Origin of the sequence: Corynebacterium sp. HMSC074A09 (assembly GCF_001811545.1) — a bacterium.
In the GTDB taxonomy this organism is placed as follows: domain Bacteria; phylum Actinomycetota; class Actinomycetes; order Mycobacteriales; family Mycobacteriaceae; genus Corynebacterium; species Corynebacterium hiratae.
Genome location: NZ_KV805153.1, coordinates 122,102 through 177,979 on the forward strand (window position 1 = coordinate 122,102; position 55,878 = coordinate 177,979).

50 protein-coding genes, 3 tRNA genes and 2 pseudogenes (1 of these 55 running past the window's edge) are annotated in these 55,878 nt (G+C 61.2%); 31 read left to right on the top strand and 24 right to left on the bottom strand.

Features of this window, described 5'->3' with window-relative positions:
- Both HMPREF2807_RS14040 and HMPREF2807_RS07775 read right to left on the bottom strand, forming a co-directional pair.
- A pseudogene (locus HMPREF2807_RS14040) lies at window positions 1-522 on the bottom strand (HNH endonuclease); the annotation flags it as partial.
- Window positions 523-764: 242 nt separating this feature from the next.
- Complete coding sequence (locus HMPREF2807_RS07775; protein WP_070511621.1) at window positions 765-1,088, bottom strand: hypothetical protein; 324 nt, start codon at window positions 1,086-1,088, stop codon at window positions 765-767.
- Between the two features lie 48 nt (window positions 1,089-1,136).
- Between HMPREF2807_RS07775 and HMPREF2807_RS07780 the strand changes: the two genes are divergently transcribed.
- The 6 genes and pseudogenes from HMPREF2807_RS07780 (at window position 1,137) to HMPREF2807_RS07805 (ending at window position 9,476) form a co-directional block, all read left to right on the top strand.
- The gene (locus HMPREF2807_RS07780; RefSeq protein ID WP_070511622.1) at window positions 1,137-2,513 is read left to right on the top strand and encodes an MFS transporter; all 1,377 of its coding nucleotides are present in this window, start codon (window positions 1,137-1,139) and stop codon (window positions 2,511-2,513) included.
- A gap of 22 nt (window positions 2,514-2,535) precedes the next feature.
- On the top strand, window positions 2,536-3,567 hold the full coding sequence (locus HMPREF2807_RS07785) for a 6-phosphofructokinase (protein WP_070511628.1): 1,032 nt from the start codon (window positions 2,536-2,538) through the stop codon (window positions 3,565-3,567).
- A 39-nt stretch (window positions 3,568-3,606) separates the two neighbouring features.
- Window positions 3,607-5,205 carry an aspartate:alanine exchanger family transporter gene (locus HMPREF2807_RS07790; protein WP_049157216.1) on the top strand — a complete coding sequence of 533 codons (1,599 nt, stop codon included), beginning with the start codon at window positions 3,607-3,609 and terminating at the stop codon, window positions 5,203-5,205.
- 43 nt (window positions 5,206-5,248) lie between these two features.
- Complete coding sequence (gatB, locus tag HMPREF2807_RS07795) at window positions 5,249-6,754, top strand: Asp-tRNA(Asn)/Glu-tRNA(Gln) amidotransferase subunit GatB (RefSeq protein ID WP_010186967.1); 1,506 nt, start codon at window positions 5,249-5,251, stop codon at window positions 6,752-6,754.
- Window positions 6,755-6,809: 55 nt separating this feature from the next.
- Window positions 6,810-7,866, top strand: a pseudogene (locus HMPREF2807_RS07800) (NAD(P)-dependent alcohol dehydrogenase).
- Window positions 7,867-8,051: 185 nt separating this feature from the next.
- A complete protein-coding gene (locus HMPREF2807_RS07805) occupies window positions 8,052-9,476 on the top strand; it encodes a YkvI family membrane protein (protein WP_070511630.1) in 1,425 nt (474 codons plus the stop codon).
- Here the strand turns inward: HMPREF2807_RS07805 and HMPREF2807_RS07810 are convergent.
- Window positions 9,473-10,162, bottom strand: a complete 690-nt coding sequence (locus tag HMPREF2807_RS07810; RefSeq protein ID WP_070511632.1) for a LysE/ArgO family amino acid transporter — start codon at window positions 10,160-10,162, stop codon at window positions 9,473-9,475. The two genes, HMPREF2807_RS07805 and HMPREF2807_RS07810, sit on opposite strands and share 4 nt — an antisense overlap.
- A gap of 70 nt (window positions 10,163-10,232) precedes the next feature.
- Between HMPREF2807_RS07810 and HMPREF2807_RS07815 the strand changes: the two genes are divergently transcribed.
- The 3 genes from HMPREF2807_RS07815 (at window position 10,233) to HMPREF2807_RS07830 (ending at window position 13,023) form a co-directional block, all read left to right on the top strand.
- Window positions 10,233-11,117: a LysR family transcriptional regulator ArgP gene (locus tag HMPREF2807_RS07815; protein WP_049157210.1), complete on the top strand. Its 885-nt coding sequence runs from the start codon at window positions 10,233-10,235 to the stop codon at window positions 11,115-11,117.
- A gap of 28 nt (window positions 11,118-11,145) precedes the next feature.
- Window positions 11,146-12,141, top strand: a complete 996-nt coding sequence (locus HMPREF2807_RS07820) for a DoxX family protein (protein WP_070511638.1) — start codon at window positions 11,146-11,148, stop codon at window positions 12,139-12,141.
- A 567-nt stretch (window positions 12,142-12,708) separates the two neighbouring features.
- Window positions 12,709-13,023, top strand: coding sequence for a transcriptional regulator (locus tag HMPREF2807_RS07830; RefSeq protein ID WP_049157204.1), 315 nt, complete (start codon window positions 12,709-12,711; stop codon window positions 13,021-13,023).
- 70 nt (window positions 13,024-13,093) lie between these two features.
- Here the strand turns inward: HMPREF2807_RS07830 and HMPREF2807_RS07835 are convergent, their stop codons facing one another.
- The 3 genes from HMPREF2807_RS07835 to HMPREF2807_RS14370 form a co-directional block, all read right to left on the bottom strand.
- Complete coding sequence (locus HMPREF2807_RS07835; RefSeq protein ID WP_070511640.1) at window positions 13,094-13,480, bottom strand: IS30 family transposase; 387 nt, start codon at window positions 13,478-13,480, stop codon at window positions 13,094-13,096.
- Between the two features lie 490 nt (window positions 13,481-13,970).
- A complete protein-coding gene (locus HMPREF2807_RS14180) occupies window positions 13,971-14,729 on the bottom strand; it encodes a DUF6973 domain-containing protein (RefSeq protein ID WP_232751644.1) in 759 nt (252 codons plus the stop codon).
- Between the two features lie 67 nt (window positions 14,730-14,796).
- Window positions 14,797-15,231, bottom strand: a complete 435-nt coding sequence (locus HMPREF2807_RS14370; protein ID WP_366095180.1) for a helix-turn-helix domain-containing protein — start codon at window positions 15,229-15,231, stop codon at window positions 14,797-14,799.
- Between HMPREF2807_RS14370 and HMPREF2807_RS14185 the strand changes: the two genes are divergently transcribed.
- Window positions 15,118-15,693 (top strand): hypothetical protein, encoded by a 576-nt coding sequence (locus tag HMPREF2807_RS14185; RefSeq protein ID WP_232751645.1) that lies wholly within the window; start codon window positions 15,118-15,120, stop codon window positions 15,691-15,693. The genes HMPREF2807_RS14370 and HMPREF2807_RS14185 overlap by 114 nt on opposite strands.
- Before the next feature lie 175 nt (window positions 15,694-15,868).
- Here HMPREF2807_RS14185 and HMPREF2807_RS07850 read toward each other — a convergent pair whose 3' ends face one another.
- The 3 genes from HMPREF2807_RS07850 to HMPREF2807_RS07860 are packed head-to-tail and all read right to left on the bottom strand — an operon-like array spanning window position 15,869 to window position 19,538.
- Window positions 15,869-17,137, bottom strand: a complete 1,269-nt coding sequence (locus tag HMPREF2807_RS07850) for a glycosyltransferase family 87 protein (protein WP_070511645.1) — start codon at window positions 17,135-17,137, stop codon at window positions 15,869-15,871.
- Between the two features lie 11 nt (window positions 17,138-17,148).
- Window positions 17,149-19,002: a dihydroxy-acid dehydratase gene (gene ilvD / locus HMPREF2807_RS07855; RefSeq protein WP_070511651.1), complete on the bottom strand. Its 1,854-nt coding sequence runs from the start codon at window positions 19,000-19,002 to the stop codon at window positions 17,149-17,151.
- Window positions 19,003-19,004: 2 nt separating this feature from the next.
- Window positions 19,005-19,538, bottom strand: coding sequence for a PH domain-containing protein (locus tag HMPREF2807_RS07860; RefSeq protein WP_046648103.1), 534 nt, complete (start codon window positions 19,536-19,538; stop codon window positions 19,005-19,007).
- 314 nt (window positions 19,539-19,852) lie between these two features.
- Here HMPREF2807_RS07860 and HMPREF2807_RS07865 point away from each other — a divergent pair, with 314 nt between their 5' ends.
- The 10 genes from HMPREF2807_RS07865 to HMPREF2807_RS07910 all read left to right on the top strand — a co-directional run bounded on the left by HMPREF2807_RS07865 (window position 19,853) and on the right by HMPREF2807_RS07910 (window position 32,337).
- Window positions 19,853-21,673, top strand: a complete 1,821-nt coding sequence (locus HMPREF2807_RS07865; protein ID WP_070511652.1) for an acetolactate synthase large subunit — start codon at window positions 19,853-19,855, stop codon at window positions 21,671-21,673.
- A gap of 5 nt (window positions 21,674-21,678) precedes the next feature.
- A complete protein-coding gene (ilvN, locus tag HMPREF2807_RS07870) occupies window positions 21,679-22,194 on the top strand; it encodes an acetolactate synthase small subunit (protein ID WP_046648104.1) in 516 nt (171 codons plus the stop codon).
- A gap of 109 nt (window positions 22,195-22,303) precedes the next feature.
- Window positions 22,304-23,317, top strand: coding sequence for a ketol-acid reductoisomerase (gene ilvC, locus HMPREF2807_RS07875; RefSeq protein WP_049156493.1), 1,014 nt, complete (start codon window positions 22,304-22,306; stop codon window positions 23,315-23,317).
- A gap of 132 nt (window positions 23,318-23,449) precedes the next feature.
- Window positions 23,450-25,243 carry a GmrSD restriction endonuclease domain-containing protein gene (locus HMPREF2807_RS07880; RefSeq protein ID WP_070511653.1) on the top strand — a complete coding sequence of 598 codons (1,794 nt, stop codon included), beginning with the start codon at window positions 23,450-23,452 and terminating at the stop codon, window positions 25,241-25,243.
- 28 nt (window positions 25,244-25,271) lie between these two features.
- Window positions 25,272-26,156, top strand: a complete 885-nt coding sequence (locus tag HMPREF2807_RS07885) for a hypothetical protein (RefSeq protein WP_070511654.1) — start codon at window positions 25,272-25,274, stop codon at window positions 26,154-26,156.
- Between the two features lie 44 nt (window positions 26,157-26,200).
- Window positions 26,201-27,787 (top strand): phosphoglycerate dehydrogenase, encoded by a 1,587-nt coding sequence (gene serA, locus HMPREF2807_RS07890; protein ID WP_070511656.1) that lies wholly within the window; start codon window positions 26,201-26,203, stop codon window positions 27,785-27,787.
- 136 nt (window positions 27,788-27,923) lie between these two features.
- The gene (locus HMPREF2807_RS07895) at window positions 27,924-28,943 is read left to right on the top strand and encodes a 3-isopropylmalate dehydrogenase (RefSeq protein WP_070511658.1); all 1,020 of its coding nucleotides are present in this window, start codon (window positions 27,924-27,926) and stop codon (window positions 28,941-28,943) included.
- Window positions 28,944-28,960: 17 nt separating this feature from the next.
- Complete coding sequence (locus HMPREF2807_RS07900) at window positions 28,961-30,829, top strand: DUF294 nucleotidyltransferase-like domain-containing protein (protein ID WP_046648109.1); 1,869 nt, start codon at window positions 28,961-28,963, stop codon at window positions 30,827-30,829.
- The gene (locus HMPREF2807_RS07905; protein ID WP_046648110.1) at window positions 30,830-31,447 is read left to right on the top strand and encodes an exonuclease domain-containing protein; all 618 of its coding nucleotides are present in this window, start codon (window positions 30,830-30,832) and stop codon (window positions 31,445-31,447) included.
- A gap of 80 nt (window positions 31,448-31,527) precedes the next feature.
- Window positions 31,528-32,337, top strand: a complete 810-nt coding sequence (locus HMPREF2807_RS07910) for a fumarylacetoacetate hydrolase family protein (protein ID WP_198531392.1) — start codon at window positions 31,528-31,530, stop codon at window positions 32,335-32,337.
- Window positions 32,338-32,345: 8 nt separating this feature from the next.
- Here the strand turns inward: HMPREF2807_RS07910 and HMPREF2807_RS07915 are convergent, their stop codons facing one another.
- From HMPREF2807_RS07915 to HMPREF2807_RS07950, 8 genes are all read right to left on the bottom strand, one after another.
- Complete coding sequence (locus HMPREF2807_RS07915; RefSeq protein WP_049156504.1) at window positions 32,346-33,449, bottom strand: isochorismate synthase; 1,104 nt, start codon at window positions 33,447-33,449, stop codon at window positions 32,346-32,348.
- Window positions 33,450-33,528: 79 nt separating this feature from the next.
- Complete coding sequence (locus HMPREF2807_RS07920) at window positions 33,529-34,833, bottom strand: choice-of-anchor M domain-containing protein (RefSeq protein ID WP_070511665.1); 1,305 nt, start codon at window positions 34,831-34,833, stop codon at window positions 33,529-33,531.
- Window positions 34,830-35,726, bottom strand: coding sequence for an anchored repeat-type ABC transporter permease subunit (locus tag HMPREF2807_RS07925; RefSeq protein WP_049156511.1), 897 nt, complete (start codon window positions 35,724-35,726; stop codon window positions 34,830-34,832). Before HMPREF2807_RS07925 ends, HMPREF2807_RS07920 begins: the two co-directional genes overlap by 4 nt.
- On the bottom strand, window positions 35,723-36,451 hold the full coding sequence (locus HMPREF2807_RS07930; protein WP_070511666.1) for an anchored repeat-type ABC transporter ATP-binding subunit: 729 nt from the start codon (window positions 36,449-36,451) through the stop codon (window positions 35,723-35,725). Before HMPREF2807_RS07930 ends, HMPREF2807_RS07925 begins: the two co-directional genes overlap by 4 nt.
- On the bottom strand, window positions 36,444-37,337 hold the full coding sequence (locus tag HMPREF2807_RS07935; protein WP_049156516.1) for a choice-of-anchor M domain-containing protein: 894 nt from the start codon (window positions 37,335-37,337) through the stop codon (window positions 36,444-36,446). Before HMPREF2807_RS07935 ends, HMPREF2807_RS07930 begins: the two co-directional genes overlap by 8 nt.
- Window positions 37,330-38,829 (bottom strand): anchored repeat ABC transporter, substrate-binding protein, encoded by a 1,500-nt coding sequence (locus tag HMPREF2807_RS07940; RefSeq protein ID WP_070511667.1) that lies wholly within the window; start codon window positions 38,827-38,829, stop codon window positions 37,330-37,332. Before HMPREF2807_RS07940 ends, HMPREF2807_RS07935 begins: the two co-directional genes overlap by 8 nt.
- A complete protein-coding gene (locus HMPREF2807_RS07945) occupies window positions 38,829-39,908 on the bottom strand; it encodes a choice-of-anchor M domain-containing protein (protein ID WP_070511670.1) in 1,080 nt (359 codons plus the stop codon). Before HMPREF2807_RS07945 ends, HMPREF2807_RS07940 begins: the two co-directional genes overlap by 1 nt.
- Window positions 39,909-39,920: 12 nt before the next feature.
- Window positions 39,921-42,275, bottom strand: a complete 2,355-nt coding sequence (locus tag HMPREF2807_RS07950; protein WP_070511672.1) for a choice-of-anchor M domain-containing protein — start codon at window positions 42,273-42,275, stop codon at window positions 39,921-39,923.
- A gap of 163 nt (window positions 42,276-42,438) precedes the next feature.
- On the opposite strand from HMPREF2807_RS07950, the gene gltX reads away from it, so the two are divergent.
- The 4 genes from gltX to HMPREF2807_RS07970 all read left to right on the top strand — a co-directional run bounded on the left by gltX (window position 42,439) and on the right by HMPREF2807_RS07970 (window position 44,936).
- On the top strand, window positions 42,439-43,938 hold the full coding sequence (gltX, locus tag HMPREF2807_RS07955; RefSeq protein ID WP_083306703.1) for a glutamate--tRNA ligase: 1,500 nt from the start codon (window positions 42,439-42,441) through the stop codon (window positions 43,936-43,938).
- A gap of 174 nt (window positions 43,939-44,112) precedes the next feature.
- A tRNA-Gln gene (locus HMPREF2807_RS07960) sits at window positions 44,113-44,184 on the top strand.
- A 56-nt stretch (window positions 44,185-44,240) separates the two neighbouring features.
- Window positions 44,241-44,316 (top strand) — tRNA-Glu (locus HMPREF2807_RS07965).
- Between the two features lie 56 nt (window positions 44,317-44,372).
- Window positions 44,373-44,936, top strand: coding sequence for an RBBP9/YdeN family alpha/beta hydrolase (locus HMPREF2807_RS07970; protein ID WP_070511674.1), 564 nt, complete (start codon window positions 44,373-44,375; stop codon window positions 44,934-44,936).
- On the opposite strand, the gene HMPREF2807_RS07975 is transcribed toward HMPREF2807_RS07970, so the two are convergent.
- Complete coding sequence (locus tag HMPREF2807_RS07975; RefSeq protein WP_070511675.1) at window positions 44,931-45,260, bottom strand: transcriptional regulator; 330 nt, start codon at window positions 45,258-45,260, stop codon at window positions 44,931-44,933. The genes HMPREF2807_RS07970 and HMPREF2807_RS07975 overlap by 6 nt on opposite strands.
- The gene (locus tag HMPREF2807_RS07980; protein WP_070511676.1) at window positions 45,253-45,657 is read right to left on the bottom strand and encodes a hypothetical protein; all 405 of its coding nucleotides are present in this window, start codon (window positions 45,655-45,657) and stop codon (window positions 45,253-45,255) included. The genes HMPREF2807_RS07975 and HMPREF2807_RS07980 overlap by 8 nt, the downstream gene beginning before the upstream one ends.
- 635 nt (window positions 45,658-46,292) lie before the next feature.
- Between HMPREF2807_RS07980 and HMPREF2807_RS07985 the strand changes: the two genes are divergently transcribed.
- Window positions 46,293-46,365: transfer RNA gene (locus tag HMPREF2807_RS07985), tRNA-Glu, on the top strand.
- A 58-nt stretch (window positions 46,366-46,423) separates the two neighbouring features.
- Here the strand turns inward: HMPREF2807_RS07985 and HMPREF2807_RS07990 are convergent.
- Complete coding sequence (locus tag HMPREF2807_RS07990) at window positions 46,424-47,179, bottom strand: hypothetical protein (RefSeq protein WP_070511677.1); 756 nt, start codon at window positions 47,177-47,179, stop codon at window positions 46,424-46,426.
- Window positions 47,180-47,311: 132 nt separating this feature from the next.
- Window positions 47,312-47,602: a hypothetical protein gene (locus HMPREF2807_RS13520; protein WP_070681158.1), complete on the bottom strand. Its 291-nt coding sequence runs from the start codon at window positions 47,600-47,602 to the stop codon at window positions 47,312-47,314.
- 172 nt (window positions 47,603-47,774) lie between these two features.
- Between HMPREF2807_RS13520 and HMPREF2807_RS08000 the strand changes: the two genes are divergently transcribed.
- Window positions 47,775-48,578: a chymotrypsin family serine protease gene (locus HMPREF2807_RS08000; protein WP_070511680.1), complete on the top strand. Its 804-nt coding sequence runs from the start codon at window positions 47,775-47,777 to the stop codon at window positions 48,576-48,578.
- Window positions 48,579-48,618: 40 nt separating this feature from the next.
- Here the strand turns inward: HMPREF2807_RS08000 and HMPREF2807_RS08005 are convergent, their stop codons facing one another.
- Entirely contained in the window at window positions 48,619-49,332 is a 714-nt protein-coding gene (locus HMPREF2807_RS08005; RefSeq protein ID WP_070511683.1) for an IclR family transcriptional regulator, read from the bottom strand.
- Between the two features lie 48 nt (window positions 49,333-49,380).
- Here HMPREF2807_RS08005 and leuC point away from each other — a divergent pair, with 48 nt between their 5' ends.
- From leuC to HMPREF2807_RS08020, 3 genes are all read left to right on the top strand, one after another.
- A complete protein-coding gene (gene leuC / locus HMPREF2807_RS08010) occupies window positions 49,381-50,823 on the top strand; it encodes a 3-isopropylmalate dehydratase large subunit (RefSeq protein ID WP_070511685.1) in 1,443 nt (480 codons plus the stop codon).
- Between the two features lie 16 nt (window positions 50,824-50,839).
- Complete coding sequence (gene leuD, locus HMPREF2807_RS08015; protein WP_070511687.1) at window positions 50,840-51,430, top strand: 3-isopropylmalate dehydratase small subunit; 591 nt, start codon at window positions 50,840-50,842, stop codon at window positions 51,428-51,430.
- Between the two features lie 290 nt (window positions 51,431-51,720).
- Window positions 51,721-52,389, top strand: coding sequence for a hypothetical protein (locus tag HMPREF2807_RS08020; RefSeq protein WP_232751646.1), 669 nt, complete (start codon window positions 51,721-51,723; stop codon window positions 52,387-52,389).
- Between the two features lie 49 nt (window positions 52,390-52,438).
- Here HMPREF2807_RS08020 and HMPREF2807_RS08025 read toward each other — a convergent pair whose 3' ends face one another.
- The gene (locus HMPREF2807_RS08025) at window positions 52,439-53,437 is read right to left on the bottom strand and encodes an NUDIX hydrolase (protein WP_070511690.1); all 999 of its coding nucleotides are present in this window, start codon (window positions 53,435-53,437) and stop codon (window positions 52,439-52,441) included.
- Window positions 53,438-53,586: 149 nt separating this feature from the next.
- On the opposite strand from HMPREF2807_RS08025, the gene HMPREF2807_RS08030 reads away from it, so the two are divergent.
- Both HMPREF2807_RS08030 and HMPREF2807_RS08035 read left to right on the top strand, forming a co-directional pair.
- Window positions 53,587-54,585, top strand: a complete 999-nt coding sequence (locus tag HMPREF2807_RS08030) for an NAD(P)H-dependent glycerol-3-phosphate dehydrogenase (RefSeq protein ID WP_070511939.1) — start codon at window positions 53,587-53,589, stop codon at window positions 54,583-54,585.
- A 21-nt stretch (window positions 54,586-54,606) separates the two neighbouring features.
- Window positions 54,607-55,677, top strand: coding sequence for a D-alanine--D-alanine ligase family protein (locus tag HMPREF2807_RS08035; RefSeq protein ID WP_046649071.1), 1,071 nt, complete (start codon window positions 54,607-54,609; stop codon window positions 55,675-55,677).
- Between the two features lie 66 nt (window positions 55,678-55,743).
- Here HMPREF2807_RS08035 and HMPREF2807_RS08040 read toward each other — a convergent pair whose 3' ends face one another.
- Window positions 55,744-55,878, bottom strand: partial view of a DUF3515 domain-containing protein gene (locus HMPREF2807_RS08040; RefSeq protein WP_046649072.1) — the end only. Its footprint extends 780 nt past the window's final position; only the last 135 of its 915 coding nucleotides appear in the window; its start codon lies off the right edge, out of view; the stop codon is at window positions 55,744-55,746.

Consider the following 55,878-nt stretch of genomic DNA (forward strand, 5'->3'; position numbering starts at 1 on the left):
TGAGGTGCCGTTAGAAGAAAACCGGTACGTATTTTTAGGGCGGGTGTCCTGGTAGGCGATGGAGTTATCGAGGGTTTTGCAGATATCGCGGACTTTGCGCCTGATTTGACTACGCGTGGGAAAAGCCTGATTCGGCTTAGAAGGGGTGAAGAAGTCAGCCAGGAGGGTGTCGATGAAGTCCAGGGTTTCATCTGTTAAGGCTGTCAGTGCTGACATGGGTTGATCAATAGCAATAAGGGACTCGATGTCGAGCAGGCAGTGGGTGTCTTGTATGGCTTTGACTTTCGGCAGGCTATCTAGGCGGTGGATGGCACGCAGGCCGGATTTGATGTGGCCTTCGGGCAGTGACCAGGCAGCGACTAGGGATAGTGCGGTGGTGTTGATATCAGCCTGCAGGCCGGGCATAGCCCCGACCCAGGTGTCATAGGCAGCTCGTCGTGTTTTGGCGCGGGCTATGGCGTGTGGGTTATTCGGGTTGGTGGTGGAAAAGAAGAAGGTTGGTGGGCGTGTGGCAGTGGTCATGGGTATCTCCCCCGAGATAAACATGTGTTAGAAGAAGTGTTCTAAACGTGATTCTAGTGTCACACACCCCGTATGGCCATAGCCTGCGTTAAATTCGTGTCAAGTCGTTACTATAAACGGGGGTAGCCACCCCACATTAGCCAGCACGTTCGACGCAAAAATGTTGGAGCCTTTGCCCGCGCGAGGACGTAAAACGCCCCTCCAGCCGTCAAGGACAGCGTGAAGGGGCGTGGGAGGGGGATCTACTTGGCGTCGGAAAGCGCGTAGGCAGCGCCAGCGCTCGCGGCAGTGACGGTGAGGACTGCGGGCCAGGAGCCCATTTTCTTAGCCAGCGGGTGGGAGAGGCCAAAAGCGCCGGTGTACAGAGCCGCCAGGCCAACGGTAGTGGCCGGGTTCGTCTTAGCCCACCAGCTGCGGCCCGCCCACACGCCAGCGGCGGCAAGCACCACGCCGCCAAGCGGGCGAATGCCAGTCTCCCGGGCGGTGAGCCAGCCGCCGATAAGTCCCAGCGTGACGGTCGCTGCCGTCGATACGTCCTGCGGTTTCTTGATATCAATCATTCCCATGCGCCTCAGTTTAGGCCGCGTGAGCGTGCGGTGGCTAGACTTCGCTGCATGAAACTCGGAGGAACGCCGCCGTCGGAGAAGCAAGCGTGGCTCGCCATGGCCGCGCTATCACTGGGCTTTTTCATGTCCTTGCTCGACCAATCGATGATTGCCGTCGCGCTTCCCGACGTCCGCCGTGAGTTCCACGCCGATGTCAACCAGGTGCTGTGGGTCTCCGCCATCTATCTGCTCGCCGTGGTCGTGCCTCTGTTGTTTACCGGCCGCCTCGGCGATATCTACGGCCAGAAGAAAATGTTCCAGTTGGGCGTCGGGCTCTTTGGCATCGGCGCGCTGCTGTGCGCGTTAGCGCCCTCGGTGGAGTTTCTTATCGCAGCAAGAGCCTTGCAAGGTTTCGGGGCGTCGATTCAAATGCCGCAGACTATGGCCGTCATCAACCGCATCTTTGCCCGGGAGCGGCGCGGCCGTGCGCTCGGCGTCTGGGGAGTGGTTGGGTCTTTGGCCACACTTGCCGGACCGCTCTTGGGCGGCTTCGTCGTCGCTGCATTCGGCTGGCAGGCTGTTTTCTGGATTCATATTCCTTTTGTTGTCGCCGCAATCGTCTTATCCGGCCTGTGGGTGCCTGCCTTACCTACGGCGACGGGGAAGATTGACTTCGTGTCGGTGGGGGCGTCGTTTATCGCGTTAACGTGCTTCGTCTTCGCAGTGCAACAGGGCCCAGAGACTGGTTGGCCGTGGTGGATTTGGGTCCTGCTCCTTGCTGGTGTGCTCGGCATGTATATTTTCGTGCGCCTGCAATCGGCCCGGGGGATGGCGGCGCTCGTCCCGCTCGTGCTGTTTAAGGACCGCAACTACTCCGCGGGTTCAGTGGCCATCGTGTCCATGGGATTCATGGCGGCGTCGATGATGATTCCAATCATGATGTGGCTCCAGGTCGAGCAGGACATGTCGGCGCGCGATGCCGGAATCATCGTCACACCCATGGCGCTGGTCTCTCTGTGCGTGTCGCCCTTGGCGGGCATTCTGGCGGATAAGCTGCACCCACGTCGTTTGGCGGTCGCGGGCTTCGGCATCCTGATTGCGACCTTCCTCGCACTGTGGTTCCTCATGCAGGCCGAAGTGTCGGCCTGGTGGTTGTGCTTGCCCTGCGCGGCGCTGGGAGCGGGACAGTCCTTCATCTGGGGCTCCAACGCCGCGACGACGATGCGCGATATTGACGCAGATCTCATGGGCGCGGCATCCGGCGTCTACAACACGTCCAGGCAGGTGGGGTCGGTCATCGGTGTGGCCGCTGTGTCCGCAGTCATGCAGGTAGCGGGGGCCGCGAATTCCCTCGTGGTCATCGTTGCGATGCTGGCGGTGGGGTGTGTGGCTTCGCTCTTCTTCCGCGACACCCTGCATGCGGTAGCGGAAACTGCGAGGCTATAGGGAAGCGAGTAGATTGGATGTCATGCGTCTTGCTGTACTGACATCCGGTGGTGATTGCCCCGGTCTGAATGCTGTTATCCGCGCGGTCGTTCGTACCGCATCCAACGAGTTCGGCGATACGGTCGTCGGCTACGAGGACGGCTGGGTTGGTCTGATGGAAGACCGCCGCCGTGACCTTTATGACGACGCAGAGATCGACCGCATCCTCCTGCGCGGCGGAACCATCCTTGGCACCGGCCGCCTCCACCCAGATAAATTCAAGGCTGGGTTGGACACCATCAAGGCCAACATGGCTGATGCTGAGGTCGATGCGCTCATCGCCATCGGCGGTGAGGGAACGCTCAAGGGTGCCAAGTGGCTCTCCGATAACGGTATCCCGGTCGTTGGTGTGCCAAAGACCATCGATAATGACGTCAACGCTACCGACTACACCTTCGGTTTCGACACCGCAGTATCCGTGGCGACTGACGCGATCGACCGCCTCCACACCACCGCTGAATCCCACGACCGCATCCTCATCGTCGAGGTTATGGGCCGCCACGTTGGCTGGATCGCGCTGCACGCTGGCATGGCCGGCGGGGCGCACTACACGGTGATCCCTGAGGTCCCGTTCGATATCGCCGATATCACCAAGGCCATGGAGCGCCGCTTCCAGATGGGTGAGAAGTACGGCATCGTTTGCGTCGCTGAGGGCGCGCTGCCGAAGGAAGGCACCATGGACTTCGAAGAAGGCGGTGTGGACCAGTTCGGCCACCAGACCTTCAACGGAATTGGCCAGGTCATCGGTGATGAGATCAAGAAGCGCACCGGCTACGACGTGCGCACCACCGTCCTCGGCCACATCCAGCGCGGCGGTACGCCGACGGCCTATGACCGTGTGCTGGCCACTCGCTACGGCACCCATGCCGCCCGTGCTGCGCACAACGGCCAGTCCGGCATGTGTGTGGCTCTCCATGGCGAGAACATTGAACTCGTGCCTCTCGAGGACGCAGTGGGCAAGCTGAAGGTGGTTCCGGCCAAGCGTTATGCCAACGCACAGGCCCTGTTTGGCTAAACACCACCGTTAGCTCATCCATAGTTTCTAAAGGTAGCGATGACAAGCGTATTAGCTTATCTGGCTGAGCAGCCGGTCCTCTTGGTGTTTCTGCTCATAGGTGTCGGCATGGCACTCGGCGGCATCAAGACGCGGGGCATCAGCTTGGGCGCGGCGGCCGTGCTTTTTCTCGGCATCGCCTTCTCGGCAGCCGCATCAGCTGCCGGGGTGGAGGCCTCCGTTCCTCCTATTTTGGGCATGTTCGGCTTAGTGCTCTTTGCCTTCGGCATTGGCAATAACTCCGGTGTGTCCTTCTTCAAGTCACTGAAGACGGCCACGGGCCCAGTGCTGTCGATGATCGGAGTCTTCATCGTCGCGGCGCTTGCCGCGTGGGGGTTGGGCACTTATGTCTTTGGGCTGTCGAATGCCACCATCGCTGGTACTTTCGCCGGTGCGGTGACGAATACCCCGGCGTTGGCGGCGGCGTCGGAAGCCACGGGCGATCCGGGCTCGGCTACAGTGGGCTACGCGGTGGCTTACCTATTCGGTGTCATCGGCATGCTCGGTGCGACGGTGCTCGTGCTTCGCGACGCCGGCAATGACGACGACACCCTGTCACCCGTCACGCGCCAGCACATGCAGATTCAACGCGAGATCTCAGTCGCGGAGATCGCCGATATTGGCAATGGGGAAGTGCAGGTAACACGCCTGCGCCGCGTGGGCAGCAACCTTATCGTCTTGCCGAAATTCTTCGATGTGCTGCACCCCGGTGACGTGGTCACGCTCGTTGGTGCCCCGGAGGACCTGGACAACATCATCGAGCGAGCCGGGCGCGAGTCCCCGCAGATCCTCAATGATGACCGCCACGAGTTGGACTTTCGCCGCATCACTATTTCCGAGCACAGCTTGGCGGGCCTGACCATCGCGGAGCTCAATAACCAGCTGGCGGATCGCTGGGGTGCGCGCATCTCGCGAGTTCGTCGCGCCGATAATGACCAGGTCGCTATCCCCGAACACATCGTGGAGCTCGGCGACCGCGTGCGCGTCGTCGGTTCCAAGAAGTCCCTGCGGGAGATTTCCACTTTTCTTGGTGATTCCTCGCAAGGCCTGACAGATATCAACCCGGTGTCTTTGGGCCTCGGCATGGCCCTCGGCGTTTTCGTGGGCCACCTCGAAATCCCGCTTCCAGGCGGCTCTTCCTTTAGCCTCGGCGCTGCCGCTGGCGTCCTCATCGTGGCGTTGATCATGGCGCGTATCGGGCGCATCGGCAATACCGTCACCGCACTGCCGCACTCGGCCAACACAATCCTCTCCGAACTCGGACTGCTGCTCTTCTTGGCCCAGGCCGGAACGAATGCGGGCGGGGAAATCGCCGGTGCCTTTACGGGTGGAGCCTGGTGGAAGATTCTCCTGCTCGGCATGATCATCACGACGCTGGTGGCGACCGGATTCGCACTCGTCATGCGCCGCTTCCTGCGCGTCGGTGCCACGAAGACCGCGGGTGCTATGGCGGGCGCGCAAACCCAGCCGGCCGTGCTCGCTTTCGTGAACAATCGGACGAACACTGACCAGCGCGTCGCCTTGGGCTATGCCATGGTGTATCCGGCGGCGATGATAGCCAAGATTCTCATTACGCACGGCATCACCTTGTTGGGTTAGGCGGTTGCGCACGGTGTCGCGCTGACATACTAAGATGGCACGCATGACTGCTGCGATGTATGACCTGATGGACTATGACGAGGTCCTTGAAAAGTTCGAACCCGTTATGGGCATGGAAGTTCACGTGGAGCTCAACACGGAGACCAAGATGTTCTCCACCTCGCCCACGAACTTCAACGCAGCCCCCAACTCCAACGTGGACCCGGTGTCCCTCGGTTTGCCAGGCGCTTTGCCGGTGGTCAACTCCAAGGGCGTGGAAGGCGCCATCAAGATCGGCCTGGCGCTGAACTGCAAGATTGCGGAATCTTCGCGTTTCGCCCGCAAGAACTACTTCTACCCGGACCAGCCGAAGAACTACCAGATCTCCCAGTACGATGAGCCGATTGCCTACGACGGCTACCTCGACGTCGTCCTCGACGACGGCACTGAGTGGCGCGTTGAGATTGAGCGCGCTCACATGGAGGAGGACACCGGCAAGCTGACCCACCTGGGTGGTGCCGATGGCCGCATTCACGGCGCAACGACCTCGCTGGTGGACTGCAACCGTGCCGGCATCCCGCTAATCGAGATTGTGACCAAGCCGATCATTGGTGCTGGCGAGCGCGCCCCCGAGGTCGCCCGCGCCTATGTTTCTGCTCTGCGTGAGCTCGTCGCGGCACTGGGCGTGTCCGATGCCCGCATGGATCAAGGCTCGATGCGCGTGGATTCCAACGTTTCGCTGCGCCCGGTGGGCCAGGAGGAGTTCGGCACCCGTACCGAAACCAAGAACATCAACTCCCTGCGCTCGGTGGAGCAGGCGGTGCGCTTTGAGATGCAGCGCCAGGCGCAGGTGCTTGTCGACGGTGGCGAGATCGTCCAGGAAACCCGCCATTACCAGGAAACGGATGGTTCGACTTCCAAGGGCCGTCCGAAGGAAACCGCCGAGGACTACCGTTACTTCAACGACCCGGACCTGCCGCCGGTGATTGTCTCCCGCGAGTGGGTCGAGGAAATCCGTCAGACCCTGCCGGAGATGCCGTGGATTCGCCGCGCCCGCATCCAGGAGGAGTGGGGCCTCAAGGACGAGGAGATGCGTGACCTGGTCAACGCCGGCGCTCTCGATCTCATTATCGAAACAGTGGAAGCCGGCACCACTCCTGACGAGGCCCGCTCCTGGTGGGTGTCCTACCTGACCGGTAAGGCCAATGAGGCTGGCGTTGAACTGAGCACTCTCGGCATTACCCCGGCGCAGGTCGCTCGCGTTGTTGAGCTGGTCAAGGAAGGCAAGCTGACCACCAAGCTGGCTCGCCAGGCGGTCGACGGCGTGCTGGCCGGTGAGGGTGACGTCGACGAGGTCGTCGCCAAGCGCGGGCTCGAGGTCGTGCGCGATGATGGCGCGATCGAGAAGGCCGTCGATGATGCCCTGGCCGCTAACCCGGACATCGTGGAGAAGTACAAGGCCGGCAACAAGAAGGTCACCGGTGCCATCGTGGGTGCGGTCATGAAGGCCACCCAGGGTAAGGCTGACCCAGGACAGGTCAACAAGCTGATTGCGAAGAAGCTCTCCTAGTCGGTAGAGATTTCCATTAGGCGAGGTCAGGCGGCTGCGGGGTACCGTGGTCGCCATGACTATTTCTACTAAAGCACTGCAGAAGACCGGTCCGAACGAGCCCTTCGAAGTCGTGACCATCCAGTGCCGCGAGCCGCGCGCCGATGACGTTGTCATCGACATCAAAGCAGCAGGCATCTGCCACTCGGATATCCACACCATCCGCAACGAGTGGGGCGAGGCGCACTTTCCGCTGACCGTTGGCCACGAGATCGCCGGCGTGGTCTCCGCCGTGGGGGAGGAGGTCACTAAGTTCAAGGTGGGGGACCGCGTCGGCGTGGGCTGCCTGGTGAATTCCTGCGGTGAGTGCGAGCAGTGCGAGGCAGGGATGGAGCAGAACTGCCTCAAGGGCGGTGTGGGAACCTATAACATCCACGGATGTCGATGGCACGATTACTCAGGGCGGCTATGCGGAAAAGATCGTGGTGAATCAGGACTTCGTCCTACGCATCCCGGAGGCCCTTGATTTTGACGTGGCAGCACCCCTTCTCTGCGCCGGTATCACTACGTACTCTCCGCTGGCCCGCTGGGACGTCAAGGAAGGCCAGAAGGTAGCCGTCGTGGGCTTGGGCGGCCTGGGGCACATGGGCGTGCAGATTGCTGCCGCCAAGGGCGCGGATGTCACGGTCATCTCGCGCACCTCGCGCAAGGCAGAGGAGGCCAAGAAGCTGGGGGCGAGCCGTACCCTGGCCACCACCGAAGAGGAAGACTTCTTCAGGAACCACCGCGGCGAATTTGACCTCATCCTGTCCACCATCTCCGCCGAGTATGACCTCGAAGATTACCTGCGCCTCCTCAAGCCGCGCGGCATTATGTCGGTGGTCGGCCTACCGCCGGAAGCACTGCCGCTGCGCCTCAGCCGTCTGGTCGGCGGCGGCAAGGTGCTGACCGGCAACAATATTGGTGGCATCGCGGAAACCCAGGAGATGCTGGACTTCTGCGCCGAGCATGGCCTGGGCGCGGTGATCGAAAAGGTGGGCGTCGACGAGGTAGACGCGGCCTATGAGCGCGTCGTCGCGGGTGATGTGAAATTCCGTTTCGTCATCGATACCGCGACGTTTGCCGAGCACTAAGAGGTGAGCCGGCTCATGCTTGAGCGGTTGTAGGAGCAATCTCTCCACAGCCGCACACATGTTTTCCTATCAGGTTGGCGTAAGGTAGAACCTATGTAACGCCATGCTTGTGCCAAAGTATGGCGCGTTTTTATGCACTAGCCACTAAGCATAAAAAGAAGAAACTAGAAAACAGATAGGAAAACGTGTCTTATAAAAACGTCGTGGGCATCGCTTTGTCCTTCATTGGCTTGCTCGTGGGTGCGGGCTTTGCCACGGGACAGGAAGTTGTCCAGTACTTTACGTCCTTTGGTATTCCGGGCATGTGGGGAATCCTGGTAGCCGGCTTGGTCATGACCCTCGCTGGCACGGTGTTCCTTCAGCTGGGGAGCTACTTTCACGCCAACGAACACAACCAGGTGTTCCGCAATATCACTCACCCCTTCATCTCGCGCATCCTCGATGTCGCGGTGATTCTCACGCTCTTTGCGGTGGGCTTTGTCATGCTGGCTGGCGCCGGATCCAACATGCAGCAGCAATTTGGCTGGCCAGCCTGGGTGGGCTCTCTGCTCATGCTCGTGCTCGTTCTTATCACGGGCATGTTCGACGTCGATAAGGTTTCCCGCGTTATCGGTCTTCTTACGCCGACCATCATTATCGCCGTACTCTTCGCCGGCACCTACACGCTGCTGCACATGCCGGACAGCGTGGATGCGGCCATTAGCGCCTCTGCGGCAATCGATTCCCCGATCCCGCACTGGCTGGTATCCGCGCTGAACTACAACGGCCTGGCGCTCATCCTGGCGGTATCGATGTCGCTGGTGATCGGCGGCGATAACATCAGCCCGCGCGAGGCAGGCGTCGGCGGCATCGTGGGTGGCGCGGTCTACGCGGTGCTCATGGCCATCGCCGGTTTCTCGCTGCTGATGAACGCGGAGAACGTCGGCGATTCCGATATCCCGATGCTGACCCTGGTGGACAATATCCACCCGACACTTGGCGTCATCATGGCCATCATCATTTACCTGATGATCTTCAATACCGCCATCGGCATGTTCTATGCGCTCGGCAAGCGCCTGTCTTCCGGTAACGAGTCCAAGTACCGCATCATCTTTATCGCCGGCTGCCTCGCTGGCTTCGCCGTCTCCTTCGCCGGCTTCAAGGCTCTGATGCAGTACGTCTACCCGGTCCTGGGCTATATGGGCATTGTGCTCGTGGCAATCTTGGTGATTGGGTGGCTGCGCTCCCTGGGCAAGATTAAGGACGAGGGCCTGCGCCGTGAGCGCATCCGCGCCCTGCTGCACCTCAAGCTGCACCCCGACACAGAGTACGACGCAGCGCGTTATGACGATGAAATCGGCCAGCAGATCGCTGACTCCAACATGGACGATGAAGCCCTCTTCGAGGATCTCGTCTCCGATGTGGTGGAGGAGCTGGACTCGGATGAAGAGCTCGACTTCGACAAGGAAAAGTGGGAGGAAAACCGCAACGACCACTCCTACTACACCGAGCGCGAGGGCGTCGAGCAGGACCGCAGCGACGAAGAAATCAAGGCCTGGGTCGAGGAAACCGGCGCAGTGGGAGACCCCGCCGAAGACGACGAGCTCCCTGAAGAATCAAAGAAGAACTAGAGAAGCAGGAGCTTCGCCGTCAGCGCAAGCATGACGCAGCCGATGACGATGTTGACTACGCGCCACGTCGTCGGCTTGGCCAGCACGTGGGAGAGCTTGTAGGCGCCAAAGCCTAGGGAGGGGAACCACACTGCGCTGGCCATGATGGCGCCTGCTGCGAACACCCAGCGCTGGTCGCCATATTGGTTTGCAATGGAGCCCAGCATGACTAGCGCGTCGACGTAGGCCAGGGGATTAAGCCACGTCAGCGCCAACGCACCGAGGACGGGTTTGACCCAGGATTTCGAGCGCACGCGGGGGCGGATCTTCGTAAGCACTGAGTTCCCCGGTGTCCCAGAGGAACCCGAATTCTCATCAACCACTTGGGCCACCGGTGCGGTTTCCTCAATGACCAGTGCTTCCTGTTCCTTCTTGAAGGCATCGCGGAAGCACGTGAACCCAAAGTAGATGAGGTAAGCCGCGCCCAAGTACTTGACCACGATGAGCGCGGTGGGGAAGCGTTCGACGAGGACGCCGACGCCGGCGGTGCCGCCGGTGATCAGGATGACGTCGGAAAGCAAGCATGCCAACAGGATAGGGCCGACATGATCGCGTTTAATACCCATCTTGATGATGTAAGCATTCTGCGGTCCGATGGCGATGATGAGGGACAAACCCAGCGCAAATCCTGCGAGCAAAACTGACATGGCTTCTAGTCTGCGTATAACGCCATATGAAGTCCAGTTAAATCTTCTACAGCTGGTTTAAAATAGCTTCATGAACCCGCTCCATACTGAAACTCTGCTGGCCATCATCGATGAAGGCTCCTTCGAGGGCGCTGCGGCTGTGTTGGGAATCACTCCTTCGGCCGTCAGTCAACGCATCAAGGCGTTGGAAGTATCGACTGGTCGAATCCTGCTGCGCCGCGGCACTCCCGTCACCGTGACCGAGGCAGGGGAGATCGTCGCCCAAGCCGCGCGGCGCATGGCTCTGGTCCAAGCCGAGGCGGATGCGCGGCTCACCGAGCGCCTCTCCCGCGTGCCGTTGACTGTTGCCATCAACTCGGATTCCCTGGCCACGTGGTTCAGACCTGTAATCCAGCGCACCGCCGAGCGCGGTGAGGCTGCGCTGCGCATTCGCATCGAGGATGAGGCCCGCACTCTCGCGATGTTGCGCCGGGGTGATGTGCTGGGCGCGGTCACGCGCGAGCAAACCCCGGTCTCCGGCTGTGAATCCACGTACCTCGGCACCATGCGCTACTTTGCCGTCGCCGCGCCCGCTCTGGCGGAGGGCTTCGAGGATTGGGAGACCCTGCCCATCGTGGGCTTCGGGCCGAACGACGCCACCTTGGACGACGCCATGCGTGAGCGCTTCATCGACTCCCATGTCCTGCGCGCGCGGGTATCCCAGATTCCCTCTTCGGAGTCCTACGTAGAGGCCGTGCGCTACGGCCTGGGCTGGGGTCTGGTGGCGAGGCTGCAGGCCCAGCCCCTGCTGGAGACGGGAGAGCTGGTGCTTCTCGACGACTTCCCGCTCGACATTGACCTCTATTGGCAACGCTGGCGGCTGGAGTCGGAAGTGCTCGCGGACCTCACGGCAGATGTCTTAGACGCAGGCCGTGCGGTTTTAGCTACGCGCCGCGCCGATAAAGATGCACCATAAGGGCGCTGTGCTGCCTTAAGTTGGAGGCATGAGCGATAAAACTCCTGATAAAGCCACCGACTTTGATGACGATATCCCGACCTACACGGGGAAAGACTCCGTGAAGGACAGCACGCCTGAGGCAGAAGCTGTAGAAGCTGCCGATAAGCCGAAGAAGAGTAGCCTCTTCCAGCGCCCCGGCCGCGCCGAGCCGCAGGTGATTAAGCCGAAGAAGGCTGAGGAGCCTGCTGTTGAGGCAGAGCCTGAAGCCAAGACCGAAACCTTTGAGAGCCCCACCCGCGAATCTCTGTCTTTCGACAGCGCTGCAGCTGAAACCGAGACCACTGCCTTCCCGCGCGCGGAGGCCATCGCCGAGCCTGATACGCAGACAACCGCTATGCCGGTATCGGCAACCGCAACCGAGTCCGCAGCAACTGAGACCTACGAGGAGGTGCCAAGCACGGTTGCCGTTGCCGACCCCGCCGTGGACTCCGAGCCTGCAGCCGTGGAGGAGAAGCCGGAGCCAGCACGCCGCGGCACCATCGACTTCGGTCTGCTCTTCGTGCGCTTGGCGCTCAGCGTTTACCTGCTCGTGGCGGGTGCCTCGACCTTCTTCAAGCTCGGCGGCAACGAGGGCCTGTCGGGTCTGGAGAACGAGTTCGGCGAGTACACCATGGCAGCGGCACTTGCCATCGGCGTGCCGACCGTCCAGCTTATCGCCGGTGCCTTCCTGCTGCTGGGACTGGTGACGCCGCTGGCGGCCATGTTCGGTCTTATCGTCACTGGCTTCTCCGCTATCCACGGCCTCAACGCCTCGGGTGCTGGGTTGGATGTCTTTGCCTGGAATGAGAGCGTCTGGCTGGGCCTGGTGCTCTTCGTTATCGCGGTGGCCCTGCAGTTCACCGGTCCGGGCTTCATCTCCCTGGACTTTAACCGCTCGTGGACTCGCCGCCCATTGGCAACGTCCTGGATTTTCGTCGTCATTGGCGTGGCCGCGCTCGTTGCCATCTGGTGGTTTGGCGCGGGCGTTAACCCGCTGAACTAGGCGCTGTTAGCACGTTTCTACGCTCCCAGCCTGCAGCTATATACAAACTCTTGTTATTTTCCGTTGCGTAAAGTAAGTTGCTTTCCGTAATGGAAAACAATGACTTTGGTGCCGCAGGAGGGGAGCTTTAGTTTTGTCCAATCAGGATGTTCGGGACGCACTCGCATTTGAGGAACAACAACGGCTGGCCGCGGCCAAACGGCCACCCGTTTGGCTAAGTCTGCTCGCAGCGGCGGCGTACGGCGCGTGGTTTGCCTACATGTGGATCAAGGATGACGTCCATCCTCTCGTTCCTGTTGGTGGACTGCTTCTTCTACTCGCGCTCTTGGTGAGTCTTGCCGTCTTTTACCGCACGGGGGTGAGGGATTCAATGCGCCAGAAGGTTGATCCGTACGCCTCTAGGAATGTGACCTGGCGCTTCTACGCAGGATTGGGATTTATGATTCTGCCGGCGCTCTTCAATCCCTTCGTCGAAGGACACGTTATTCCCTCATGCATTGCAAGTGTGCTGTGCGCCTTGGCGGTCTTGTGGACACTACATACTGGTGCGCTGGATCGGAGGCCGCGATGAGTGAACTTGACCCGGTAATCCACCCGCTCAATCGCTTTAAGATTTGCGCCACACTTAATGCCTTCGGAGCCACGCAGGGCGGGGAGGTAAACCGAGAGATGAAGTTCGCCATGTTGCGCGCTCGCACGGAGCTTTCCGATGCCTCCCTGTCTAAGCAGCTCGGAGCTCTGGAAAAAGCCGGCTACGTGACTCGCTTCCGCGAGTACGGCACCAGCCGTGCGAAGGACTCGGTGTGGGTCGCATTGACTGAGCAAGGCAAGATTGCCTTCGACGGCCACTTGGCAGCACTCAAGGAATTAGCTGAGGGTTGAGTTGGGTGCATAGTACGGCCTCGCTGAGGTGCCCTTGTTGCCAAAGTTTTCCCGCCCGCCGCAGGCGGTTTCAAGTGGTGGATGCATCACTTGAATAGTTCTTGGATTCTCTCTTCTGGTGTGTACCAGTTGAGGACTTCTCTGGGGCGCCCGTTGAGTAGGTCTTGAATGTGTTGAACGCCTTTTGAAGCGTCAGGGTACTAAAGTCGCTTCCTTTGGGTAGGAAGTCTCGGACTAGCCCGTTGGTGTTTTCGTTGGTAGGACGCTGCCAGGGTGAGTGTGGATCGCAGAAGTAGACTGCGAGCCCACGTTCGATGCTCAGCCTGTCTACTTGGGCTAGTTCCACACCTTGGTCCCAGGTCAGTGTTTTGGTGTTGTTGCGTATTTTTCCGGTAAACATCTCGATTAACTTATCGACAGTCGTGGCGGAATCATGCACATCAAGCAGCGAGCCCATACGACTACTTGTTCAAGCCGGTTAGAGTCCAAGCACTACCCGGATTATCCAGAGAAAAACTGAGAGCAACTGTCGTTGACTCCATGATTAAAGAAGGCGGACTTGATGGAGAACACAGATCGAGAGCCTGTCGAGAGAACCTCACCCATTGTTCGCTGTCGCCCTTTCCTCTAAGAAAGAGGAAGTTTGCCTCTTCGGTGAAGCCGTGTTCTGGAACAGGGGGATCATCAACCACAAGTGTTTCTTTGACTGTTTGATACGGAGTGTATGGGCACACGAGCGAAAACTCAGTCCACTCTGGTCCGTAGAGTTCCTCCAGTGTGATGGACTCAGTAACGGGGATTGCATGTCCCGATCGTCCTAGGGACGCGAGATGAGAAGCCAATGGGTCATTAAAACTACAAGAGGAGAGTGATAGGGAGACAATACTAGTGAACCCTATCCGTGCCATCATGCGTCTCATTAACATAACCTCCTTCTCGTGCCTATCCTAGGAAAGTGTAGATAGCAGTCCAATCCTTGCCCAGAGGGCGCACTGGTTCAGAGCAGCAGCTTCGTCGCCACTACTTGCGAAAGCAGATCCAAGAAATCGACCTTGGGCATTGTTATACAGGTCCATGCGGGTCTGATCCGCTGGCCCTTGAGCGACAGTTTCGTGGTTAGTAGCAATGCGTTCAGCTGCATCTGCACCGATTCTCATCGTCATCAGGGCATTCCACGAGCAGTGCCGAAAAGCATCGCCCTTTCCATTGCGGAGTGATGTGGCGCCAGGAAACCGGTTCTGCGCTTCCGTACTCGCGGTTGTGGCTGCCTGATTGGCGATGCCGCATGATACTACATCGACCAGCGCGATGCAGGACAGCATTTCAAGGCCCTGGATATATATCCGGTAGGGGTCCGACTGGGTGGTCGCAAAAGGCGCTACCTGAGGATTGATGTCAGTGACCCTGGCACGTTCAACTGCAGCAATGATTGCGCGTTGTTCATTAGCTGACAGGGATGCGAAGTAACCGTACGGGTCGGCGGACTCGTTCATCACCTTGATCTCGTCTTGAACATTCATGATGTCCTCATCTGTGACATCACTGGTGTCTACGCGAATTTCAGCGTCTAAGTCAATTGTTGATGCGGGCAAGGGGGTAAGATTCCCCAGGTTTTGGGCAGTAGCACTTGGTGGAATGATTAAACCAAATGCGAGAACTGCTGCTGTAGATAAAGCCATGATGAATCTTGTGGCGCGATTGCGCATAAGAACTCCTGTAAATTTCGTGAAAACGATTATCCGTGACGAGGGAAACACGCATATTAGGTGCTCCTTACCCAGAGTAACAGATAATTCCTATTAGGAAACTAACAGTTGTAAAATCACCCCTAATTAGGTGTATATCCCCTGCCAATTTATCGATCACAGCTCCACACAGAAGTAACGAAGTACTACTAGTAACGCTCGTAGATTGAAGTGCCCCGAGTTTTGTTCCTAGGGGGGCAGGGCTCAGCAGCCAAGGGGAAGGTGACCACTTCGTGTTCAACTCCTCGATGACAAAGGCCCGCAACTGCGGGTTGGTATCGAGTTTACGGGGTTTAGGCCTGGCTAAACGGTCTACAGCCCGCTTTTGCGCCACGAGGGCATCGTAGCCATGCTCAGTCATCCCACGGGCGATTTCCCTGCTAATCGTCGACTGATTCCGGCCAAGGTGGGCTGCAATCTCACGGTGAGTAAGACCCTGATCAAGCAGATAGGCTATCGCTATTCGGTCATGGCGGATAAGACGCTTTCCGCGTCCTACCTTCGATTCGGATTCAGTGGGATGATCATTGAGTATCCAACGCTCATACATGCGATTATGGTGCCACGTTTTCACCGTGGCAGTGCAGCGATCAACAACCTGGCCGGCCTGTTTATAGCTTTTGCCAGCATCCACAAGTTTCAAAGCTTGGGCAATGCGATCCCGCTCGTGTTGTATGGCTCCACCGCGACTGGTATTGGCGAGTTCGATACCGTCTTGCGCAAGGTATCGGTAAGCGGTCTGTGGGAAACCTGTCTCTTTCAGTGCACTATGCGCAGACCGACCGCTTTCTACAATAGCAATGATCTTTTGGTATTGATCTTTGTACTTATCCTCATTCAGGCTCCGACGGCGCTTGCCACGGCTAAGGCCCTCAGCCTGGCGCCACACCTTCGCCGTAGCCTTCGAGCCCCCCCAACTCCTTGAGGATCACCGACATCGGACGCGCATCATGCAGATACGCCTGCACATACCGCTCACGTAGCTTTCTATCGCCTAACATCTACACAACCTCCTAGCTGTATAGATGCATTCACCACCTGAGCCCGCCGCAGGCGCGGCGAACAACTTTGGCAGAACAGGCAGTTTTGCGTTTCGGGGCTTAGTTGGTTTGGGCCGCAGCGAGCTCAGTATGTGGCTTGTCTGCCTTATTGTTCTGAATCTTGAGACAGATGGCGTAGAGAATCCAGCTGAGGAGTGCCAGCCACACGAAGTCATCGACCAAGAACTTCTGGTACAGCGGCATCGCGTGAACATCGATGCTATCGCCGAACCACCACTTCGGCGGAACGGTGAGCAGCATGCCAGTCCAAGCGGCGAGAACAGCCAGCGAGCTGCCGGCGACCCAGGTGGAATTGCGCCAGGACCAGGCGCGGTAGACCAGAAGCGGCACGATGAGGGACAGCCACACCCAGTGGTGGGACCACGAAACGGGGGAGATGAGCAGCATGGTGGTGGCGGTGGTGAGGTGGGCGTCGACAAGCAGGCCGCGCCGCATCTGAGCCATGATGAGTGCTGAGCTAAGGCCGATGATCGTGAGTGCCGCCACGAGCCACAGCACGTTGATGAGCATGCCGTTGTTGTTCATCGCCTCCTGGGAGGTGAAGAGGCGCTGGATGACACCCTTGAGCGAGGAATTGGACTGATAGTCAGTAGCCACGCCGAAGTCTGCGCCCTTGCCCATATCGAGAAGCTTCGAGGTGAAGAATTCGACAAAGGCCTCCCAGCGGTAAACCGCGGCCAACAGGGTAGCCAGGACGGCGGAGGCGAAGGCTGTGAGGATGGGCCGCCACTCGCGGCGCAGCAGGAAGTAGAGCAGCATGGCCAACGGGGTGATCTTGATGGCCGCCGCGAGACCTATCAGCCAGCCCTGCGGAAGCTTGCGCTCGCGGGGAACAAGATCAAAGATGACCAGCGCCATGATGACGATGTTGATCTGTGCAAAACCGTTGTTGAGGCGGATGGGTTCAAAGAACATGGCCGCGGCCCACGCGATCGCCACGGTGGGCCACAGGTGCGGCACCTTGAGCGCGCGGAAGATCGCGTAGAGGCAGGCAAAGACCAGGGCGTCCGAGAGGACGATCATGATGTCGCCGGCGAGCGAATCGCTCATCCAGTCAAAAGCAGTCAGTGGCACCATGACCAGCGCCCCGAAGGGCGGGTAGATAAAGGGGAGCGCCAAATCCCCGGCGTACATGGGCTCCGAGTAGACCGAGCGGCCCTCCATGAAGGCGCGCACGCCCTCTCGGTAAATGATCATGTCCACCGGGAAGTCCGTGTGGAGGACGTGGCGGATGACGCCCACCAGGCCAATGATGAGCCCGGCGGCGGTCAGGAGTGTGCGCCTTGCGGCGTTAGTGGCGAAATTCATCGCCCCATACTCTAATTGACGTAACTATCCACCACGCGCACCGCACCACGGTCAGCGGAGGTGGCCATGTTGGCGTAGGCGCGCAGGGCCTTGGTGACCGGGCGGTTGCGGTCCTTCGGCGTCCAGGGCTTCTCACGCTGCTCCTCGGTGGCGCGGCGGCGTTCCAAGACTTCTTCGTCAACGTCGAGGGTGAGCTGGCGCTCGCGGATGTTGATGGTGATGGGGTCACCGTTCTCCACGAGACCGATAAGCCCGCCGTGAGCAGCCTCGGGGGAGATGTGGCCGATGGAAAGGCCGGAGGTGCCGCCGGAGAAGCGGCCATCCGTAATCAAGGCGCAGGCCTTGCCCAAGCCGGAACCCTTGAGGAAGGAGGTCGGGTGCAGCATCTCCTGCATGCCGGGGCCGCCCGCGGGGCCCTCGTAGCGGATGACGATGACATCGCCGGGCTGGACTTCCTTCTTGAGGATGATGGACACGGCCTCCTCCTGGGACTCCACCACGCGGGCCGGACCGGTGAAGGTCCACAGCTCTTCCTCCACGCCGGCGGCCTTGACGATGGCCCCGTTGGGGGCGAGGTTTCCGCGCAGGACAACCAGTCCGCCGTCAGAGGAGAAGGCATGCTCGGCGTCGTGGATACAACCATTGGCCGCGTCGGTGTCGAGCTCATCCCAGCGGTTGGACTGGCTGAATGGCTCGGTGGTGCGCACACCGCCAGGCGCGGCATGGAAAAGCTCGAGGGCGGCCTCTGTGGCCTTGCCGCCGCGGATATCCCAATCGTCCAGCCACTCCTCGGCGTTGTCGTAAAGCGCGGTGTGGACCTTGAGGTTCAAGTGGCCGGCGCGGCGCAGCTCGCCCAAGATGGCGGGGATACCGCCGGCGCGGTGCACGTCCTCGATGTGGTAGGTGCCGTTGGGTGCCACCTTGGACAGGCAGGGTACGCGGTAGGAGATCTCGTTGATGTCCTCGAGGGTGAAGTCCACCTCGCCCTCCTGCGCGGCGGCCAGCGTGTGGAGGATGGTGTTGGTGGAACCACCCATAGCCATGTCCAAAGCCATGGCATTGCTGAAGGCTTCCTTGGTGGCGATAGAGCGCGGAAGGACGGCGTCGTCTTCTTCGCCGTAGTAGCGTCGGCACAGGTCCACGATGGTGCGGCCGGCCTGCTCGAAGAGATCGCGGCGGGCGCTGTGGGTAGCCAGCGTGGTGCCATTGCCTGGAAGGGCCAAACCGAGCGCCTCGGTGAGGCAGTTCATGGAGTTGGCGGTGAACATGCCGGAGCAGGAACCACAGGTGGGGCAGGCGGATTCCTCCACCTGAGCCAGGCCCTCATCGGAGACGGCATCGCTGGCCGACGCCGTGATGGCCGTAATCAGATCCGTCGGCGCGTGCGCCACACCGTCGACGACGACGGCCTTGCCGGCTTCCATCGGGCCGCCAGACACGAAGATGGTGGGGATGTTGAGACGCAGCGCGGCATTCAACATGCCCGGGGTGATCTTGTCGCAGTTGGAGATGCACACCAGGGCGTCGGCAGTGTGCGCGTTGACCATGTACTCGATGGAATCGGAGATGATCTCCCGCGAGGGCAGGGAGTAGAGCATGCCGCTATGGCCCATGGCGATGCCATCGTCAACAGCGATGGTGTTGAATTCCTTGGGCACGCCGCCGGCTTCGCGCACGGCGTCGGCCACGATGTCGCCGACGTTCTTGAGATGGACGTGGCCGGGAACGAACTGGGTAAAGGAGTTGGCGATGGCAACGATCGGCTTGCCAAAGTCACTCTCCTTGGAGCCGGTAGCGCGCCACAGCGCACGCGCACCGGATGCCTGGCGGCCAACGGTGGTGACTTTAGAGCGGAGAGGGTACATGGTTAATCCTTCAGTTCGGGGTGTTTCTTGAGGTACTCGGCGTATTCCTCCTTGGTAAGGAGGATTTGTTGGCCATCGCGGTGGACGATGACGACCTTGTCATCGGCGGCTTCGCGGCCAGCGGTCAGGGCGTCGGGGATGCGGCCGTTGGAAGCGGCGGCAAGGCGGGGGAGAGAGTTAAAAGTCACGCCCGGCAGGTTGAGGTTGTCGCCGCTGGTGGTGCGAGCGTAGGCCTTCGAGCGCTGGAATCCGATGCCTTTAAAGTCCTTCCACGCGATGTCCTTGGGGCCGCGGAAGCCATAAGTGATGTGGATGCCTTTCGCGTCCACGGTGGTGTGGGCCCGCAGGACCCACCAGATGGCCAACACCGGGAAGATGAGGATCCAGAAGAGGTATTTCGGGGCCCAGCCAATGCTGAGAAAAGCGATGGCGGCGAGGATGCCAATGCCGAGGAGGTGTTCGCGGGTGGGCTTGAACGTTTCGGCCGTGGGGTGTTCGGCGCGAGAAGATGCGTTCTGCGGGTGTGAGGACGTCATAGTGGGTCATCGTAATTGACAGCGTGGCGCGGTGGCGAACCGCCCCACCTGTGCAATCTCGCAAAATGAGAAAAAGATCCCAAAAATGGGGGTAAATGCCTGCGGTGGCGTTTCTATCAGTGTACAGTTTAGCCCATGATCATTATTCGACTTCACCTCGTAGTAGTACCCGGGCGGCGCGAGCCGTAGCGAATCCACTAGTGACGTCGACCAGCAAGCGCCCCCGTTACCTTCACACCCAGGAAGGACAGCGGGGGCGTTATTAGTTGGATGATCTCTCCGATATCCATCCCCACTGAAGGAGCACAACAACCGTGACAGCTTCCACTCCGCCACAGCGGGCGCCCGAGCGCATCACGGGCGCACACGCCATTGTCCGTACCCTCGAAGATTTGGGCACCGAGCTTGTCTTCGGCATTCCGGGCGGCGCCGTGCTTCCGCTGTACGACGCCCTCTTTGAATCCACGAAGCTGCGCCACGTGCTCACCCGCCACGAGCAGGGGGCCGGCCACGCCGCCGAAGGTTATGCCCAGGCATCCGGAAAGGTAGGCGTCATGATTGCCACCTCCGGTCCGGGTGCTACCAACCTGGTGACCCCGCTGGCGGACGCCAACCTGGACTCCGTGCCGGTCGTGGCCATCACCGGTCAGGTGGGCAGCTCCTTGCTGGGCACCGACGCCTTCCAGGAGGCCGATATCCGCGGTGTGACCATGCCGATTACGAAGCACAACTTCATCGTCACCAAGGCAGAGGACATCCCGGGAGCTATTGCTGCCGCGTTCCACCTGGCGTCCACCGGACGGCCGGGCCCGGTCCTCGTGGATATCCCGAAGGATGTCCAGAACGCCCTGATGGAGTACTCCGGCCCAGTCATGCCGGACCTGCCGGGGTATAAGCCCACCACGACCCCGCACCCGCGCCAGATCACGCAGGCTGTTCGGCGCATTGCTCGCGCGGAACGCCCAGTGCTCTATGTTGGCGGCGGCGTCATTAAGGCGGAGGCTTCCCGCGAGCTGCGCGAGTTTGCTGAGCTGACCGGCATCCCGGTGGTGACCACCCTCATGGCGCTCGGCGCCTTCCCGGATAACCACCCGCAGCACATGGGCATGCCCGGCATGCACGGCACGGTGCCGGCGGTGGCGGCGCTGCAGCGCGCGGATCTTATCATCGCCGTGGGCGCGCGCTTCGATGACCGCGTGACCGGTGATACCGATACCTTTGCTCCGCACGCCGAGGTCATCCACGCCGACATCGACCCGGCCGAGATCGGCAAGATCCGTGAGGTAGCTGTTCCCATCGTGGGTGATGCCCGCGAGGTGCTTCTGCGCCTGACCAAGGCTTATGCCAATGACGCGGAGTTGGACGCCCCGAACCTCGGTGACTGGATGGAGTACCTGGGAGATTTGCAGCGCCGCTACCCGCGCGGTTTCGAGCCGACGTCGGACGGGCTGCTCAATCCGCAGGAGGTCATCCAGCAGCTCAGCTCCATCGTGGGGCCGGAGGCTATCTACTGCGCGGGCGTCGGCCAGCACCAGATGTGGTCGGCACAGTTCCTCGACTTCGAGCACCCGCGCAGCTGGATCAACTCGGGCGGTGCCGGCACGATGGGCTACGCCGTACCCGCAGCGCTGGGCGCTAAGGCCGCATGCCCGGAGCGTGAGGTTTGGGCGATTGACGGCGATGGCTGCTTCCAGATGACCAACCAAGAGCTCACCACCGCCGCGGTGGAGGGATTCCCCATCAAGGTGGCTGTCATTAATAACGGAAACCTGGGCATGGTGCGCCAGTGGCAGACGCTCTTCTATGAGAACAAGTACTCCCATACCAAGCTGCGTGAGCACGATGAGTACGTTCCGGACTTCGTCAAGCTCAGCGAGGCCCTGGGGTGCGAGTCCATTCGCGTCACCACGGCAGAAGGGATTGGCCCCGCGATTGAGCGCGCGCGCTCAATCAACGACAGGCCAGTGGTCATTGACTTCATCGTGGGCCAGGACGCCCAGGTGTGGCCGATGATTGGCGGCGGTGCCTCCAACGAGGAAATCCAGTACGCCCTGGGCCTGCGCCCGCTGTTTGATGAAAACGAGTCCGCGGCCGAGGATCCGGCCGACATCCACGAATCCCTCGAGGAGGCCTAAGAACAATGGCTAAAGACGACATCACCCGACACATCCTGTCCGTGCGGGTCCAGGACATTGAGGGCATCATCTCCCGCGTGGCCGGTATGTTTACCCGCCGCGGCTACAACCTCATCTCGCTGGTCTCCGCGCGGACCGAAACCGAGGGGATCAACCGCCTGACCATCGTTGTGGACGCCTCCGAGGTTGTCATCGAGCAGGTGGCGAAGCAGCTCAACAAGATTGTTCCGGTGCTCAAGGTGGTGGAGCTGGAGGAAGAAAACACCATTGCCCGCGCCATCATGCTGGTCAAGGTGGCCGCGGATAACTCGAACCGCCCCCAGGTGGTCGACGCGGTGAACATCTTCCGCGCCCGCATCGTGGACGTATCGCCGGAGTCCGTGGTGGTGGAGGCCACCGGTACGCCGGGCAAGCTGCAGGCACTTCTCGACGTCCTCGAGCCCTTCGGTATCCGTGAGCTGGTGCAATCCGGAAACGTCGCGCTGGGGCGTGGCCCGAAGGCGATGGCACCGAGCAAATAAATAATCTCACATTGTGGGCATCTTGTCCCAAAATGTGATACAAATTCAGTAGACCACGTCACTATTCACTGAGTAGTGACAACGAACCGCAGAGAGAAGGAACAACAACATGGCTATTGAGACTCTGTACGATTCCGATGCCGACCTGTCCATCATCCAGGGCCGCAAGGTCGCCATCATTGGCTATGGCTCCCAGGGCCACGCCCACGCAATGAACCTGCGTGACTCTGGCGTTGAGGTGGCGATCGGCCTGCGCGAGGGTTCCAAGTCCCGCGAGAAGGCGGAAGAGGCTGGCTTTAAGGTCCTGAGCAACGCTGAGGCGTCCAAGTGGGCTGACGTCATCATGCTGCTAGCCCCGGATACGTCCCAGGCGACCATCTTCGCCGAGGACATTGAGCCAAACCTGGAGGACGGCAATGCTCTGTTCTTCGGCCACGGCCTCAACATTCACTTCGAACTGATCAAGCCGGCGGAGAACATCACCATCGGTATGGTTGCGCCGAAGGGCCCGGGCCACCTGGTCCGCCGCCAGTTCGTCGACGGCAAGGGCGTGCCCTGCCTGATCGCTACCCAGCAGGATCCGAAGGGCGAGGGCCGCGAGCTGACACTGTCTTATGCCGCGGCCATCGGCGGCGCCCGCGCCGGCGTTATCCCGACCACCTTCGAAGCCGAGACCGTCACCGACCTCTTCGGTGAGCAGGCCGTTCTGTGCGGTGGTACCGAGGAGCTCGTGAAGGTCGGTTTCGAGGTGCTGGTGGAAGCCGGTTACGAGCCGGAGATGGCCTACTTCGAGTGCCTGCACGAGCTGAAGCTCATCGTTGACCTCATGTTCGAGGGTGGCATCAAGAACATGAACTACTCGGTCTCTGATACTGCAGAGTTCGGTGGCTACATCTCCGGTCCGCGCGTCATCGACGCCGACACCAAGCAGCGCATGAAGGACATCCTGTCCGACATTCAGGACGGAACCTTCACCAAGCGCCTGATCGCCAACGTTGAGGGCGGCAACAAGGAGCTCGAGGAGCTGCGCGCCAGCTACAACGATCACGAGATCGAGAAGACTGGTGAGAAGCTGCGAGATCTCATGAGCTGGGTCAAGAACCCGCTGGATGCAACTGCATAAATCGCACTGGATCTGAGTAATCCCGCTGGCCACCGGCTGGCGGGATTTTTCAATACCCGGGGCTTGGTGCCCGCAATGTGATGTTCGCGCACAAACGGGCACGTTCCCACATTTGGCGGTAGGCTCGAGGCCATGGGTTTCTCTACGCCAAGTTATGACCTTAATGACCTTTTCGCTCGCATCGATCGCGGTGATATTCAGCTGCCTGACTTCCAGCGCTCTTATTCCTGGGATGAGGACCGCATTAGATCGCTGATCGTCACCGTCTTGCGCGGCTACCCGCTCGGCGCATTTATGGCCTTGGATACCCGCAACGAAACCATGCGCTTTCGCCCCCGCCCATTGGCTGGGGCTCCGGATACCGGGGTGAACCCGGGCCTGCTCTTGCTCGATGGGCAGCAGCGCCTTACCACCTTGTATCACTGCTTCCGCGGCGAGGGCTTCGTCGATACCACTGATTTTCGTTCCAAGAAGGTCTCCCGCAAGTACTACGTGGACCTGCGCATAGCGACCTCGGAGGACATCATGCCGGACGAAGCCGTCTTCGCCGTCAACCAGCATGGCGAGCTGCGCTCCCACTTCGCGCCGGATATCGAAGGTTCCTTGAACAACCGCGAAGCCGCAATCGAAGAGTGCTGCATCCCGGTCTCAGCCCTGTTGAGCGAGGAAGGCACCAGCATGCTCTTCGAGCTCGCAGCCGCCAACGATGGTGCCACCCGTGATGTGGTTGCAGCCTTCAACAACCGCATCCTGCGCCCGCTGTCCGGGTACACCGTGCCGATGATCCGCCTCTCCCGGGAGACGGCAAGCGCCGGTATCGGCTCGATCTTTGCGCAGGTAAATTCCGCTGGTCTGCAGATGGATGTCTTCGATCTGCTCACGGCTGTCTTTGCCTCCGAAGACCCGGACTTCCACCTGGCGGAGGATTGGGCGGCCGTCGAGAAGCAGCTGCGTTCCTTCCCGGCGCTCGACGGCATTGGCCGCAACGAGTTCCTCTCGGCCGTGTCTTTGCTGGTGTCGGGGGAGAAGGGCAACGCTGGTGGTCAGCGCGAAGACATCCTGCAACTGACGCTCGCTGAGTACCGCAAGGCCGCGGAGACCCTCGTGATTACCTTCCGTGAGGTCGCCGAGTTCTTGGCTGAGCGCTGCATCCTGTCCCTGGAGCAGGTGCCTTATTCCGAGCAGATTATCCCGCTGGCGGTCATCCTGGCACGTCTGGCTGAGAAGAAGGGCGTGCTATCTACCCAAGACGCCTGGGACCGCCTCAACCAGTGGTTCTGGAGCGGTGTCTTCGGTGAGCTTTACGGCTCCTCGGCCGTCAAGCTGCGCGCTGCCCGTGATGTCGACGAGGTGACCAGCTGGGTTGCCGGCGATACCGAGAGCGTTCCGAAGACGGTGCGCGATGCTTCCTTCCGCGAGTCCCGCTTGCTGTCCGTGGGGGAGAACGACGGCGTATGGCACGGCCTCTACGCTCTGCTCATGGCACGCGGCGCCAAGGATTGGCGGACGGGGCGCGCCTTCAACCGCCATAGCTTCGAGGAGCTGCAGCCGGGATTCTTCCCGGTCTTCCCGCTTCGCTGGTGCGAGCGCCACGGTATCAGCGGCGTGCTGGCGAACTCCGTGCTCAACCGCACACCGATGGGCAAGCGCACCGAGGTGGTTCTGGACGGGCATTCGCCCGAGCGCTACCTGCCGCGCGTGCAGTCAAAGTCGATCATGGAGGATGCCGAGTTCGATAGTGTGTTGGCCTCCCACGACTTAGATCCGGAGCTGCTGACTGCGAAGACCGCGCACCAGTTCTTCGCCGATCGCCGCGAGCGCTTTGTCGGCATCGTCGAATATGCACTCAACAAGCAGGTGGTGCGCGACGTGGATGAGGCGAACCTTTCCGGCGGCGAGGAGGGCCCGCAGGCCTTTGCGCGTTAAGGTTCCTTCTCCACGTGCGCTACAGGTCGTGCCTGTAGCGCTGCTACTAGTCGTGACGGCCCTGGGCGCTGCGGGCTGTTCCTCGCTGGGGCGGGGCGAGCCGATCCTCACGCAGGACATCACCGCCCTCCCCGAAGCGGACATCGACCTGGCCCGCGCGAGCGAGGAGAACCGCTTGCGGCTTATCGACCCCCAATTCGCCAACGAGGTCACCGTGGTGGGGGACCGCTGGGGCATAGACTCTGCGCGCTTGTTCTTCAAGGAGAGCAATACGCTGATCCTCGCCGAAGAGACGGATGCCGCGGCCCTGCGCGCGGCGACGTTGAGCGTGTCGCAGCGCGTGCCCATGGTGACGTACGATGCGTCGATTCGCCCGCAGATTTCACAGCTGCTCACTGATCTCGACGTAGACCAGCTCCTCGTTATCGGTAACGTTCCGTGGGCCAGCCAGAACGGGCAACTTGAAGTTATCCATGACCCAGGAAACACCAAGGCGCTGGGGGAGTACACCGCTTTTCGCTTCACGTCGAAGGTAGTCATGAAACGCGAGCGCATGGTTGACAACATTGCGCGCTTGGATTCCTCTACGAAAACGGAGCTCAAGGCCGCCTGGGAGCCCCTGCCGCAGCACATAACGAAGGAAAAGATGCCGGCCATTCCGGCCCAGGCGCGCCGCGACGCACAAATGGCGCCGGTGATTGTGGCGACCGCGGAAAGCCCCCTAGCCAACGTGGTCAACGCCACCGCCTACGGTGGCACGGTCTTCGTCATGACCGAGCCAGATCCGTCGGCGACGAAGGCCGGCGCGGCGATAACCGCAGGGCTATCGGAGGGGCCTATCGTGGCCCTCGGACCGGAATTCGGTTCAGTGACAGAATTCACGCATAAAATCACTCAGGGCTGGAAAGAATAAACTACACTTCTCGGCATCTCCAATTCTGACTAGTAAAGGAAGTTATGTCGAAGCCGGTCGTACTTATCGCCGATAAGCTTGCCGAATCCACAGTTGATGCCCTCGGGGACACCGTTGAGGTTCGCTGGGTTGATGGCCCAAACCGCGAGGAACTTCTCGCCGCAGTGCCTGAGGCCGATGCGCTCCTCGTCCGCTCCGCCACGACCGTGGATGCGGAGGTTTTGGCCGCCGCAGAGAACCTGAAGATCGTCGGCCGTGCCGGCGTTGGCTTGGACAACGTTGACATCCCAGCCGCCACCGAGCGTGGAGTCATGGTTGTCAACGCACCGACCTCCAACATCCACTCCGCCTGCGAGCAGGCCATCGCCTTGCTCCTGGCCACCGCGCGCCAGGTGCCGGCGGCGGATCAGTCTCTTCGCCAAGGCGAGTGGAAGCGCTCGTCCTTCAAAGGCGTCGAGATCTATGGCAAGACCATCGGCATCGTGGGCTTCGGCCACATCGGCCAGCTCTTTGCCCAGCGCCTGGCGGCCTTTGAGACCACCATCATCGCGCACGATCCTTATGCCAACCCGGCCCGTGCGGCGGCGCTGGGCGTGGAGCTGGTGAGCCTTGAGGAGCTCATGTCCCGCTCTGACTTTGTGACGATCCACCTGCCCAAGACCCCGGAGACCGCCGGCATGTTCGATGCCGAGCTTTTGGCGCAGGCCAAGAAGGGCCAGATCATCATTAACGCCGCCCGCGGCGGCCTCGTCGATGAAGCGGCGCTAGCTGCCTCCATCAAGTCTGGCCACCACCGCGGCGCAGGCTTCGACGTCTATGCTTCCGAGCCCTGCACCGATTCCCCGCTGTTTGAGCTTCCGCAAGTTACCGTGTCCCCGCACTTGGGCGCATCCACGGTCGAAGCGCAGGACCGCGCCGGTACCGATGTCGCCGCCTCCGTGTTGAAGGCACTGGCCGGCGAGTTCGTCGCGGATGCCGTCAACGTTGAAGGCGGCCGGGTCGGCGAGGAAGTCGCCGGCTGGTTGGACCTGACCCGCAAGCTGGGCCTGGTAGCCGGCAACCTGCTGGATGCTGCACCGGTTGCCGTGGAGGTCGAGGCCTGCGGTGAGCTGGCCAACGAGGATGTCTCGGCTCTTGGTCTGTCTGCTGTTCGCGGACTGTTTTCCAGCGTGGTCTCGGAGGCTGTCACCTTCGTTAACGCAATGAAGATCGCCGAAAGCCGCGGCGTGACCGTGGACGTGAAGACCAACGTGGAGTCGAAGGGCCACCGCTCTTCGGTGCGCGTCAGGGTGATTGGCCCCAACGGCAAGGTATCGCAGCTGACCGGTGCCCTGACCGGAATTGACGGGGTGGAGAAGATTATCCGCATCAACGGCCGCGGCGTCGATATGCGCGCTACCGGCCGCAACCTCTTCTTCTCCTACAAGGATGCCCCGGGCGCGCTGGGTACCGTGGGTACCAAGCTGGGCTCTGCCGGCATCAACATTGTCGCCGCCGCCTTGACCCAGGGTAAGGACGCCTCCGACGCTGTGCTCATTCTGCGCGTCGAGCGCGAGGTGCCAGAGGAGCTCGTCGAGGAGATCAACTCGGCGCTGGGGGCTACCTGCCACCAGCTCGATTTGGATGTTTAATCCACACCGCACCTGAGTGGAGTCCACCGCCCCCCTGCAGAGCCAGCCATGGTTCTTCAGGGGGTTTCGGCTTCATGGAGGGCACGAGGGTGGTACTCTCTCAAGTATCCAATATGTGAGAAAGGAATCCCACAAAATGAAACTTGCAGTGATTGGCGGCGACGGCATTGGCCCCGAGGTAACCGCGGAAGCGCTCAAGGTTCTGCGCGCGGTGCGCGAGGACATCGAGGTGACCGACTATGACCTGGGTGCTCGACGCTACCTGCGCAACGGAGAGCTGCTTACCGACGCCGACCTGGCCTCCCTGCGCGAGCACGACGCCATCCTGCTCGGTGCGATTGGCGCCCCGGGTGAGGTTCCGCCCGGCGTCTTGGAGCGCGGCCTGCTGCTGAAGATGCGTTGTGCGCTCGACCACCACGTTAACCTGCGCCCCTCCAAGTTGTACCCGACGTCTACCTCGCCGTTGGCGAACCCGGGCGATATCGACTTCGTCGTCGTGCGCGAGGGCACCGAAGGCCTGTACTGCGGTAACGGAGGAACTCTGCGCGAGGGCACCGAGCACGAGGTGGCCTCGGAGGTTTCCCAGAACACCCGCTACGGCGTTGAGCGCGTGGTGCGCGATGCCTTCCAGCGTGCGATGTCCCGCCGCAAGCACGTCACGCTGGTGCACAAGACCAACGTTTTGGTCAATGCCGGCGGGCTGTGGCAGCGCACCGTGAACGAGGTGGCACAGGAGTTTCCGGAGGTCACCGTGGATTACAACCACATCGATGCCGCAACCATCTACATGGTCACCGATCCCGCGCGCTACGACGTCATCGTGACCGACAACCTCTTTGGTGACATCCTGACTGACCTGGCCGGTGCTGTTACCGGTGGCATCGGCTTAGCCGCCTCCGGAAACATTGACGCCTCCGGTGCGAATCCCTCCATGTTCGAGCCTGTCCACGGTTCTGCCCCGGACATTGCGGGCAAAGGGATTGCGGACCCGACCGCGGCGATCCTCTCGGCCGCGATGCTACTGCGCCACCTCGGCGACGAGGACAACGCTGTGCGCATCGAGGAGGCCGTTGCTGCCGACGTCTCCTCCCGCGGGGATGCGCAGCCGAAGACTACCGAAATTGGTGACCGAATCGCCTCCGCGCTGCGCGCCTAGCACTGTATGGTTGGCGCATGAGCGTCGAAATAGACGAGGTCACTAGTTTCCTCGCCCAGCACGAGCCTTTCTCCCGCCTGCCGGAGGAAGAGCTCACCGCGCTGTCTGCACAGCTGAGCATGATCTACCTGCGCCGCGGGGATGTCCCCGTCCGGCTCGGGGAGGAGAACGCGTTCCTACACATCATCCGCACCGGGGCAATAGATGTTCTGGGAGAGGATGGCGTCCTTCTCGATCGGCGCGAACCCGGGCTGACCTTTGGCTATTCCACGCTGCAGGGTGAGCCGGTTTCCGTCTATGAGATGGTCGCGGTCGAAGACAGTCTGGTCTTCACCCTGCCGCAGCACGCTTTTAGCGAGTGCGCCCAACGCAACCCAGACATCGCACGGTTCTTTTCGGCCAAGTCGCGCCAGATCCGAGCAGCAGCCCGCGAGCTGTCCGATTCCGCACCGACGGATGTTCTCCGCACGCCGCTGCAGGACCTTATCCGCACCGACGTGCTCACCGCTCCGCCCACCACCACGATCGCGGAAGCCGCTGGCCTGATGACTGACCGGAGTGTGTCCTCGCTCCTCGTCGTGGAGCCCGGGAACCAGAACGGCACCCGCCTTAAGGGCATCGTGACGGACCGCGATCTGCGTTCGCGCGTGCTCGCCGTTCACCGGGATCCTGGCCAGGCGGTGGGGGAGATCATGACGCCCAACCCGCTGACGGTATCTGCCGATGCCCCCGCCATGGAGGCGCTGCTGCACATGGCCGAGCGAGGTATCCACCACCTGCCGGTGGTCACCGAGGGCGCATTGCAGGGCATTGTCACGCAGTCGGACGTTACGCGCCTGCTCCATAACGATCCGCTCTACCTCACCGCGGATCTCTCACGGCGCAGCAGTGCCGCTGAGCTTCGTGGCGCTTTTCAGGAAGCCACGCGCCTGGCCGGGCGTTACGTGGAGCGTGGCTCCACCCCGGCGGAAGCCTCCAGCCTGGTCACGCTCGCCGCCGATGCAGTGGCCCGCCGACTGTGCACGCTAGCCGAGGAGGAACTCGGACCCCCGCCGGTCGAGTATGCCTTCGTGGCCGTCGGTTCGCAGGGCCGCCGGGAAATGGCGCTAGCCTCGGATCAGGACAATGCTCTGGTTCTCGCTGATGACTACGATGCCGCGGTACACGGCGACTACTTCGCGCGGATGAGCTCCTTCGTCTGCCAAGGGCTTGCCGACGCCGGCCAAGTTCTCTGCCCCGGCAACATGATGGCGATGAACGAAGAATGGCGGATGACCCGGACCCACTGGATCGATACCTTCCGTAGGTGGATCCGGGAGCCCCAACCGGAGGCTCTGCTCAACGCGCAGATCTTCTTCGATTTCCGTGTCCTCTATGGCAGCGAGGAGCTGGGCCGAGAAGTCCACACTGCTGCCGTAGAAATGGGTAAAGGGGCAACTCGCTTGCACGCGCACCTGGCCAGCTTGGCAGCGCGCCGCGAGCCGCCGCTGACCTTCTTCCGGGGGCTCGTGGTGGAGCGCGATGGCGACTACGCCAACACCCTCGACATCAAGAAGGGCGGGACCGCCGGAATCGTGCAGATGGCCCGGCTCTTCGCCTTGGCTTCCGGCTCGACGGTGGTGGATACCCGCCAGCGTCTCAGAGAAGCCGCCGGTAACGCGGTGAGCCACCAGGGGGCGCAGGAGCTTCTCGACGCCTTTGATTACCTACGCTCCCTCTCCTTCCAACACCAAGCCCACCAGCTGCGCGAGGGACAGCAGCCCAATTACAACATCGGCCCCAAGAGCCTGGGGCGCATGGAACGCGAGCACCTGCGCGATGCCTTCCGGGCGATCAAGTCGATGCAGAATGCCCTCGCGACCAAATACCCGGTGAGGAATATCTAGATGTGGAATCGCTGGAGCCGCCGGGCGGACTGGGGCGCGCCCCCGCGCACCACACCCCTTGATGACGTGGGCTTGTTGGCCGTGGACATGGAGACGACCAGCCTTAACCCCCGCACGGGGAAGATCGTCTCTATTGGCTGGGTTCCGGTTAATGGCAGAACCATCGACTTATCCGGTGCTGGCTATATCGTGGTGCGCGGTGCGCAGGTGGCCGACGACTCGCATGTCCACCTGCTGACCCAAAACGTCATCGACGCCGGAGAGGAGCTGGAGAGCGCCATGGAGCAGTTGCGCCAGGCGGTGCAGGGACGCGCGTTGCTCGCACACTTCTCAGCGCTGGAGGTGGGATTCATTGAGGCGGCATCGCGCGCGGTGTTCGGAGAGCGCCCGCGGCTGAGCGTGGTGGATACCTTTGCGTTGGAGCGGCGCCACATGGAGCGCATGGGCACCTACCCGCGCGGCGAGGACCTACGCCTTCCCCGAGTCCGTGAGCGCTATGGTCTGCCGCGCTATGGCAGCCACAATGCGCTCAGCGACGCCCTGGCTTGCGCAGAGCTATACCTAGCGCAGCGGGGGAGCACGCGAGCGGTGACCCTGGGGGACGTCGTCCAGCGCTGAGATAGACAACGCTTCCTTTGCAACCTTTACTGCAGACCCCTGATCGTGTGTTAAAAATCCTTGCGAGTAGTATGGCCGTTATGCGTTTAGGACGAATTGCTCACACCGAAGGTATCTGTTTTGCCATCATCGATGGTCCCGCCGACGCCCCGCTGGATCAGCTGGTGGCCAAGGAAATTTCCGGCACACCGTTTACGCCGCCGGAGCCCACTGGCCGCGAGTGGCCGCTGAGTGAGGTGCGCTTGTTGGCGCCGACCCTGCCGACCAAGGTCGTAGCGCTCGGCCGCAACTACGCCGACCACGTGGCGGAGGTCTTCAAGGAGTCTGCCGAGCACCTGCCGCCGACGATCTTCATCAAGCCTTCCACCGCGGTCATTGGCCCGGGTGCGCCCATCAAGATTCCGGAGTTCGCCACCAACGTCGAATTTGAGGGCGAGCTCGCCGTGGTGATCTCTAAGGTGTCGAAGAATATTGATCCGGAGAAGTGGCGCGATCACGTTGTCGGCTACACCATTTGTAACGATGTGTCCTCCCGCGACCTGCAGTTCCAGGATGGCCAGTGGGCACGCGCGAAGGGCATCGACACCTTCTGCCCGCTGGGCCCGTGGATTGAGACGGACCTGGACTGCATCAATCTCGATGACCAGAAGATCAACGCCTACCTCACGCACGATGGCAAGCGCGAGCAGAAGCAGGACTCCAACACCGACCAGATGATCGTGAAGATGGGCGATATTATCGCTGAGATCTCGCAGTCCTACACCCTGCTGCCGGGCGATGTCATCACCACCGGATCCCCGGCTGGCACGGCACCGATGGTGCCGGGCGATACCATCGAAATTGAGATCCCCGGCGTGGGCAGCCTGGCCAACCCGATTGAGCGCGCTTAGATGCTGCTCTAAAGGTTGAGCGCGCGCAAGATGGTGCGCAGCTTAGCCGTGGTTTCCTGAAGTTCGGCCGTCGGGTCGGAGTCCACGACGATTCCTCCGCCTGCCCACGCGCGGGCGGAGAGGCCATCGCCGGCCACCTCGGCGCACCGGATGGCTACCATGTATTCGCCGTCGCCGGAATCATCGCACCAGCCCACCGCGCCGGCGTAGAAGCCGCGATCGGTTTCAGCGGTTTCGATCAGCGCTTGTGCGGCCTCCGTGGGGGTGCCACAAATAGCAGGGGTGGGGTAGACCAACTCGGCCAACTCGAGCGCAGTGATGTCAGAATCCTTGAGGGTTCCCGCAATCGGGGTGCCCAGATGCCACATCTCATTGGTGGAGGTGAGCTGCGGGGACGTGGGAGCATCGAGGGTCTCGCACAAAGGCTGCAGAATACGGCGGATGTGATCTACCACGAAAGCGTGCTCGCGCAAATCCTTCTCGGAATTGTGCAGGTCCTGACCTGCCATGATGTCGCGTGCTTTATCCGACTGCCGGGGCGCGGATCCGGCCAAGGGGAAGGCCGTGACTGTTGAACCCTGCTTCTTGATGAGCACCTCCGGGGAAGAGCCCACGAGCATCGCTCCGGGTCGCCCCGCCGGGGTGAGGTCGGCGATGAAACCATCGCGATGGGAGGATAGGTCGATCAGCCGTGCGGCGACGAGGAGTGGATCGACAGGGGCGTGGAACTCAATGTCAACGGCGCGGGCGAGGACTACCTTGTCCAACTTCGACGCCTCGATCGTGGCGATGGCTGCTTCAATGCGGCGAAGGTGTTCCTCCGGTTCCGGATCGAAACCGGTAACCCGCGCGTTGAGCGTGCCGCTGCGGTAATAGGCATGTGGCTCGAGCGGGCCGTCCTCGCGGATAATGCTGCGCGGGACTGTCAAGGCGGCCGGATCTCCCTTGTGGAAGGGAAGCGCTCCGACGATCATCGGGACCGTGCCGGCACGCAGCTCGGCTACGGCGGCATCGACATCGCTGAAGGTCGCAGCCGAACCTTGGGTACGCACAGACCCCGTCGCGCGGGACAGGAGGAAGTCGGGGGCGGTGGAGGGTCTGTTTTCACACATAAGGAATAACTCTAGTTCCTTCTTTCCTTCTTACCGAAACCAGATCCACTCCTTATGCGGGGTGACCGCCCCTAGGGGACTAGTCGCGGTTGCGCGGGCGGAAGAACTGCACCGCGATGAACAGCCCGATACCGAGGAGAAGCGCAAGGGAACCCATGCCCGCAAGGAAGCCCGCCCAGAAGCCGGCCATCGGTGCGCCATAGCTCATAGCCTGGATGTTTGCGCTTCCAGCCTGCTGTTCCTCCGTGCTTGGGGCGGGGCGCTGCGCCGCGGCGGTATGCTTGGTGCTTCGTTCCTTCTTGGGCGCCGCGGTACTCCCGGACTCTTTCGCGCGAGTAGCAGAGCGCCCGTTCGAGGTGTTCCGATGTGTGGAATCTCTCTGTTGTTCCACAGTGTGGGATGATCCGTTCTGTGGGGCGCGCTGGCCCTGCGTCTCAGGACGTTGGCTTCTTTCAGAAGCATCTGCGGCCGGCTTCTTTTCGGTGCTTCGCGCGGAGCGCTCAGACTGCTTCGAGTCTTTGGCGTCTCTGGACGTGGAGGGCTGCGCGCCGTTGAGGACGGCCTCGGCCTCCTTGAAGGTTTTATCCATCGTCTTGTCTAACTGAGCGATGGACTTAGAGGTGTCGTTGATCTCCTTGGCCAACTGCTGCGGGCGGTTCTTCGCGCTGCCAGAACCAGAGCCCTGCCCAGCGCCGGCACTGGCACCCCAATCCAGTTGACACACCTCGTCGGGCTCCGCTTCACCTACGAGGAAAGGAACGTCGATGGAATGCTCCGAGCCACCGTTGAGCGTAAACGTGAAGGTTGCGGCATAGGCGCCTGGCTCGGTGAAAATGATCCCGGTGTGGCTGTGGAAGTGGTCGGGGTAGTTCCAGGTGATGTCTGGGTCTTCCGAATCAAAGAGGACGGTGGGCGCTGCGCCCAGGGAGTTTTGGAATCCCACCATACGTCCGCCTTCCGGTGCGCTGTGCAGCGTTAGCGACAGGGTAGCGCCCTCGGCCGTTGCCGGGTCGAGGTAGCTGGTGTTGAAACCAAGCCAGGGGATTGCCGGGTCTTGGGTTTGGGGGATCTGCCAACCACTCGACGGGATATCGCTTCCGGCTGACTCATCGAAGGCGGCATTGCTGCCGACCTCCACGTAGAACTCGCCGGAATCGTAGTCCTTGCCGGACTCATCGTCGCGGGCGATGAAGGAGATGTTACCAGAATCTCCCACCAGCGCGAGGTCTTGGTGTCCGCGGCTAAAGGCATGCAGGGAGCTGGCATCGCAGGAGGACTCGCCTGCGCGCTCCGCGGCAACAGCGGGCGCTGCAGAAGCAATCATCGTCGGCGAGCTCAGGGCGATAGCGGCGGCAGCAGTCAAGGTTAGGGGACGGATATTCATGCGGACAGGGACTCCTTTGATTCAGATGGGTGCGGGGAGGACGCCGTGGCACGACGAGAATGCAGAAGAGGGGACAGCGCCCACGCCGCGAGGAAGCAAGCAGTAAGCAGCAGTACGATGGTCGCCCCAGCGGGAAGATCGATGGCCCACGCCAGATAGATGCCGAAGAAGCTGCCGAGCGAACCGATGGCCGCGGAGGCGATCATCATCGACCCCAGCGAGTCACAGAGCAGCCGCGCCGTGGCCGCCGGGGTAATGAGTAGGGCGAGCACGAGGACGTTGCCGATGGTGCCCACAGAGATGACCACCGCGCCGGTCACGCAGAGGTAGAGCACGATGTCTAGAGCAAAGACGGGCAGTCCCATCGCGCGGGCGGTCTCTTTGTCCAGGCACGTGGCGGTGAGCTGGGGGCCGAGCAAGACCACGGCCCCAACGATGAGCACCGTGACGGTGAACGCGGTGTAGAGATCTGCACGGGAGACACCCGTCAGCGATCCGAAGAGGAAGCTCGTGAGCGAGGCCGTATAGCCCTCCACCCGGGAGATAATGACCATGCCAAGCGCAAAGGATGCGGCGAAGAAAATACCGATGACGGAGTCCTCGCGGACCGTGCGCCGCTGGGAGAAGCACGCGATGAGCACGGCGACGGTGCAGCCCGCCACGGCGCCGCCGAGCAGCACTGAGCCCTGGAGCACGAAAGCGATAGCCAGACCCGGGAACACCGCGTGGGAGACAGCATCGCCGATAAAGGCCATGCCGCGCAGCACGACGTAGCACCCCACCACCCCGCACACAATTGCAGCGAGGATGGAGATGCCGACCGCGCGGGCCAAAAAGTCCAGGTGCGGGTTGGCCAGGTCCTGGAAAAACTCAACAAGCGAAATGTCGATCATGCCGCCACCCCAATCGCAGAGAGCAGCGGTGAGGAGGCCGATACCCCGAAGGTCTCGCTCCACGGCTGCGGCGTCAGGCGCAGGTCCTCAGCGGGCCCGTCCGCGACGATCCCCCGGTTAAAGAGCACCAGTCGCGAACACGAATGCGCGGCCTCGGAGAGGTTGTGCGTGGACATGACCACGCTGCTTCCCTGGTCGGTAAGTTTCTGGAAAAGAGTCAGTAGCTCCTCGGTGTTGGGAGCGTCGAGTCCGGTGAAGGGTTCGTCGAGAAGCAGCACCTCGGGCTCGCAGGCCAGAGCGCGGGCGATGAGGACGCGCTGGCGTTGGCCGCCGGACAGCTGCGCGATGGGTCGCTGGGCGAACTCTTCCAAATTGGTCAACTCGATGGCGCGGCGGGCAGCCTCCTTGTCAGCCCGGCCCGGCCGCCGGAACCAGCCCACCATTCCCGTGCGCCCGCTGAGCACCGCCTTGGCCACGCTGATGGGGAAGTCCCACTCCACGTCGTGGCGCTGCGGGACGTATCCCAACGAGGTGGTGACGTCGATGGTGCCGGTGAAGGGGACCAGCCCCAGAACGGCGCGCATCAGCGTGGTCTTACCGGCCCCGTTCGGTCCGAGAAGCCCAATAAACTCGCCGGGGTCGACGTCGAAGCATGCACCGTCGATGACCTGGCGGCCAGAAAGCGACACTGCCAGGTCGTTGATTGAGATGAAGGGATTAGCCACGGCGCCCGCCTTTCGCGCGTAGCACCGCAAACACAGCCCCGACGAGGACGAGTAGGCCCGCACCGGCGAGTGCCCAGACCCACACCGGCACCGCGGCGCCCGCCGAGGCATCAGAGGACTCAGCGCTCGGATCCCACTGCGCGGCGTGTGCCTGCGCGACGTCGGTGCCTGTACCGACAGCAAAGGTTAACGTGGCCTCGGCAGCGACATCGCTCCCGGCGCTCTCGCCCGCGCCTTGCCCGCTCATGCGCACCCGAACCTGGTGGATGCCGGGCTCGCTAAATACCCAGTTAGCGTGCGTATGCGTGCCCAGGTCCACCCAGAAACCGTCCGTGGCCCCAGTCGCGGTGGACCACAGCAGCTGCGGTTCTTCGAAGCCGCCATTCTGCAGGAAGAGGGAGAACTCGCCCGGCCCCTGGTGGCCCAAGAACTCCATGGTGAGGCCGCGGTCAACGTTGTCCGTTAGCGAGGGCGCCTGGGTATTCCAGCCCAGCCACGGCACGTCGGCTTGCTCTGTTTGGGGAACGACCCACACCTGCGATCCGGGTTCGGCGCCGACAAAGGAAAAGGCTTTGTCCTCCGGAAGGGTGAGTTGGGCATTGTCGCCGACGTCGAAGACCACGTCAGCAGGATCACGCCACACCGGCGTGGCTGCTGAATCGTCGCGGGCGAGGAACTGGGCCTGCCCGTCGACAAGCAACAGCCCGAGATCCACGTGACCGTGGTCGATGGTGGCCTCTGTCCCAGGTGCGGCGACCTCTTCATCGGCGCTCACGACCTGGGCCAGATCACCGGCCGAAGCAGTCACCGGGGCGAAAGCCAGCGCCGCAGCGGTCAGCGTTGCCGCCAGGGACGTGCCTAGTGTGTGGATGGTGCGATTAGACATGAGTTTCCTTCGTGGTGCTGCCTAAGCAGCGGTTGAGTGAGTGTGCGTTGAATCGCAGGAGGTCGAGATACGTGGGGACGGTGTCATCGAGAGTGTCGCCGTAGATGGGGCACACCGCGATCCCTAGGGATTCGGCAGCCTCACGGATGACATCGGCGCTGGCCTGTTGGGTAGGTTCGACGAAGACCGCGGGAAGTTGGAGATTCTCCAGCGTCCGGCGCAGGGCGATGACGTCCCGCGGTGACGGCTCGATGGCCGGGTTGGGAGTGACGAATCCCGCAATGTCAAGACCATAACCTTGTTCTAGGTAGGCATAGCCGTGATGAGGTGTGACCAAGTGCCGGTTGCGCTCCGGGATGTCTTCGATGAGCCGCCGCACCTCCGCGTCCGCGTCGTGCAACTGCTCGATGTAGATCTGAGCGCGCTCCCGATACTCCGCGCCGTGGGAAGGATCCGCCAAGGCCAGTTGTTCGGCGATGACCTCGGCATAGCTGATGCCGTTGGCCGCGTTGTGCCACAGGTGCGGGTCAACCTCGCCGTGGATGTGCTTGCCCAGGACTGCCTGAGGCAGCAGGTAGGTCTCGTCACCCGGGCGCCCCAGGAAGCGGTAGGCCGGGTCCGGTGGTATCTGCTGCAGGGTGGAGTTGGGAATGCTCAACGCCGTGGTGCGCGGGTCGAAACCTTCGCCTTGATCCTCTAAGTCGAGCTCGCCCGTGGACAGGTCCGCGGTGATATCTACGTGGCCCGCATCCAGGGCGGTCATTCCATCAGGTGGCTGTACGCCCACGGCCACCGTGAATTCCTGCGGGGAGCTATCCGTTGCGCCAAAAGTGAGACGGTATATGCCCGGCTTGGTGAAGGCCCACGAGACGTGCGTATGGGCGTTGGCCGGCAGCGTCGTGGAATCGTCGCGTTCGTCCAGACCATCAGCCGTGTTAAAGAGTGCTTCGGGCGTACCAAACGTGGATACGACGTAAGCCGCAACATCGCCTGGACCCTCGGCATCGAGCAGGCTCATGGTTACGCTCGTGGTACCCGGCGGGGCATTGCGCACACGCAACCCCAGCCAGACGGCATCGAGGGCAACGTTTTCCACCAGCGGCACGAGACGGGCCCCGCGCGTGGACGCTTGGTCCGCTACCTCGGTGACCGGAACATCCGATGATTCCCGCAGCGTCTTCAACAGGTTCTGCGGCTCGAGGAGAAACCCATTGGCCAGCAGCACATCCGCGTTTGCGACATCCCGCACCGAGCGCAAGCTCGGCTCAAAGGTGTGTGGGTCCTTGCCCGCAGGAATCAACGTGGTCACCGCAGCGTCGTCCCCGGCCACGTGCTTGGCGACGTCCCCCAGAATCGGCGTCGTCGCCACCACCTTGAGCTTCGCATCGTCCCCATTGGCGGTGCTCGCGCAACCACTGAGCGTGGACGCGCCAATAAGCACCGCCGAGAGTAGCGCGATGGGGTGCGTCCGGGTGCGTACTCCGTGCGGCATTAGTCGCGGCCCTTAATGAGTGCGAGACGTGCTAGCGCCAAGCCAAGCACGAGCATGCCAAGGCCCAAGATTCCGATGCCCCACGGCAGTAGGTTTTGCCCGCTGTCGTAATAGCCGGCGGCAGCGACCGTGTCCACGTTCTCCGCGGCTGGCGTGGTTTTGTCGGCTACGCGGGCAGGCTTGCGCTCCTTCCTTTCCTTGCGCTCTGAGCGGTCTTTTCGATTCTTGTCCTGTGCCTGTTGTTCTGCGGCCTTGGTTCCCGCAGCCGACGCCGCACCGCGGGTAGCGCCTCCGGAGCTTCCGCCCCCAGAGCGTGAGCCCGAGTTAGAAGAAGCAGGTTCGTCGGAAGAGGCCTCGCCCAGGGTGACGTCGTCGAGCTCAGCAGAGCTCTCAGCACCGTGGTCCGTATCCGTTTCTTCTTCCCGGGGCGTGGCTTCTGCATCACCGACGTCCCAGGTATAGGTGACCTGGTTACTCGTGTCCCCATTGGATTCTGCCTGCACCGTCATGGTGTAGATACCGGGTTCGCTAAAAGCCCAGTTGACGTGTCGGTGTGCCGGGTAGGCCTGGTTGATGACGTCCCCGGACACCAGGTCCAGCGCGCCGGCGTCGGTGACAGGCTGGATATCGCCGAAGCCTGCCGTTTCGAACACGAAGATATCACCGGGGCCGGTGACCTCGACGAACTCGAAGTTGATGTCGGTGTAGCCAGCCGATTGTGCAGACTGGGTATCCCATCCCGGCCAGAGCAGCGAACTGTCCTGGGTCTGGGGGAGGTAATACGTCGGTGCGCCAATCCCATCGATGCCCTCGGTGGCCTCGCTCCAGGCTTCCTCGGCCACTTTGAGGGTGACATCGTTGCCTGGGCGTACGACACCGCTACCTGTGATGTCTTCCTTCATTGACAAAGTGAGCTCTCCGCCGGGTGCGGAGACATAGAAGGCATCAACGTGCCCGGTGACGAAAACCTCGCCATCGGCGCGGGCCGGGGCCGGGTGGCCCGTGAAGACGACTGCCAGCGCCACGGCGATGGCGCAGAGGGCAGCAGTGACTCTGTGCAGTTCTGTGGTGCGGTGCACGCGGTGTCCTTTCTAGCGATGAAGCAAGCCGTTGAGGCGAGACTCAATCTGGCCGCGGTGGTTGTTGTAGAAGTTGAGGAAACCTTGGAACACGATGGCCAAGACAACGGGAAGCACGAGGCCCCACAAACCCTCGAGCTTGGGCATAGAAGACTTCATGCCCTTCTCGCCGCTGGATTTGTTGTCGTTCGGCTTGGTACTGCCGGGCTTGTCGTTGCCCTCGCCCTTGTTTCCGCCCTCGTTACCGTCCTTCGCGCTCACGCAGTCCTTGATCGCGGCGTCGCCGGCGGCCACGGTGAGCGTCTGCGGTTCAGAGGTAATCTCCTTGCCGTCTGTAGTGGTAGCCGAGTAGCTGACCTCGAGCTTGTACATGCCCGGCTTCGTAAACGCCCAGTTGGTGTGGGTGTGGGAGGCGAAGGTGGTCTCAATGGAGTAGTCACCTTCGGCGGAGTTGATCAAGGGAGTAAAGCCCTTGCCCAACCCTTCGGTGGTGAATAGGCCCACCTGTGCGCCGTCGGGCATCTCAACGGGCTTGATGTTGAGGGTGACCGTGCCGTCTTTGTAGTCCTGGTAGTCAAGCGCCTGGGTGTTATAACCCGGCCAGATGATGCTCTGCTCTTGGGTTTGGGGGAGCAGGAAGAACTTATCCTCGCCCAGGTAGTCGAAGTCTTTGCCCTTGAGCGCCTCCGGGCGGGGGCGCAGGGCATTGTTGTGGATGGCGAGGACAACGTCATCAAGCGGGCGCTCGACAGTCTTCTTGTCTACGATGGCCGTCTCATCCTTGAGGCGGGTGCGGAACTTATCGCCGTCACGAGTGACAGCGATATCGACGTGGCCATGGTCGAGCACCGCCTTGTCAACGCACGTACCGGTGTACTTTCCTGACTCCGGCTTGGTGTTGTTGTCGGGGCTGGTGGAGGGAGCCTTGGAGGTTGTGCCGAGTGCGCCGCGGCCCTCGTACTTCTGCCCAAAGGAGAAGTTTTCGGTGAGCGTGATGCTGCCGGAATCTTGCTTGATGCTCGGGTGCGGAAGGATATCCAGGCGCACGGTAGTGCCGTTGAAGCTTGCGTCTGCGCCGGCCACAAACTCCGCGCGGCCGTGGGTGATGACCCCGTCGAATTCGACGTCGGGAAGCTCGCTGCCCTTGCTGAAGAAGCCACCATGGACGTAGCCTTCGAGCTTTTTATCGGCGGCCTCCACGATGATGCGCGTTGCGTCCTCGCCCTCCGGAACGGCCCGCGCGGACAGCTCCGGGTTAGATACCGAGACCTCTTGATCGGAGGAGAGCTGGCGGAGGTTGGTGGTTTCTGTCCAGGACTCCGCAGACTTCTTCGAGGTGGTGGAAAGCTCAGCGTTCTCGGAGTAGGCGAGCTCCTCGGTGATCCAGCGCGGGCTGCCGTCCTCTGGGGTGTAGACAGCCTGGATCGTTGAGGACTCTGGGCCTAGGAACTCATCGAAGTGTGCTTGACCGTCTTTCACGGGCAGATCGGTGAGGAAGTAGCCATCGATCAGCAGCGTGAGCGTGCCGTTGCTGCCGCCGGTGAAGTCGATGGAGGAGAGGCGCTCATCCCCGTCCTTGTCTCCGGACTTCTTCGGAGCGATGGTCAACCGGTAGTCCTGTGCGCTGGCATCTCCCGCGGTGGCCTTGTCGAACCGCTCCTTGAGTGACGGTGTTGGATCGGCAGCCGGACGTTGACCGCCCACCTGGATGGAGGTGGTGGTCGGTGCGGAAGCGATGAGCTTGCCGTCCTTGTCGCGCGCGGTGGTGCGGTAGGTCAGCTGGTAGCGCCCAGGCTTGGTGAAGACGGTGTAGTTGTGGGTGTGCGTGCCGCTCGTCAGCCAGGCAGAATGCGGGGCACCCTCGGTGGTTCCGAAGAAGCGCTGCAGGCCGCCGGGGCCGGGGTAGTAGCCAAACATCTCTACCTCGCCGGGGCCATCAACGCTGAGGAGGTCGAGAGAAGCGATGCTGTCGCGGAAGTCATCAACAGGCAGCTCGGTGTCCGCACCGAAGCCCATCCACACTGGGTCCAGGCTGCCCTGTACGCGGGCGGGTGCCATGTAGTAGGTCGTGCCAGCCTTTCCGAGGAAGGAAAGTGCAGGGTCCTCAGGGACCGTGAACTGGTATTGGTTGGTTCCGTTCTGGTCCCAGCCTTTGCCCACCCAGGTGACGGTGTCGGCCAAGTCGTGGTCGCTTTCTGCAGAATGGCTTTTGAGGGTCAGAGAATTACCCTCCCAAAATGCCTTGGGGGAGTCGATGTGCGTTTGGGTGGCCACGTGCTTGCCGTCGTCGGGACCGGCAACGGCGGTGGCGGGAGAGGCGAGGAGTGCGGCGCACGTAAGCAGAGCCGCGTAGCGGGTACGAATCACGATGGGAGACCTTTCTTCAGTTCTTAATCGAGATTTTTCACTATAGGTAATGGAAACCAATACCGTTTAGTGTGGGGGAAAGGTGCTGCTCAGCCTTAGTGGAAACGGGGTTCAACTACCCCCAAGTGGGGCGGGCGGTGCGGCGATGCGGCGCTGAACTACGATGGGGAACATGACTAAACCGACATCCGACGTCCGCGTCCGTTTCTGTCCTTCACCAACCGGCACACCCCACGTGGGCATGGTCCGCACGGCCTTGTTCAACTGGGCTTATGCCCGTCATACCGGTGGCACTCTCATCTTTCGCATCGAGGACACCGATGCTGCCCGTGACTCCGAGGAGTCCTACCAGGCCATCATCGACTCCCTGAACTGGCTTGGCCTGGGCTGGGATGAAGGCGTCAACGTCGGCGGCCCTGACGAGCCCTACCGCCAGTCGCAGCGCATGGATATCTATGCTGACGTCCTGCAGAAGCTCAAGGATGGCGGCTACGTCTATCCGGCTTACTCCACCAACGAAGAGGTGCAGGAGCGCCACAAGGCAGCCGGCCGCGACCCGCAGCTAGGCTACGACAACTTCGACCGCGACCTCACTCAGGAACAGATTGACGCCTTCGAGGCGGAAGGTCGCAAGCCGGTGTGGCGCCTGCGCATGCCGGACAAGGATTGGTCCTGGACCGACCTGGTGCGCGGCGAGATGACCTTCAAGTCGGAGACCCAGCCGGACTACGTCGTGGCACGCTCGAACGGTGCGCCGCTCTACACCCTGGTTAACCCGGTCGACGATGCCCTTATGGGAGTTACCCACGTCCTGCGCGGAGAGGACCTCCTGTCTTCCACGCCGCGCCAGCTCGCCCTCTACGAGGCGCTTGTGGAGCTCGGCATTGCCAAGAAGACGCCTGAGTTTGGTCACCTGCCCTTCGTGATGGGTGAGGGCAACAAGAAGCTGTCCAAGCGTGACCCGCAGTCTAACCTGTTCAATCACCGCGACAACGGCATCATCCCGGAAGGCATGCTCAACTACCTGTCGCTGTTGGGCTGGTCCCTGTCTGCGGACCAGGACATCTTCTCCGTCGACGAGCTCATCGCCAACTTCGACGTTCACGACGTGTTGGGTAACCCTGCTCGCTTCGACCAGAAGAAGCTCGAGGCCATCAATGCGGATCACATTCGCTTGCTGGAGCCAGCAGACTTTGCTCAGCGCCTGCGCGACTATCTGACTGAGTACACCGACTTCCCGGCCGACTATCCGGAGGAGAAGTTCGCTTTCGCTGCAGATCTGGTGCAGACCCGCATCAAGACGCTGTCTGACGCTTATGGCCTCATGTCCTTCCTGACCACGCCGGATGCCGAACTGGAGCTGGATGAGAAGGCAGCCCGGAAGAACCTCAAGGAAGATGCGGTGCAGCCGCTGGAGGTTTCCATTGCCAAGCTGGAGGAGCTCGGGGAGTGGAAGGCGGCGGAGATTGAGAAGGTTCTCTCCGCCGCGCTTATCGACGACCTCGGCCTCAAGCCCCGCAAGGCCTACGGTGCCCTGCGTGTAGCTATCTCGGGCCAGCAGGTCTCCCCGCCGCTGTTTGAGTCCATGGAGCTGCTGGGCAAGGAGTCCACGCTGGCTCGCCTTAAGGCTGCTCAGGCGCTCACGCCGTGGAGCGCTGAGTAGTCCTCCTGGGCAGTCTCACAGAGCTGTAATTTCGGGGCGTTAGGTGTCACTCCTAACGCCCCGAAAATGCTTTCTGGCCTGGCGATTTGTGTGTATCGGTAGTGCTGGATATAGTTATAAACCGTTGCAGCGAGCAGCGAGGGGTTAAAGCCCTGAGCTAGTTCGAAGCGATAATGGCCTATGGTGTAATTGGCAACACAACGGTTTCTGGTACCGTCATTCTAGGTTCGAGTCCTGGTAGGCCAGCAGTGATAACTGCGCAAGGTGCAGCGACACTTTGCGGTAAGTCGTCACAGTTCTAAGCCCCGTTCGTCTAGCGGCCTAGGACGCCGGCCTCTCACGCCGGTAACACGGGTTCAAATCCCGTACGGGGTACCACCACAGAGTGGCAAGCACAATGAGCTTGCCACTCTTTTTTCGTATCATTGGCGACCATGCACTTCTACATTGTTCATGGATACCAAGCCAGCCCTGACAGTCACTGGTTCCCGTGGCTAGAGCGCCTGTTGACCGCCGATGGCCACACCGTTCGCATAATCGCGCTGCCGGAACCGAACGCTCCAATGCTCGATGAGTGGGTAGAGGCGATACGCAACGATATTGAGCGTCCAAACGCTAATACCTGCATCATCACGCATAGCCTAGGCGGCACCGCGCTGCTGCACTATCTCACGGCCTTGGAGGGCGAGTGGGAGCTTCCTGGGCTCTTCATTGTTTCTGGGTTTGTGGAGAAACTTCGCGTCATCCCAGAGCTTGACGAGTTCATTGGCCAGGCTCGCATCGACGTGCCTGCTGTCAAGCCCCACATCGCTCACACAGAGGTCTTCGTGTCCACCAACGATGTCCTAGTAGACCCCGCCCTTACTCAGCAGCTTGCCGACGCCCTCTCAGCCGCACCCATCACTATCCACGACGCTGGACATTTCCTTGAGAGTGACGGCTATACCGAGTTTCCACAGCTGGGGGATCGCATCACGCAGTGGCTGCACAGTCTATAGTCCCTCAGTCATAGCTTTGAGCGCCTCCACGTGCGCCACGTAAGCCCGTGTGCCCGCCTCGGTGAGCGCGACCCACACGGCATCCTTCGCGCGGGTAGAACCGTACTCTCGGGTGCGGCTAATGTGGCCGTGATCCTCGAGGTACTTTAGCTGTTTGGACAGCGTATCGGCGGGGAGCTCGGTGAACTCGGCGAGCTTGCTGTACCTCATTTGCCGGCCTGCGGTGGCGCCGGCGGAGTAGAGCGCAGCGCAGATTCTGAGGCGGTTAATCGGGTGGATAACTGGGTCCAGCTCAGGGGATTGGTTGGGTGCTTTACTAGGCATTAGCGCCCTTTATGGCCGCGTTGCTGTTCTCGTAGAGCATCCAAGCGGTCGCTGCTGAAACCACGACCCCACTGGTAATCATCCATGGCCATGTATCAGGTGTCGGAGTGGTGGAGAAAATCATTGCACCGGGCAGTAGTACTCGTGACCAGGTCGCACGATCGTTGCTTGGCCCCATGTTGGGATCAAGGCGCACGAAGGGGTTCACGATTTTGTGCTTAAGGAGGAAGCCGAGAATGAACGTCGGTATGAGGATTGCGAGTGTGTACCACCAGGACAGCTTGGATAGCGCAAGACTGCTACCGACGCCGAGCGCTACAACTGCTACCGCCCACCAACTCTGTGTCCAGGTGGTGCGTTGTTGAACTTCGTCAATGACTTTGAGTTCGTTGTTCATAACCTGACTCCCTTATTTGCATCTAATGCAAGTCTAATGGTTGCAACGATGGCAAGTAAAGGGGTGGGTTGCTCGCACGATCTGAGTGGTCTGGTTCTACCCCATACCGGCTAGGAACTTCGGCGAGGTAGTCGGGAAAGTCGCAGGAGTACCAGGGGGTGAACCAGTGTCCAATTGGTCTAAGTCCTACCGGTATGCCTTTTCTGGTCATACACTGCAGGTACAACGCATTCCCGACAGAAAGGAGAGCGGATGGCGGAAGCTGAAAATCATCACTATCGCCGACGCGACTCTAGCAGATAGTACTAGGCGGCATCGCCATAATCCAAAACTTCTTAAAGCCAACACTCGAGCGAAGTAGGAGCCTTGCACCACATGCTGTTAGCGCACGTGTCCTCCCGAACCTCTAGCGATGACTAACAAGTGCTCCGGCCCCAGCAGCCCACGGCACGCCAGCGGAATAACCACTGATTCGATCCGCGCCCAGGCCTTGAGAGCCAATGTTTCCATCGCAGCCGAAAGCGGTAACGAGGTTCGGGATTTTATCTGTGTAAAAGGTGCCTCTACGTGCCGATTTGTGCAACCTTTTGGGGATCCTATAGTGTTTAGCAAGTCCGCAACGGACAGCTAAGCGAGCCCCGTTCGTCTAGCGGCCTAGGACGCCGGCCTCTCACGCCGGTAACACGGGTTCAAATCCCGTACGGGGTACAACGAAAAGCGCTAAGCCATGCACGTGGCTTAGCGCTTTACTTCTTTAGCGTGGGTGCTACACGATCATGATTTCGGCGTTGTTACCGCCGGTACAACGGATGATCTCGCGCTCGTCGGTCTTACATGCGAGGTCGTAGGATTGGTGGGTAACCGGACTGGTGACCGAGATTTGTGGTGGGACGTATCCGCGTAGATCCTCCAAAGAGCTTATGGTGAGCCCCATAAGGTGGCCGGCAGTTGAGCGGGCAAAGTCGCAGCTGGTATTCGGCCCTGCGAGGATGTAGGTGACGTTGTAGCCATCACCTGTCTGGCATACCGTGGCAGGGGTGCCGAAGACATCGACCTTTGCGCCATTGATCTGCTTCTCTGGCAGCTGCTCGTGGATGTGGTTGATTGAACCAATGCGCGCGGATTCAATGGTTTTCCTGCTTCCAGGTGGCATGACGTACTGTCCGGGCTCTACTCCCTGAAGGTGGGGAGGCGTCGTTTGTGGTGCCTGCTGTTGTGCAGCTTGCTGCTGTGCGCCTTGCGGCTGGGCGCCTGCTTGTCCTTCTGGAGCGGAGCCACCGGGAACGGTGGGCTCGGGGCCTGCAGGCACCTCGGCGTGGGAGTCGTCTTTAAGCGGCTGGAAAGCCGGATAGGTGTTTTTGAATGATGGCTCTGTTGCCTCAGAGGTGGCCGGGGCCGTGTCTGGGGCGGCGGTCTCGGTGGTGGTGGAGGAGCAACCAGCCGCGAGTAGACCCGTGGCGGCTACGGCGGTCAATGCCGTGAGGAATCGGCGTGCGGAGGAAGGGGTCTGCGGGGAAGTCATGACCCCACACTAACGCCCGCCTAGCCATATGGTGGGGGAAAACGGGGAAAGCTGCCCAACCCTCAGTGCAGAACACCGAGTAGGCGGGCAGCAAAAGTCTGTGCTAGCGAGTCTGTGCTAGCACGAGGAGCCTTAGTGGCAGTCCCAGTGACCGTCGTGGGCTGCGTGGCGGTGGCCATCGTGCAAGTAGTCCACGTGATCGCCGTGCGGGATGGCGACGTGACCGCAGCCCTCGCCGTGCTCGTGATCGTGGTCCTCGTGAATGTGGTGCTCGGACGTCTCGCACTCGTCCCAGTGGCCCTCGTGCTCACGGTGGATGTGACCGTCGTGCAGGTAGTCAGTGTGATCGTCGTGCGGGAAGGCAACGTGGCCGCAGCCCTCGCCGTGGGTGTGCGTGTGCTCGTCGTGGATGGTGTGGGTCATGATTCCTCCTCAAAGAATCGGGGGTTTTCACTCCATTTTCAGTAGCTGATAGTTACAGTAAAGCGAATTTTCACTATGTTTTCAATAGTGGGGGTGGGTGAGGGTGCCCCACCCTGATGGCTGTGCACGAAGTGAAAGGTGATTCATATGTGAAAAGCGCTAGAGTAGGGAAATGATGAAAAAGTCTCTTCAGCACCGTTCTTGGCGCCTTCTGTCTGGCCTGGCTTCTGTCGTGGGCGCGTGCTCGCTGGCCATTGGGTTTGCTGCCCCCGCAATGGCTGGCGAGGGCGTGCCGGTTACCCAAGGCCAAAAGATTGTCGCCTCCGATGGTTCTCTGTGCAGCATCGGCTATGTTGAGGCCACTCGGGCATGGACCTCGGCGCACTGCGGTCTCAATGGCGAGCAGATGTATAACGACGCAGGCCAGCACGTAGGTACGCTGCGCTGGTTCAAGCCCTCGGGTGCGGCGGGGCATGACCTGGCTTATATCCAGTTTGCCGGTGGGACCTACTCTGCGGGAAACCCGCTCACCGGAGATGGAATGGCACCCGTGCCTAGTGAGGGATCAACGGTGTGCTTCGACGGGCAGGCTACCGAGCGCCAGTGTGGCACCGCGGTGCGTGGCCCGGGGCTCTTCCCAGGAATGAACTACGTTGTGGACGTGGCGTTGGCGCCAGGGGACAGCGGTGGAGCAGTCTCCGTGCCGGGGCAGCCGGGTGTGGTGGGCATCTACCAGGGGATCACTCAGGCTAGCCGCGATGGGCAAACCATAACCTTCTCTAACTATGCTCGCATGCCGCGAGCAGACGAGCTGGCGCACTTGCCGCACCAAGGCTGGGTGCCGCGTCGCCCCAACCGGGAGCCGGGAAACCCAGTGCGTCTGGTGCAGGAGAGGGGAGAGGCGCTGTCTTCGACGAGTAGCACGGGTCCGGAAGGGTTGCGCGGCCTAGCCATGTACTTCGGGCTGAGCATTTAAACAGCTGGTATCGAGACAGGTGGGAATTAGTGGGCGAGTTTTAGCGTCCCGCTTTTCCCGGAGCGTCGTGGGATAGTGCGGCGGTGAGGCGGGAGGAGGCGTCGACAAGCACGTCAGCGAACTTCTCCGCTGGGGAGGGGCGGAATCGTTCGGCGGAGCCGGAGACGGAGAGTACGGCGATAAAGTTGCCGGCGGCGTCGAAGACGGGGGCGGAAACGGAAGCGAGATTCGACTCGCGTTCCTCGATGGATTCGGAGTAGCCGTTAGTGCGTGCGAGCTCGACGTCGTGCTCGCTAAAGAGGGCATCGGGAACGTGTACATCCGCAAAAGCTGCGAAGATGCGGGCGGCTGAGCCGGAAGTAAGGGGTAGTTGGCGGCCGACGGGTACGACGTTGTGTAGTCCAATCTCCGGCTCGCGTGTAGCAATGCACGTGCGGGTTGTTCCAGATAGCTCGTAGAGCTGTACGGACTCACCGGTGGCCTCAAGGAGCTCTTCCATGATGGGCCCGGCGGTTTCGATTATGCGATCACGGTTGCCGGGTAGGGCCGGCCCAGCGCCCCACTTTCCATCGGGGGTGCGGGTGAGGATTCGGTGCGCCTCGAGCGCTGTGGCGAGACGATGTGCGGTTGCTCGGGGCAGTCCGGTGGTTTCACAAAGCTCGTTAAGCGTGGAGGGGCGGTTGGTCGCGGCCATCATGATGGCAACTGCGCGATCCAATACCTTTATTCCTGATACTGCGCTATACTCTCCCATATAATGAAATCTACGTCCCATTAATTGAGATTTCAAGTGGAGAGAAACATGACTGAGAAATTGACACTCGCAGAGAAGGTATGGCGCGACCATGTCGTGCGCAAGGGGGAGAACGGCGAGCCTGATCTCCTCTACATTGACTTCCAGCTCTTGCATGAAGTTACCAGCCCGCAGGCCTTCGACGGGCTGCGCCTGGCTGGACGGACAATGCGGCACCCTGAGTTGCACTTAGCCACGGAGGATCACAACGTTCCCACCGTGGGTATAAAGACCGGAAATCTCCTGGAGATTAAGGACGAAGTTTCCCGTACACAGGTGTCTACCCTTCGCAAGAACTGCGAGGAGTTCGGCGTACGCCTGCATTCGATGGGTGATGCCCAGCAGGGCATTGTCCACACCGTTGGTCCGCAGTTGGGTATCACCCAGCCCGGCATGACCATTGTGTGTGGTGACTCGCACACCTCGACGCACGGCGCCTTCGGCTCCATTGCCATGGGCATCGGTACCTCCGAGGTTGAGCACGTTATGGCCACCCAGACGCTTTCGCTCAAGCCTTTCAAGACGATGGCTATCGAGGTTAGCGGTGAGCTGGCGGAAGGTGTTTCCGCCAAGGACTTGATCTTGGCTATCATCGCCAAGATTGGCACTGGCGGCGGCCAGGGCCACATTATCGAGTACCGCGGCGAGGCCATTCGCAAGATGTCGATGGAAGCGCGCATGACGATCTGCAACATGTCCATCGAGGCTGGTGCCCGCGCTGGCATGGTTGCTCCGGACGAAACAACCTTTGAGTACGTCAAGGGCCGCGAGTTCGCCCCGCAGGGCGAGGACTGGGATGCCGCGGTTGAATACTGGAAGACGCTGCCGACCGACGAAGGCGCCGAGTTCGATACCGTCGTCGAGATCGATGGCTCCGCCCTCACCCCGTTTGTCACCTGGGGCACCAACCCGGGCCAGGGTCTGCCGTTGAGCGCTGCGGTGCCCGACCCGGAGGAGTGTGGTGACGATGGCGAGAAGGCCGCAGTCGAGAAGGCCCTGGCGTACATGGACCTCACACCGGGCACGCCGCTGCGCGATATCCAGATCGACACTGTCTTCCTGGGATCGTGCACGAACGCTCGCATCGAGGACCTGCGCGCCGCCGCCGAGGTGGTCAAGGGGCGCAGTATCGCGGCTGATACCCGCATGATGGTGGTCCCGTCATCGGCCGTGGTCAAGGCGCAGGCTGAGGAGGAAGGCTTGGACAAGATCTTCACCGATTTCGGCGCTGAATGGCGTACCGCGGGTTGCTCGATGTGCCTGGGTATGAACCCGGACCAGCTGAAGCCGGGGGAGAGGTCGGCGTCGACAAGCAACCGCAACTTTGAGGGCCGCCAAGGCCCCGGTGGCCGTACCCACTTGGTGTCCCCGGCCGTTGCCGCGGCGACAGCAGTCCTGGGCCACCTGGCCGCACCAGCAGATATCGACGATGCCGCCGTAGCCGGCGCCTAAGGAAAGGGAGAAGACAATGGAGAAGTTCGTAACTCATACTGGCGTCGGCGTTCCACTGAGAGTTTCCAATGTGGATACCGACCAGATCATTCCTGCGCGCTATCTGAAGTCCGTCAAGCGCACTGGCTTTGCCGAAGGCCTGTTTTCTAACTGGCGCAGCGACGAGAACTTCATTCTCAACCAGGAACCGTTCAAGGAAGGCTCTGTGCTTTTCGCGGGTCCGGACTTTGGTACCGGTTCTTCTCGTGAGCACGCGGTGTGGGCGCTTGCTGAGTATGGATTCAAGGCGGTGTTTTCCTCCCGCTTCGCCGATATTTTCCGCGGCAACTCTGGTAAGGCCGGGCTGCTGACGGGGCTCATGGAGCAAGAAGACATCGAGCTCATCTGGAAGCAGTTGGAGTCCGGTGAAACCGAAACCACCGTGGATTTGGAAGCGCGCACGGTTACCGTCGGCGGCAACAGCTACACCTTTGAGATCGATGACTACACCCGTTGGCGCCTCATGGAGGGCCTCGACGACATTGGGCTTACCCTGCGCAATGAAGACGATATCGAGGCCTTTGAGGACAAGCGCCCGGGATTCAAGCCCCGCGTCGTGGCGTCTTAGCGTGGGCAATGGGGGTGTGGGAGTGTTCCCCGCCTCCTGTGGCACCGGCCACATATCGGCGTTAACATCCTCGGCATGAGCAATCCTTATCAAAGCTTTAGCGGGGACAGCGGCAATCAGTTCGGCGGTGCAGGCGGGCATAGTGGCTATGACTATCACGACGCCGCAGGTTATGGCTATCAGCAACCAGGCAGCTACGGCTACCAGCAGCCGGGAAGCTTTGGGTACCACCAGCCCGGCGCCGCGCCTGGCAATCCACCAGGCGGGGCCCCGCGCAGCCCATCGACGCCATGGATATTGTGGGCCAAACCTTCAAGGGCTACCTGAAGCAGCCTGTGCCAGGGATGCTGGCCATGCTGGTGCATCTCATTATCTCTTTTGCTCTTCTTCTTGTGCCGGGAACCGTTTTAGGCGGAATCTCCGCAGCGATGGAAGAAAGCGGCAGGGACATTGAACCCCTGGTTCCTACCGTGGGGATACCTCTTATGGTGGTCATGGCGCTAGCCGCCTACGCTTATCTCTGCTGGATGATGGCGAACCTCTTCAATGGTTCCCGCAAGATCGCTGATGGGGAGAAGGTCACCTTCCGCGACTACTTTAGGTTTGCGCAGCTGAGTGGTTGCGCCGGTGTCTATGCTTGCTTCTTTATTTTGGTAACGCTCGGATCTATTGCGGGTGGCTTCCCCGGACTGATTCTCTATGCGCTCCTGTGGCCAGCGCCCGTGATCAAGGCGGATGACCCCGATAAGCCTCTCATGGACTGCTTCCGAGAGGCCCTCGACCTAATCATGGAGAATCTAGGGCAGTCGCTGCTCTTTATTCTGGTCTGTTCCCTCATCACGAGCTTTGTCGTATTTATCCCCATCGTCGGCTTCCTTGCCGCCTATCCGATCTGGGCGCTCGGGATGGTCCTTTTCACCCGCGCTATGCAGCGCCGCCCTGCAGCACGGTTTGAATAAGGCAGCAGGGCGGCGTAGAAACTCCTGAGGGACGTGGGCGATGCCCTGCTCAGCGCACGGGAAGCGGGCTCGCCAGATAGTCCGCTCCGGTAAGTTCACCGTCGTTGAAGGATAGAACCCACACCGAAGCTTTCTTGAACTTGAGTTCTTCGATTGGTTCTTGAATGAACTTCGGTGCATAGGACTCGATGATGCCGGGGATTGTCAGCCCTTGGCTGACGATAACCGGAACGCCGCCGCCGTCGACCACGCGCTGAAAGGCGGCGCGGGCGGTATCAGGAGATTCGACGAAAACATCATCGCCGAAAGCCTTATTAACGGCGATGTCCATGCCGAGTTCATCGGCCAGCGGGGCAGCGGTGTGCTGGCAGCGCTGCGGCGGGGCGCTATAAATGGCGGTCGGATGGAAAGGCGTGAGCATCGGAACGAGCATCTCCGCCTGGCGGCGCCCCTTCTTATCCAGCGGGCGCAGGTCATCATCACCCTCCCAGGTGCGGCGCTGGTGCGCGCGGGCATGGCGCACGTAGAGAACGCGGGTCGTTGGTGCGAGGCGCAGGCGCTTCTTTGCCTTGGCCAAGACCTGTGCATCAACGTCATAAGAGAGCAGTGCGCAGGCATCATCGATCTTCATCCAGCGCAGCTCGTCGGTTTCCTGATTCGGGGTGTATTCGCCATCGAGCACCCGCGCCAGCCAGTAGTAGACCACCTTGGTGCGGCCTTGTACTGGGTAAGCTACCTTGCCGATGAGTTTGCCCAAGCGCACGGTATAACCGGTTTCCTCGAGGATCTCGCGCGCGGCGGTAACAGGAAGGGATTCGCCCGGATCCACCTTGCCCTTGGGCAGTGACCAATCGTCATAGTGCGGGCGATGAATGAGGGCGACTTCCGGATCGTGCGGGTCACCGCGCCAGAGAACCGCACCGGCGGCCAGGGTCGTGCGCTTAAACTCATCGGCCGGATCGACGGGCACTTCTTGGTGTCGGCCAGAAATAAAGACCTCGGATTTGATGTCTTTGTCCGTCTCGTGCATGTTCTTTGCCTTGGGCATGCTGCTCCTTTTGCGCCAGTAGCTTCTAACCTTTTCCATTTTCCTCCACTCACTGCCGCGATGCGGCCTTACGCGCCGAGCGTGCTTTAATGCCGAGCGTGCTTTAATGGGGAAAGCCGATATACCGGGAATCTACAGTGAGGTGGCACATAGTGAACGTAGCAGTATTGGGTGCGGGCTCGTGGGGAACTACGCTGGCAAAGGTTTTTGCCGATGCCGGCAATGACGTCCGCTTGTGGGCGCGCCGTGAAGAGCTAGCCCAGGCCATCAATGCACGCCACGAGAACCCGGATTATCTCCCAGATCTTCCGTTGCCCGCCTCCATCCGCGCTACCACCGATCCAGCTAATGCGCTGGAGGGTGCGGACATCGTCATTTTCGGCGTCCCCTCGCAGACCTTGCGGTCCAACCTGGAAAAATGGGCGCCGTTGCTGCCGGAGGATGCAACTTTAGTATCGATTTCCAAGGGCGTGGAGAAGTCGACGCTCAGCCTGATGAGCGAGGTGATTGCCGATGCCGCCGGTGTTTCCCCCGACCGCATTGCGGTGCTCTCCGGGCCCAACTTGGCCAAGGAGGTGGCCCAGGAGCAGCCGGCAGCTACGGTTATCGCGTGCCGCGACGCCGACCGTGCCAAGGCTGTCCAGCATGCCGCCGCAGCACCCTATTTCCGGCCCTATACCAACACCGATGTTATCGGCGCGGAAATTGGCGGTGCCTGCAAGAACGTGATTGCACTTGCCTGCGGCATGGCTGCGGGTAAGGGGCTGGGAAACAACACCATGGCCAGCATCATTACTCGAGGTCTCGCGGAGATTACTCGTCTCGGCGTGAAGCTGGGAGCGGACCCGTTCACCTTCTCTGGTCTGGCTGGTATGGGTGACCTCGTGGCAACCTGTAGCTCGACGTTGTCCCGCAACCGCACCTTTGGCTACCGCCTCGGCCAGGGCGGCACCCTGGAGGAAGCCACAGCCGCCACCAATGGCCAGGTAGCGGAAGGCGTTATCTCTTCCGATTCCATCTTTAGGCTGGCGCAGCGCGCGGGCGTAGAGATGCCTATTACCCAAGCGGTCTTCGGTGTGTGCCACCGCGGCGTGACTGTCGACGACATGATCGTGGCTCTGATGGGTCGCACCAAGAAAGCTGAGTAAAGCCGAGTAAAGTTGCTCGGTATGACTGAAGCGAATCCTGTGCGCGTGGCCGTAGTGTACGGCGGGCGCAGCTCCGAGCATTCAGTGTCGTGCATCTCCGCCGGCGCAATCATGGAGCACCTTGACCCGGACAAGTATGAGGTTGTGCCGATCGGCATCACGCGAGAGGGCACCTGGACTCAGGGCAGTCGGGAGGGCCTCGGCATCGTAGATGGGCGCCTGCCCGAGGTAGAGCTGCACGATGAGCTGGCGCTTTCCCTCAACCCCGCCACGCGCGGACGCATCCACAACGTCACTCGCCATGAGCACTACACCGAAGTGGATGTCATTGTGCCGGTTCTCCATGGACCCTACGGTGAAGATGGGACGGTCCAGGGGCTTTTCGAGCTCTCCGGCATCCCTTACGTGGGCGCGGGCGTGCTGGCCTCGGCCGTGGGCATGGACAAGGAGTTCACCAAGAAGCTGCTGGTTGCGGAAGGTCTGCCTGTGGCGCCCCAGGAGGTGCTCACTGGGGAAGCCACGCTGAGCGACGCCCAAAAGGAGCGCCTCGGCCTGCCTGTCTTTGTGAAACCGGCGCGCGGTGGTTCCTCCATCGGTGTGTCCAAGGTTTCGGCGTGGGAGGATTTCGCGGACGCGCTGGCCCTAGCCTACGAGTCCGACGAGAAGGTCCTTGTCGAGCCGGAAATTCGCGGTGCAGAGGTGGAAGTGGGCGTCCTCGAGCACCCAGACGGTAGCCTCCAGGCTTCCGTTCCCGCCAAACTTTTGGGCACTACGGAGTCCGAAGAAGGCTTTTATGACTTCGATGCCAAGTACATCGACGAGGGCGTTTCGGCGGAAATCCCTGCGCCGTTGAGCGATGAACTAACCGCTGAGCTCCGCCAGCGCGCTATTGAGGCTTTCCGTGCTCTGGGCGCTGCCGGCCTGTCCCGCGTGGATTTCTTCGTCAGCGAGGATTCCTACTGCATCAACGAGGTGAACACCTTCCCCGGCTTCACACCCATCTCGATGTACCCCCAGGTATTCGCCGCCGTGGGTGTGGGCTATGCCGAGCTGCTGGATACCCTCATCCAAACCGCGCTCGCGCGTTCCTAGTCCTTAGCCCGCCTAGTCCCTCAGCTGAGTGCGAAGGGCAGGCGGTAGAGGAGCAGGCCGCGGTTGCTACTGGGAAGGGGTGGCGGCCACGAGGGCGTCGCTCAGCCGCACCAGCGCGGAATTGGCTGCCTCCTGCGGAGCAGACAGCGCGAGATCCTCCGCCCGGCCGAGCGCGAACCACGTGCCGGCCGTGGTGCCCTC

Excerpts from the sequence above, each read along its gene's own strand:
- HMPREF2807_RS07790 (WP_049157216.1), top strand. The coding sequence starts at position 3,607 with ATGACAAGCGTATTAGCTTATCTGGCTGAGCAGCCGGTCCTCTTGGTG.
- HMPREF2807_RS07830 (WP_049157204.1), top strand. The coding sequence starts at position 12,709 with ATGAGTGAACTTGACCCGGTAATCCACCCGCTCAATCGCTTTAAGATT.
- HMPREF2807_RS07935 (WP_049156516.1), bottom strand. The coding sequence starts at position 37,337 with ATGTCTAATCGCACCATCCACACACTAGGCACGTCCCTGGCGGCAACG.
- HMPREF2807_RS07810 (WP_070511632.1), bottom strand. The coding sequence starts at position 10,162 with ATGTCAGTTTTGCTCGCAGGATTTGCGCTGGGTTTGTCCCTCATCATC.
- leuD (WP_070511687.1), top strand. The coding sequence starts at position 50,840 with ATGGAGAAGTTCGTAACTCATACTGGCGTCGGCGTTCCACTGAGAGTT.
- HMPREF2807_RS07975 (WP_070511675.1), bottom strand. The coding sequence starts at position 45,260 with ATGCCTAGTAAAGCACCCAACCAATCCCCTGAGCTGGACCCAGTTATC.
- HMPREF2807_RS07900 (WP_046648109.1), top strand. The coding sequence starts at position 28,961 with ATGAGCGTCGAAATAGACGAGGTCACTAGTTTCCTCGCCCAGCACGAG.
- HMPREF2807_RS14180 (WP_232751644.1), bottom strand. The coding sequence starts at position 14,729 with ATGCGCAATCGCGCCACAAGATTCATCATGGCTTTATCTACAGCAGCA.
- HMPREF2807_RS07910 (WP_198531392.1), top strand. The coding sequence starts at position 31,528 with ATGCGTTTAGGACGAATTGCTCACACCGAAGGTATCTGTTTTGCCATC.
- HMPREF2807_RS07880 (WP_070511653.1), top strand. The coding sequence starts at position 23,450 with ATGGGTTTCTCTACGCCAAGTTATGACCTTAATGACCTTTTCGCTCGC.
- HMPREF2807_RS07925 (WP_049156511.1), bottom strand. The coding sequence starts at position 35,726 with ATGATCGACATTTCGCTTGTTGAGTTTTTCCAGGACCTGGCCAACCCG.
- HMPREF2807_RS07780 (WP_070511622.1), top strand. The coding sequence starts at position 1,137 with ATGAAACTCGGAGGAACGCCGCCGTCGGAGAAGCAAGCGTGGCTCGCC.
- HMPREF2807_RS07785 (WP_070511628.1), top strand. The coding sequence starts at position 2,536 with ATGCGTCTTGCTGTACTGACATCCGGTGGTGATTGCCCCGGTCTGAAT.
- serA (WP_070511656.1), top strand. The coding sequence starts at position 26,201 with ATGTCGAAGCCGGTCGTACTTATCGCCGATAAGCTTGCCGAATCCACA.
- HMPREF2807_RS07905 (WP_046648110.1), top strand. The coding sequence starts at position 30,830 with ATGTGGAATCGCTGGAGCCGCCGGGCGGACTGGGGCGCGCCCCCGCGC.
- HMPREF2807_RS07820 (WP_070511638.1), top strand. The coding sequence starts at position 11,146 with ATGAGCGATAAAACTCCTGATAAAGCCACCGACTTTGATGACGATATC.
- HMPREF2807_RS08020 (WP_232751646.1), top strand. The coding sequence starts at position 51,721 with ATGGATATTGTGGGCCAAACCTTCAAGGGCTACCTGAAGCAGCCTGTG.
- ilvN (WP_046648104.1), top strand. The coding sequence starts at position 21,679 with ATGGCTAAAGACGACATCACCCGACACATCCTGTCCGTGCGGGTCCAG.
- leuC (WP_070511685.1), top strand. The coding sequence starts at position 49,381 with ATGACTGAGAAATTGACACTCGCAGAGAAGGTATGGCGCGACCATGTC.
- HMPREF2807_RS07970 (WP_070511674.1), top strand. The coding sequence starts at position 44,373 with ATGCACTTCTACATTGTTCATGGATACCAAGCCAGCCCTGACAGTCAC.
- HMPREF2807_RS13520 (WP_070681158.1), bottom strand. The coding sequence starts at position 47,602 with ATGACCCACACCATCCACGACGAGCACACGCACACCCACGGCGAGGGC.
- HMPREF2807_RS07920 (WP_070511665.1), bottom strand. The coding sequence starts at position 34,833 with ATGAATATCCGTCCCCTAACCTTGACTGCTGCCGCCGCTATCGCCCTG.
- HMPREF2807_RS07990 (WP_070511677.1), bottom strand. The coding sequence starts at position 47,179 with ATGACTTCCCCGCAGACCCCTTCCTCCGCACGCCGATTCCTCACGGCA.
- gatB (WP_010186967.1), top strand. The coding sequence starts at position 5,249 with ATGACTGCTGCGATGTATGACCTGATGGACTATGACGAGGTCCTTGAA.
- HMPREF2807_RS07940 (WP_070511667.1), bottom strand. The coding sequence starts at position 38,829 with ATGCCGCACGGAGTACGCACCCGGACGCACCCCATCGCGCTACTCTCG.
- HMPREF2807_RS07895 (WP_070511658.1), top strand. The coding sequence starts at position 27,924 with ATGAAACTTGCAGTGATTGGCGGCGACGGCATTGGCCCCGAGGTAACC.
- HMPREF2807_RS07815 (WP_049157210.1), top strand. The coding sequence starts at position 10,233 with ATGAACCCGCTCCATACTGAAACTCTGCTGGCCATCATCGATGAAGGC.
- HMPREF2807_RS08000 (WP_070511680.1), top strand. The coding sequence starts at position 47,775 with ATGATGAAAAAGTCTCTTCAGCACCGTTCTTGGCGCCTTCTGTCTGGC.
- HMPREF2807_RS07775 (WP_070511621.1), bottom strand. The coding sequence starts at position 1,088 with ATGGGAATGATTGATATCAAGAAACCGCAGGACGTATCGACGGCAGCG.
- HMPREF2807_RS07980 (WP_070511676.1), bottom strand. The coding sequence starts at position 45,657 with ATGAACAACGAACTCAAAGTCATTGACGAAGTTCAACAACGCACCACC.
- gltX (WP_083306703.1), top strand. The coding sequence starts at position 42,439 with ATGGGGAACATGACTAAACCGACATCCGACGTCCGCGTCCGTTTCTGT.
- HMPREF2807_RS07915 (WP_049156504.1), bottom strand. The coding sequence starts at position 33,449 with ATGTGTGAAAACAGACCCTCCACCGCCCCCGACTTCCTCCTGTCCCGC.
- HMPREF2807_RS08005 (WP_070511683.1), bottom strand. The coding sequence starts at position 49,332 with ATGGGAGAGTATAGCGCAGTATCAGGAATAAAGGTATTGGATCGCGCA.
- HMPREF2807_RS08035 (WP_046649071.1), top strand. The coding sequence starts at position 54,607 with ATGACTGAAGCGAATCCTGTGCGCGTGGCCGTAGTGTACGGCGGGCGC.
- HMPREF2807_RS07860 (WP_046648103.1), bottom strand. The coding sequence starts at position 19,538 with ATGACGTCCTCACACCCGCAGAACGCATCTTCTCGCGCCGAACACCCC.
- HMPREF2807_RS07835 (WP_070511640.1), bottom strand. The coding sequence starts at position 13,480 with ATGGGCTCGCTGCTTGATGTGCATGATTCCGCCACGACTGTCGATAAG.
- HMPREF2807_RS07850 (WP_070511645.1), bottom strand. The coding sequence starts at position 17,137 with ATGAATTTCGCCACTAACGCCGCAAGGCGCACACTCCTGACCGCCGCC.
- HMPREF2807_RS14185 (WP_232751645.1), top strand. The coding sequence starts at position 15,118 with ATGCTCAGTCATCCCACGGGCGATTTCCCTGCTAATCGTCGACTGATT.
- ilvD (WP_070511651.1), bottom strand. The coding sequence starts at position 19,002 with ATGTACCCTCTCCGCTCTAAAGTCACCACCGTTGGCCGCCAGGCATCC.
- HMPREF2807_RS08025 (WP_070511690.1), bottom strand. The coding sequence starts at position 53,437 with ATGCCCAAGGCAAAGAACATGCACGAGACGGACAAAGACATCAAATCC.
- ilvC (WP_049156493.1), top strand. The coding sequence starts at position 22,304 with ATGGCTATTGAGACTCTGTACGATTCCGATGCCGACCTGTCCATCATC.